The sequence below is a fragment of the Streptomyces sp. NPDC107575 genome (assembly GCF_055657265.1).
In genome coordinates, this window is record NZ_JBVKBG010000002.1 from 1 (window position 1) to 57,154 (window position 57,154).

47 protein-coding genes, 1 tRNA gene and 1 rRNA gene (1 of these 49 cut by a window edge) are annotated in these 57,154 nt (G+C 71.0%); 29 read left to right on the top strand and 20 right to left on the bottom strand.

The genetic code is table 11. From position 1 onward, the window contains the following. Nucleotides 1-163 precede the first annotated feature (163 nt). The 3 genes from rrf (at nt 164) to ACZ7L4_RS06860 (ending at nt 1,221) form a co-directional block, all read left to right on the top strand. Nucleotides 164-280, top strand: a 5S ribosomal RNA gene (gene rrf / locus ACZ7L4_RS06850). A gap of 118 nt (nt 281-398) precedes the next feature. Further along, the gene (locus tag ACZ7L4_RS06855; RefSeq protein ID WP_472101929.1) at nt 399-1,064 is read left to right on the top strand and encodes a DegT/DnrJ/EryC1/StrS family aminotransferase; all 666 of its coding nucleotides are present in this window, start codon (nt 399-401) and stop codon (nt 1,062-1,064) included. 84 nt (nt 1,065-1,148) lie between these two features. Next, nucleotides 1,149-1,221, top strand: a tRNA-Thr gene (locus ACZ7L4_RS06860). Between the two features lie 71 nt (nt 1,222-1,292). On the opposite strand, the gene ACZ7L4_RS06865 is transcribed toward ACZ7L4_RS06860, so the two are convergent. Further along, nucleotides 1,293-3,914 (bottom strand): SpoIIE family protein phosphatase, encoded by a 2,622-nt coding sequence (locus ACZ7L4_RS06865; RefSeq protein WP_450817408.1) that lies wholly within the window; start codon nt 3,912-3,914, stop codon nt 1,293-1,295. Between the two features lie 380 nt (nt 3,915-4,294). On the opposite strand from ACZ7L4_RS06865, the gene ACZ7L4_RS06870 reads away from it, so the two are divergent. The 9 genes from ACZ7L4_RS06870 to ACZ7L4_RS06910 all read left to right on the top strand — a co-directional run bounded on the left by ACZ7L4_RS06870 (nt 4,295) and on the right by ACZ7L4_RS06910 (nt 18,725). Then, nucleotides 4,295-9,853: a HAMP domain-containing protein gene (locus ACZ7L4_RS06870; protein WP_472100423.1), complete on the top strand. Its 5,559-nt coding sequence runs from the start codon at nt 4,295-4,297 to the stop codon at nt 9,851-9,853. A 274-nt stretch (nt 9,854-10,127) separates the two neighbouring features. After that, complete coding sequence (locus tag ACZ7L4_RS06875) at nt 10,128-10,808, top strand: response regulator (RefSeq protein WP_385769324.1); 681 nt, start codon at nt 10,128-10,130, stop codon at nt 10,806-10,808. 136 nt (nt 10,809-10,944) lie between these two features. Beyond that, nucleotides 10,945-13,719 carry a DNA translocase FtsK gene (locus ACZ7L4_RS06880; protein WP_472100425.1) on the top strand — a complete coding sequence of 925 codons (2,775 nt, stop codon included), beginning with the start codon at nt 10,945-10,947 and terminating at the stop codon, nt 13,717-13,719. Nucleotides 13,720-13,940: 221 nt separating this feature from the next. Continuing rightward, nucleotides 13,941-14,795, top strand: a complete 855-nt coding sequence (locus tag ACZ7L4_RS06885) for a helix-turn-helix domain-containing protein (RefSeq protein ID WP_472100427.1) — start codon at nt 13,941-13,943, stop codon at nt 14,793-14,795. A gap of 76 nt (nt 14,796-14,871) precedes the next feature. Next, on the top strand, nt 14,872-16,344 hold the full coding sequence (gene rimO, locus ACZ7L4_RS06890; RefSeq protein ID WP_472100429.1) for a 30S ribosomal protein S12 methylthiotransferase RimO: 1,473 nt from the start codon (nt 14,872-14,874) through the stop codon (nt 16,342-16,344). Then, complete coding sequence (gene pgsA / locus ACZ7L4_RS06895) at nt 16,341-17,021, top strand: CDP-diacylglycerol--glycerol-3-phosphate 3-phosphatidyltransferase (RefSeq protein WP_472100431.1); 681 nt, start codon at nt 16,341-16,343, stop codon at nt 17,019-17,021. Before rimO ends, pgsA begins: the two co-directional genes overlap by 4 nt. Further along, nucleotides 17,018-17,587, top strand: a complete 570-nt coding sequence (locus ACZ7L4_RS06900; protein ID WP_450817414.1) for a CinA family protein — start codon at nt 17,018-17,020, stop codon at nt 17,585-17,587. Before pgsA ends, ACZ7L4_RS06900 begins: the two co-directional genes overlap by 4 nt. A gap of 109 nt (nt 17,588-17,696) precedes the next feature. After that, nucleotides 17,697-18,077, top strand: a complete 381-nt coding sequence (locus tag ACZ7L4_RS06905; RefSeq protein ID WP_188336490.1) for a helix-turn-helix domain-containing protein — start codon at nt 17,697-17,699, stop codon at nt 18,075-18,077. Between the two features lie 174 nt (nt 18,078-18,251). Then, the gene (locus tag ACZ7L4_RS06910; RefSeq protein WP_385769312.1) at nt 18,252-18,725 is read left to right on the top strand and encodes a Dps family protein; all 474 of its coding nucleotides are present in this window, start codon (nt 18,252-18,254) and stop codon (nt 18,723-18,725) included. Between the two features lie 510 nt (nt 18,726-19,235). On the opposite strand, the gene ACZ7L4_RS06915 is transcribed toward ACZ7L4_RS06910, so the two are convergent. From ACZ7L4_RS06915 to ACZ7L4_RS06925, 3 genes are all read right to left on the bottom strand, one after another. Further along, nucleotides 19,236-20,012: an SDR family NAD(P)-dependent oxidoreductase gene (locus ACZ7L4_RS06915; protein WP_472100433.1), complete on the bottom strand. Its 777-nt coding sequence runs from the start codon at nt 20,010-20,012 to the stop codon at nt 19,236-19,238. Nucleotides 20,013-20,117: 105 nt separating this feature from the next. Further along, complete coding sequence (locus tag ACZ7L4_RS06920) at nt 20,118-20,924, bottom strand: Fpg/Nei family DNA glycosylase (RefSeq protein WP_472100435.1); 807 nt, start codon at nt 20,922-20,924, stop codon at nt 20,118-20,120. A gap of 376 nt (nt 20,925-21,300) precedes the next feature. Beyond that, nucleotides 21,301-26,133: an ATP-dependent helicase gene (locus ACZ7L4_RS06925; RefSeq protein WP_472100436.1), complete on the bottom strand. Its 4,833-nt coding sequence runs from the start codon at nt 26,131-26,133 to the stop codon at nt 21,301-21,303. Nucleotides 26,134-26,221: 88 nt separating this feature from the next. Here ACZ7L4_RS06925 and ACZ7L4_RS06930 point away from each other — a divergent pair, with 88 nt between their 5' ends. The 3 genes from ACZ7L4_RS06930 to ACZ7L4_RS06940 are packed head-to-tail and all read left to right on the top strand — an operon-like array spanning nt 26,222 to nt 28,181. Further along, the gene (locus ACZ7L4_RS06930; protein ID WP_472100437.1) at nt 26,222-27,175 is read left to right on the top strand and encodes an AraC family ligand binding domain-containing protein; all 954 of its coding nucleotides are present in this window, start codon (nt 26,222-26,224) and stop codon (nt 27,173-27,175) included. Beyond that, nucleotides 27,133-27,876 (top strand): AzlC family ABC transporter permease, encoded by a 744-nt coding sequence (locus ACZ7L4_RS06935; protein WP_472101931.1) that lies wholly within the window; start codon nt 27,133-27,135, stop codon nt 27,874-27,876. The genes ACZ7L4_RS06930 and ACZ7L4_RS06935 overlap by 43 nt, the downstream gene beginning before the upstream one ends. Beyond that, nucleotides 27,873-28,181 carry an AzlD domain-containing protein gene (locus ACZ7L4_RS06940; RefSeq protein ID WP_472100439.1) on the top strand — a complete coding sequence of 103 codons (309 nt, stop codon included), beginning with the start codon at nt 27,873-27,875 and terminating at the stop codon, nt 28,179-28,181. The genes ACZ7L4_RS06935 and ACZ7L4_RS06940 overlap by 4 nt, the downstream gene beginning before the upstream one ends. Here ACZ7L4_RS06940 and ACZ7L4_RS06945 read toward each other — a convergent pair. Together ACZ7L4_RS06945 and ACZ7L4_RS06950 are read right to left on the bottom strand one after the other, a co-directional pair. Further along, the gene (locus ACZ7L4_RS06945; RefSeq protein ID WP_472100441.1) at nt 28,171-29,460 is read right to left on the bottom strand and encodes an MFS transporter; all 1,290 of its coding nucleotides are present in this window, start codon (nt 29,458-29,460) and stop codon (nt 28,171-28,173) included. The two genes, ACZ7L4_RS06940 and ACZ7L4_RS06945, sit on opposite strands and share 11 nt — an antisense overlap. Beyond that, a complete protein-coding gene (locus tag ACZ7L4_RS06950) occupies nt 29,460-30,863 on the bottom strand; it encodes an alkyl sulfatase dimerization domain-containing protein (protein WP_472100443.1) in 1,404 nt (467 codons plus the stop codon). The genes ACZ7L4_RS06945 and ACZ7L4_RS06950 overlap by 1 nt, the downstream gene beginning before the upstream one ends. 169 nt (nt 30,864-31,032) lie before the next feature. Here ACZ7L4_RS06950 and ACZ7L4_RS06955 point away from each other — a divergent pair, with 169 nt between their 5' ends. Further along, complete coding sequence (locus ACZ7L4_RS06955) at nt 31,033-32,211, top strand: PucR family transcriptional regulator (RefSeq protein ID WP_472100445.1); 1,179 nt, start codon at nt 31,033-31,035, stop codon at nt 32,209-32,211. A gap of 55 nt (nt 32,212-32,266) precedes the next feature. Here the strand turns inward: ACZ7L4_RS06955 and ACZ7L4_RS06960 are convergent, their stop codons facing one another. Beyond that, nucleotides 32,267-33,217 (bottom strand): hypothetical protein, encoded by a 951-nt coding sequence (locus tag ACZ7L4_RS06960; RefSeq protein ID WP_472100447.1) that lies wholly within the window; start codon nt 33,215-33,217, stop codon nt 32,267-32,269. A gap of 79 nt (nt 33,218-33,296) precedes the next feature. On the opposite strand from ACZ7L4_RS06960, the gene ACZ7L4_RS06965 reads away from it, so the two are divergent. Next, nucleotides 33,297-33,491, top strand: a complete 195-nt coding sequence (locus ACZ7L4_RS06965) for a DUF3046 domain-containing protein (protein WP_450817425.1) — start codon at nt 33,297-33,299, stop codon at nt 33,489-33,491. A gap of 57 nt (nt 33,492-33,548) precedes the next feature. After that, entirely contained in the window at nt 33,549-34,775 is a 1,227-nt protein-coding gene (locus ACZ7L4_RS06970; RefSeq protein WP_472100449.1) for an AI-2E family transporter, read from the top strand. A 6-nt stretch (nt 34,776-34,781) separates the two neighbouring features. Here the strand turns inward: ACZ7L4_RS06970 and ACZ7L4_RS06975 are convergent, their stop codons facing one another. Beyond that, the gene (locus ACZ7L4_RS06975; RefSeq protein ID WP_472100451.1) at nt 34,782-35,546 is read right to left on the bottom strand and encodes a hypothetical protein; all 765 of its coding nucleotides are present in this window, start codon (nt 35,544-35,546) and stop codon (nt 34,782-34,784) included. A gap of 82 nt (nt 35,547-35,628) precedes the next feature. Further along, nucleotides 35,629-36,549 carry an aminoglycoside phosphotransferase family protein gene (locus tag ACZ7L4_RS06980; RefSeq protein WP_472100452.1) on the bottom strand — a complete coding sequence of 307 codons (921 nt, stop codon included), beginning with the start codon at nt 36,547-36,549 and terminating at the stop codon, nt 35,629-35,631. Nucleotides 36,550-36,792: 243 nt separating this feature from the next. Here ACZ7L4_RS06980 and recA point away from each other — a divergent pair, with 243 nt between their 5' ends. Both recA and recX read left to right on the top strand, forming a co-directional pair. After that, on the top strand, nt 36,793-37,914 hold the full coding sequence (gene recA / locus ACZ7L4_RS06985) for a recombinase RecA (protein ID WP_472100453.1): 1,122 nt from the start codon (nt 36,793-36,795) through the stop codon (nt 37,912-37,914). A gap of 6 nt (nt 37,915-37,920) precedes the next feature. After that, a complete protein-coding gene (recX, locus tag ACZ7L4_RS06990; protein WP_472100454.1) occupies nt 37,921-38,700 on the top strand; it encodes a recombination regulator RecX in 780 nt (259 codons plus the stop codon). A 109-nt stretch (nt 38,701-38,809) separates the two neighbouring features. On the opposite strand, the gene ACZ7L4_RS06995 is transcribed toward recX, so the two are convergent. The 8 genes from ACZ7L4_RS06995 to ACZ7L4_RS07030 form a co-directional block, all read right to left on the bottom strand. Beyond that, entirely contained in the window at nt 38,810-39,214 is a 405-nt protein-coding gene (locus tag ACZ7L4_RS06995) for a rhodanese-like domain-containing protein (RefSeq protein ID WP_472100455.1), read from the bottom strand. Next, complete coding sequence (locus ACZ7L4_RS07000) at nt 39,211-39,786, bottom strand: cupin domain-containing protein (protein ID WP_472100456.1); 576 nt, start codon at nt 39,784-39,786, stop codon at nt 39,211-39,213. The genes ACZ7L4_RS06995 and ACZ7L4_RS07000 overlap by 4 nt, the downstream gene beginning before the upstream one ends. 80 nt (nt 39,787-39,866) lie before the next feature. Beyond that, nucleotides 39,867-39,956 carry a putative leader peptide gene (locus tag ACZ7L4_RS07005; RefSeq protein WP_323187227.1) on the bottom strand — a complete coding sequence of 30 codons (90 nt, stop codon included), beginning with the start codon at nt 39,954-39,956 and terminating at the stop codon, nt 39,867-39,869. 60 nt (nt 39,957-40,016) lie between these two features. Next, nucleotides 40,017-41,702: an FAD-dependent monooxygenase gene (locus tag ACZ7L4_RS07010; protein WP_472100457.1), complete on the bottom strand. Its 1,686-nt coding sequence runs from the start codon at nt 41,700-41,702 to the stop codon at nt 40,017-40,019. A gap of 212 nt (nt 41,703-41,914) precedes the next feature. After that, nucleotides 41,915-42,913: an amino acid ABC transporter permease gene (locus tag ACZ7L4_RS07015; protein WP_472100458.1), complete on the bottom strand. Its 999-nt coding sequence runs from the start codon at nt 42,911-42,913 to the stop codon at nt 41,915-41,917. Next, entirely contained in the window at nt 42,910-43,557 is a 648-nt protein-coding gene (locus ACZ7L4_RS07020) for an amino acid ABC transporter permease (protein ID WP_422473141.1), read from the bottom strand. The genes ACZ7L4_RS07015 and ACZ7L4_RS07020 overlap by 4 nt, the downstream gene beginning before the upstream one ends. A 143-nt stretch (nt 43,558-43,700) precedes the next feature. Continuing rightward, nucleotides 43,701-44,621, bottom strand: a complete 921-nt coding sequence (locus ACZ7L4_RS07025) for a glutamate ABC transporter substrate-binding protein (protein ID WP_472100460.1) — start codon at nt 44,619-44,621, stop codon at nt 43,701-43,703. 93 nt (nt 44,622-44,714) lie between these two features. Then, a complete protein-coding gene (locus tag ACZ7L4_RS07030) occupies nt 44,715-45,494 on the bottom strand; it encodes an amino acid ABC transporter ATP-binding protein (RefSeq protein ID WP_356378093.1) in 780 nt (259 codons plus the stop codon). A gap of 247 nt (nt 45,495-45,741) precedes the next feature. Here ACZ7L4_RS07030 and ACZ7L4_RS07035 point away from each other — a divergent pair, with 247 nt between their 5' ends. Then, nucleotides 45,742-46,428 carry a response regulator transcription factor gene (locus tag ACZ7L4_RS07035; RefSeq protein WP_472100462.1) on the top strand — a complete coding sequence of 229 codons (687 nt, stop codon included), beginning with the start codon at nt 45,742-45,744 and terminating at the stop codon, nt 46,426-46,428. A gap of 21 nt (nt 46,429-46,449) precedes the next feature. Then, complete coding sequence (locus ACZ7L4_RS07040) at nt 46,450-47,964, top strand: sensor histidine kinase (protein ID WP_472100464.1); 1,515 nt, start codon at nt 46,450-46,452, stop codon at nt 47,962-47,964. Here ACZ7L4_RS07040 and ACZ7L4_RS07045 read toward each other — a convergent pair. After that, nucleotides 47,943-48,938, bottom strand: coding sequence for a TAXI family TRAP transporter solute-binding subunit (locus tag ACZ7L4_RS07045; protein WP_472100466.1), 996 nt, complete (start codon nt 48,936-48,938; stop codon nt 47,943-47,945). The two genes, ACZ7L4_RS07040 and ACZ7L4_RS07045, sit on opposite strands and share 22 nt — an antisense overlap. A 145-nt stretch (nt 48,939-49,083) precedes the next feature. Between ACZ7L4_RS07045 and miaB the strand changes: the two genes are divergently transcribed. Genes miaB through ACZ7L4_RS07060 form a run of 3 tightly spaced genes read left to right on the top strand, consistent with a single transcriptional unit; the run spans nt 49,084 to nt 51,719 of the window. Beyond that, on the top strand, nt 49,084-50,607 hold the full coding sequence (gene miaB, locus ACZ7L4_RS07050) for a tRNA (N6-isopentenyl adenosine(37)-C2)-methylthiotransferase MiaB (protein WP_472100468.1): 1,524 nt from the start codon (nt 49,084-49,086) through the stop codon (nt 50,605-50,607). Nucleotides 50,608-50,629: 22 nt separating this feature from the next. Beyond that, nucleotides 50,630-51,025 carry a hypothetical protein gene (locus ACZ7L4_RS07055; RefSeq protein WP_472100469.1) on the top strand — a complete coding sequence of 132 codons (396 nt, stop codon included), beginning with the start codon at nt 50,630-50,632 and terminating at the stop codon, nt 51,023-51,025. Nucleotides 51,026-51,035: 10 nt separating this feature from the next. Continuing rightward, complete coding sequence (locus ACZ7L4_RS07060) at nt 51,036-51,719, top strand: class III extradiol dioxygenase subunit B-like domain-containing protein (RefSeq protein ID WP_472100470.1); 684 nt, start codon at nt 51,036-51,038, stop codon at nt 51,717-51,719. Between the two features lie 82 nt (nt 51,720-51,801). Here the strand turns inward: ACZ7L4_RS07060 and ACZ7L4_RS07065 are convergent, their stop codons facing one another. Both ACZ7L4_RS07065 and ACZ7L4_RS07070 read right to left on the bottom strand, forming a co-directional pair. After that, complete coding sequence (locus ACZ7L4_RS07065; RefSeq protein ID WP_472100471.1) at nt 51,802-52,068, bottom strand: antitoxin; 267 nt, start codon at nt 52,066-52,068, stop codon at nt 51,802-51,804. 34 nt (nt 52,069-52,102) lie between these two features. Next, a complete protein-coding gene (locus ACZ7L4_RS07070; protein ID WP_472100473.1) occupies nt 52,103-52,381 on the bottom strand; it encodes a hypothetical protein in 279 nt (92 codons plus the stop codon). A 183-nt stretch (nt 52,382-52,564) separates the two neighbouring features. Here ACZ7L4_RS07070 and miaA point away from each other — a divergent pair, with 183 nt between their 5' ends. The 4 genes from miaA to ACZ7L4_RS07090 form a co-directional block, all read left to right on the top strand. Next, nucleotides 52,565-53,503 (top strand): tRNA (adenosine(37)-N6)-dimethylallyltransferase MiaA, encoded by a 939-nt coding sequence (miaA, locus tag ACZ7L4_RS07075; RefSeq protein ID WP_472100474.1) that lies wholly within the window; start codon nt 52,565-52,567, stop codon nt 53,501-53,503. A gap of 107 nt (nt 53,504-53,610) precedes the next feature. Beyond that, a complete protein-coding gene (locus ACZ7L4_RS07080; RefSeq protein WP_422482604.1) occupies nt 53,611-54,078 on the top strand; it encodes a hypothetical protein in 468 nt (155 codons plus the stop codon). 46 nt (nt 54,079-54,124) lie between these two features. After that, the gene (gene dapF / locus ACZ7L4_RS07085) at nt 54,125-54,994 is read left to right on the top strand and encodes a diaminopimelate epimerase (RefSeq protein ID WP_472100476.1); all 870 of its coding nucleotides are present in this window, start codon (nt 54,125-54,127) and stop codon (nt 54,992-54,994) included. Between the two features lie 139 nt (nt 54,995-55,133). Beyond that, nucleotides 55,134-57,154 carry the 5' portion of a RelA/SpoT family protein gene (locus tag ACZ7L4_RS07090; protein ID WP_472100478.1) on the top strand. Its footprint extends 106 nt past the window's final position, so only the first 2,021 of its 2,127 coding nucleotides appear in the window; its start codon is at nt 55,134-55,136; its stop codon lies beyond the right edge, outside the window.

Sequence of the window (57,154 nt, forward strand, 5' to 3'; positions counted from 1 at the left end):
TTGATAGGCCAGATCTGGAAGCACCGCAAGGTGTGGAGGTGACTGGTACTAATAGGCCGAGGGCTTGTCCTCAGTTGCTCGCGTCCACTGTGTTGGTTCTGAAACCACGAACAACCCCGTATGTCGGGCCACGACTACGGTGCGGTTGACAGTTTCATAGTGTTTCGGTGGTCATAGCGTGAGGGAAACGCCCGGTTACATTCCGAACCCGGAAGCTAAGCCTCACAGCGCCGATGGTACTGCAGGGGGGACCCTGTGGGAGAGTAGGACGCCGCCGAACTAATTTTGATAAAGAGCTGATCCCCGAACCTTTTGGTTCGGGGATCAGCTCTTTTTTGTTGCTCGTCACCTGTCGTTCACGTCGCGTGGGCACGATCCCTGACATGGGCACAGTTGAAATGCTGCGAGCCGCAGGTGTCGGTACCGGGGACGAGGTCATCGTGCCGGCGTTCGGGAACGCCGAGGTGGCCGAGGACGTCGTGCGGGCGGGGGCCGTGCCGGTCTTCGCCGACATCGACCCGGAGACGTACTGCATCGATCCCTCCCACGTGGCTGCCGGTGTGAGCGCAAGGACGGCCGCTGTCGTTGCCGTGCACCGCTTTGGGAATCGGGCCGATCTCGCCCGGCTGCGGGAGCTGGGCCGGCGGCACGGCCTGCTGGTGCTCGAGGAGCCCGGCGAGTCCGAGAAGTCGTACGACGAGGTGGCTCAACGCCGTGTGCGCGCCGCCTATTTGAGCGCGCGACTCACCGGCGTACGGACGCCTGTCGGGCAGGAGGGGCACACGTATCAGCAGTACGTGGTGCGGGTGCCCGGTAATGGGCGGCCGGATCGGGACGCGTTCGCGAGGGTGTTGCGGGGGAAGGGCGTCGAGTGCCGGGTGCCGGTGAAGACGCCGGTGCACCGGCTGCCGGGTTTCCGGTACGACATCGCGCTTCCGGAAACCGAGCTGGCCGCCGACGAGACGCTTGCGCTGCCGGTCGAAGCGGCAATGTCTCGGCGGCAGTTGCAGCGGATCGTGCACGCCTGCAACGCATTGGGCGGATTGCTGCAGCCGGCCTTCTAGAGCCGCCCTGGTGGTGGTTCTGAGGGGCCTCAACATCAGGTATGCTTTATGTCGTTGCCGAGCGGAAAACCGCGAAAGCGACAGGCCCCTATAGCTCAGTCGGTAGAGCGTCTCCATGGTAAGGAGAAGGTCAGCGGTTCGATTCCGCTTGGGGGCTCGTGAATTGAAGGCCTCCGCCCATCGGGCGGGGGCCTTTTTCATTTCCCCCGCCCCCTGCCCCCGGGCCTGTCAGTCGTGGTGCAGGCCCGGGACGCGCATCGCGAGGATCGCCATGTCGTCCGACGGGGCGTCCGCGGCGAAGCGCTCCACCGCGCGCATGATGCGGGCGGCGACAGCACCGGCCGTGAGGCCCGTACAGGTGGACAGGACGTCCGCCAGGCCGTCGTCGCCGAGCATGCGGCTGCCCTCGCGGCGCTCGGTGATGCCGTCCGTGACGCAGAGCAGGACGTCGCCCGGGTCGAGCGTCAGCGTCTGCTCGTACAGCTCCAGGTCGTCCATGACGCCGAGCAGCGGCTGCGGCTCCGCGTACGGCTCGACCGTGCCGTCCTGGCGGAGGCGGAGCGGGAGCGGGTGGCCGGCGCAGACCATCTTCACGATCGCCGAACCGTCCTCCTGCGGCCACAACTCCCCGTAGAGCAGAGTGAGGAAGCGGCTGCGGGCGCCCTCGTCGAGGATCGCCGCGTTCAGGCGCTCCAGGACCGCAGGGCCGCCGAAGCCCTCGCGGGCGAGCAGGCGCAGGGCGTGGCGGGCCAGGCCGGTGACGGCCGCCGCCTCCGGGCCCGTGCCGCAGACGTCGCCGATGGCGAAGCCGTACGCGCCGTCCCGGATGGGGAACAAGTCGTAGAAGTCGCCGCCCACCTCGTTGCCCTCGCCGGCCGCGCGGTAGATGACCTCCACCTCGACGCCGGGGACGTCCGGGAGCTCCGGGGGCAGGAGGCTGCGCTGGAGGGACTGGCTGATCGCCATGCGCTCCGAGTAGAGGCGCGCGTTGTCGAGGGCCAGGGCCGCCCTGCGGCTCAAGTCCTCGGCCAGCTCCAGGATTTCCTGGCGGAAGTGCTCGTCCGTGGGCTTGCCGAGGGTCAGCATGCCGATGACGCGGTTGCGGGCGACCAGGGGGAGGACGACGGTCTCGCCGCCGACCGCGGAGGCCGTCTGGAGCGTCGTGCCGATGCCGGAGCTGACGCTCGCCGGCTCGCCGAGGCCCAGGCTTCTCATGGACGTACGCAGCGCCGCCTGGTGGGCGGCTTCCGCAGGGGCGGCCCAGACGCGGGCGCCCGGGGTCGGGACCGGGTCCGGGGGCGCGATCTTCGAAAGGAGCGCCTTCAGACCGTCGATGCGCTCCTCGTCCTCGTGCAGCACATAGGAGAGGTACGGCTCCGATGCCTGGTCGGCGATCGTGTAGACCGCGCACCAGGTGGCGAGGGTCGGGACCGTCATCTGGGCCATCAGCGCCAGGGTTTGGTCGCGGTCGAGCGTGCCCGCCAGAAGGTCGGAGGCCTCGACAAGGAAGCTGAGCGAACCGCGGCGGAGCTTTTCGAGTTCGCCGAGGCGGGCCGATTCGACGGCCAGTGCGATGCGGTCGGCGGCGAACTGGAGGCGGAGCGCCTCTTCGTTCGAGTAGCGGTCGGGGGCTTCCGCGGCGACGCCGAGGGAGCCGGTGAGGCGGCCCTCGACCTTGAGGGGGACGGTGACGACCGAACGCATGCCCGTGCCGTTCAGGAGCGGTACGGCGCCCGGGACTTGGGTCAGGTCCTCGTGCACGGCGGGCATGCGGGCCGAGCCGTAGCGGTTGGGGCCGACTTCGACGGGCACGCGCGCGAAGCGCTGCCGCGCGGAGGGCAGGCCGGTCGAGGCGCGGACCTCCAGCTCCGTCTCGTCGTCCGTGGCGAGCAGCAGGAACGCGGAGTCGCCGTCGAGCATGTCGCGGGCGCGCTCGACCGTGCGCTGGAGCAGTCCGTCGAGGTCGTCGGGCGCAGGCGAGCCGATGAAGACCTCGAACGGGTCGGAGCCCTGGCTCTCGGAGTGCGATCCCGGGTCGGGAGAGGGGAGGCGCAGCGGGGTCTGGAGGACCGCCCGCTCGTGGTCGCGGACCAGGAGGCAGACGGTCGACGGGTCGCCGTCGGTGTCGCGCACGCGCAGGTGCGAGGCGTACACGGGCGTCACGCGGCCGCTGGCGCCGCGGATGCCGTAACTGCCCTCCCAGCGCGAGAGTTGGAGTGCGTCGACGATGCCCGTGCTGGTGCCGGGGGTGTGCGGCCACGCCGCGAAGTCCGTGAGGGGCTTGCCGGTGACCTGCTCGGCGGCGTACCCGAAGAGCTCCTCCGCGTCCTCGTTCCACCCGGTGATCGCGCCGACCCGGTCGATCTGGACGACGGCCACGCGCACCCGCTCGTCCGCGAGCGGGAGGAGGTCGGTGGGGAGGTTGGGGCCCGCGGCGCGGGTGCCCACCGAGCGCTCGGGGAGGTCGAGTTGGAACCAGACCCGCTTGTGCGTGGCCGAATAGTCGACCCCCCAGCGGCCGGCGAGCGCGGCGCAGAGCTGGAGGCCGCGGCCTCCCTCGCGGTCCGGGCTGCCCATGTTCATGGCGGAGGACTGCAGCGGGATCTCACGTTCCGGATAGCGGTCCGAGACCTCGATGCGGACGTGGTCCTCACTTCGCAGGCACAGAACCTCCGCGGATGTGCCCGCGTGAACCACGGCATTTGTCACGAGTTCGCTGGTCAGGACGACGGCGTCGTCGATGATGTCCGCATGGCCCCACCCTTGGAGGGTGTCGCGTACGAAGGAGCGGGCGGTCGCGACGGAGCGTCCGACCGGCTCGAAAGTGGCAGCCGCGCGCGCGGTGATCACAGAACTCCCTGTACGAGTTGTACTCGATGTCCGAGTGTCGAGGCCCAGGTCTCCCGTACCCATGTCTCGGCCGCCCCTCCGATGCCCGCTCGTTTTCCGCCACCGCCCAGGCCGGGCAGACCGGGGTGGGTGGACAGCCGCATGCAAGGTTACTTACCTTCGCCGTCCATGCGGATGCCGGTCGTCTGTGTTTCCGCCCGGAGGGTGTGCGGACGGTGTGCGAAGCTGCCGAACTGTTATGGCCTGGTTCAGCCATGGTGAAACACTGGGCAAGCTTCCATAGAAGAACGCATTGAAGTGCCGATGCGGCGGTAGAAGCGAATCCGAGAAACACCCGAGCAACCCGAGCAGTACAGGTCGATCCCTGCGGGAGGGACACAGTGGAGTCTGGCGCAGCGACGCGAAGCAAGAAGGCGCGCGCAGAAGGCGGACAGTCCCTGACAAAACAGCGCAAAACGCGCGGTGGCAGTGGGACGACGACCGTGGATACCGCGGCGCTGAACCGCTTGCTCGCAGGTCTTGTCGCGATGAGAGACGGAAATTTCCGCAAGCGCCTGACCGTCAGCGGCGACGGGGTGATGTCGGAGATCGCGGCCGTCTTCAACGAGGTGGCCGACCGAAATCTGCACCTTACGGGCGAGATGTCCCGGGTGCGGCGCATGGTCGGCCGCGAGGGCAAGCTCACCGAGCGGCTCGAGACGGGCGCCTGTGAGGGCTCCTGGGCCACCGCGATCAATGCGTCCAACGCGCTCGTGGACGACCTCGTACGGCCCGTCTCAGAGGTCGGAAGGGTGCTCTCGGCGGTCGCGGACGGCGATCTGTCGCCCCGGATGGAGCTGCGGGCCCAGGTGCCGGAAGGGAAGCCCGAGGGGCACGGGCATCCGCTGCGCGGCGAATTCCTGAAGGTCGGCCGGACCGTCAACAACCTGGTCGATCAGCTCTCCACGTTCACCGACGAGGTCACGCGCGTGGCCAGCGAGGTGGGTACCGAGGGCAAGCTCGGTGGGCAGGCGCGCGTACGTGGAATGTCCGGTTCGTGGAAGGACCTCACGGATTCGGTCAACACAATGGCGTACCGGCTGACCGCACAGGTACGTGACATTGCTCTCGTCACCACCGCGGTGGCCAAGGGTGACTTGTCCCGGAAGGTCACGGTTCACGTCGCGGGCGAGATGCTCGAGCTGAAGAACACCGTGAACACGATGGTGGACCAGCTGTCGTCGTTCTCCTCCGAGGTCACGCGTGTGGCCCGGGAAGTGGGCACGGAGGGTGAGCTCGGCGGTCAGGCCCAGGTGCCCGGTGTGGCCGGCGTGTGGAAGGACCTCACCGATTCGGTGAACCTCATGGCCGGCAACCTGACCGCGCAGGTGCGTGGAATCGCGCAGGTCACCACGGCCGTGGCCAACGGTGATCTGTCGCAGAAGGTCACGGTGTCGGCGCGCGGCGAGGTCGCCCAGCTGGCCGAGACCATCAACCAGATGACGGAGACCCTGCGAACTTTCGCGGACGAGGTCACGCGTGTGGCGAACGAGGTCGGTGCCGAGGGTCAGCTCGGCGGCCAGGCCAATGTGCCGGGAGCCGCCGGCACGTGGAAGGACCTCACCGATTCGGTGAACACGGTTTTCCGGAACCTCACAACTCAGGTGCGGGACATCGCGACCGTCACGACGGCGGTGGCGAACGGTGATCTGTCGCAGAAGGTCACCGTCGACGTCGCGGGCGAGATGCTCGAGCTCAAGAACACCGTGAACACGATGGTGGACCAGCTGTCCGCCTTCGGTTCCGAAGTCACGCGTGTGGCCCGGGAGATCGGTGTCGAGGGTGAGCTGGGCGGTCAGGCGCTCGTGCCCGGCGCCGCCGGTACGTGGAAGGACCTGACCGACTCCGTCAACACCGCGTTCCGCAACCTCACCGGACAGGTGCGCAACATCGCCCAGGTGACGACGGCGGTGGCGAACGGTGATCTGTCGCAGAAGGTCACCGTCGACGTCTCCGGCGAGATGCTCCAGCTGAAGAACACCGTGAACACGATGGTGGACCAGCTGTCGAGCTTCGCCGACCAGGTGACGCGAATGGCGCGTGACGTGGGCACGGAGGGCCGCCTCGGCGGTCAGGCCCGCGTGGACGGCGTGAGCGGCACGTGGAAGGAACTGACCGACTCCGTCAACTTCATGGCCGGAAACCTGACGTCTCAGGTGCGGCAGATCGCTCAGGTCACGACCGCGGTGGCGCGGGGTGACCTGTCGCAGAAGATCGACGTGGACGCGCGCGGCGAGATCCTGGAGCTGAAGAACACCATCAACACGATGGTCGACCAGCTCTCCGCCTTCGCGGACCAGGTGACCCGGGTGGCCCGCGAGGTGGGCACCGAGGGCCGGCTCGGCGGCCAGGCGCAGGTGCCCGGCGTCGCCGGCGTGTGGCGGGATCTGACGGATTCCGTGAACGGCATGGCCGGAAACCTCACGGCCCAGGTGCGCAACATCGCCCAGGTGGCCACGGCGGTGGCGCGGGGTGACCTGTCGCAGAAGATCGATGTGGACGCGCGCGGCGAGATCCTGGAGCTGAAGAACACCCTCAACACGATGGTGGACCAGCTGTCGGCCTTCGCCGAGCAGGTGACCCGGGTGTCCCGCGAGGTGGGTACGGACGGCATCCTCGGCGGCCAGGCCGAGGTGCAGGGCGTGTCGGGTACGTGGAAGGACCTGACGCAGTCCGTGAACGGCATGGCCAACAACCTGACGCTTCAGGTGCGGAACATCGCCGAAGTCACGACGGCGGTGGCGCGCGGTGACCTCTCCAAGAAGATCACGGTCGACGCCAAGGGCGAGATCCTCGAGCTCGTCACCACGGTGAACACGATGGTGGACCAGCTGTCCTCGTTCGCCGAGCAGGTGACCCGGGTGGCCCGTGAGGTGGGCACCGAGGGCCAACTGGGCGGTCAGGCAAGGGTTCCGGGCGTCACCGGCATCTGGAAGGACCTGAGCGACAACGTCAACCTGATGGCCAACAACCTGACCATGCAGGTGCGGAACATCTCCCAGGTCGCCAACGCGGTGGCCAACGGTGACCTGACCCGTCAGGTCACGATCGAGGCGCGCGGCGAGGTCGCGCAGCTCGCCGACACGTTCAACACGATGGTGCGGACCCTGAGTTCGTTCGCCGACCAGGTCACCAAGGTGGCCCGCGAGGTGGGCACGGACGGCATCCTCGGCGGCCAGGCCCGCGTACCCGGAGTGTCCGGTACGTGGAAGGACCTGACCGAGTCCGTGAACGGCATGGCCTCGAACCTGACCGGACAGGTGCGCAACATCGCGATGGTCACGACCGCCATCGCCAAGGGCGACCTGACCAAGAAGATCGACATCGACGCGCGCGGCGAGATCCTCGAGCTGAAGACCACGATCAACACGATGGTCGACCAGCTGTCGTCGTTCGCGGAGCAGGTGACCCGGGTGGCCCGTGAGGTGGGCACCGAGGGGCAGCTGGGCGGCCAGGCACGGGTGCGCGACGTGGACGGCACGTGGCGCGACCTGACCGAGTCCGTGAACGAGATGGCCGGAAACCTGACCCGTCAGGTGCGCGCCATCGCGGCCGTCGCCACCGCGGTGACCCGCGGCGACCTCAACCTCAAGATCGACGTCGACGCCGCGGGCGAGATCCAGGTCCTGCAGGACAACATCAACAAGATGATCTCCAACCTGCGCGACACCACGATCGCCAACGAGGAGCAGGACTGGCTCAAGGGCAACCTGGCCCGTATCTCCGGCCTGATGCAGGGCCGTCGCGACCTCGACGACGTGGCGGGGCTCATCATGAGCGAGCTGACGCCGGTCGTGTCGGCGCAGCACGGCGCGTTCTTCCTGGCGCTGCCGCTGGACGACAGCGCCGACGCGACGGTCGCCGACGAGGACGCGTACGAGCTGCGCATGTGCGGGAGCTACGGCTACTCCATGGGCTCCATGCCCACCGCGTTCCGGCCCGGCGAGACGCTCATCGGGACGGCCGCCCAGGAGCGGCGCACGATCCTCGTGGACAACGCGCCGAGCGGCTATCTGAAGATCGCCTCCGGGCTCGGTGAGGCGCCTCCGGCGCAGGTCATCGTGATCCCCGTGCTGTTCGAGGACACCGTGCTCGGTGTGATCGAGCTGGCGTCGTTCACTCCGTTCACGCAGATCCAGAAGGACTTCCTGAACCAGATCGCGGAGATGATCGCGACGAGCGTCAACACGATCTCCGTGAATACGAAGACGGAGGTCCTGCTGCGGCAGTCGCAGGAGTTGACCGAGCAGCTCCGTGAGCGTTCCGCCGAGCTGGAGAACCGGCAGAAGGCCCTCCAGGCGTCCAACGCCGAGCTGGAGGAGAAGGCCGAACTGCTCGCCCAGCAGAACCGTGACATCGAGGTGAAGAACACCGAGATCGAGGACGCGCGGCAGGTCCTGGAGGAGCGCGCCGAGCAGCTCGCCGTCTCGATGCGCTACAAGAGCGAGTTCCTCGCCAACATGTCGCACGAGCTGCGTACGCCGCTCAACTCGCTGCTCATCCTTGCCAAGTTGCTGGCCGACAACGCCGACGCGAACCTCACCCCGAAGCAGGTCGAGTTCGCCGAGACGATCCACGGAGCGGGCTCCGACCTGCTCCAGCTGATCAACGACATCCTGGACCTGTCGAAGGTCGAGGCGGGCAAGATGGACGTCTCGCCGACGCGCATCGCCCTGGTGCAGCTTGTCGACTACGTAGAGGCCACGTTCCGGCCGCTGACCGCGGAGAAGCAACTCGACTTCTCCGTAAGGGTGTCGCCGGAACTGCCCACCACGTTGCACACCGACGAACAGCGGCTCCTTCAGGTGCTGCGCAACCTGCTGTCCAACGCGGTGAAGTTCACCGACTCCGGTGCCGTCGAGCTCGTCATCAGGCCGGCGGGTGCCGACGTACCGAACGCGATCCGTGAACAGCTGCTGGAAGCCGGCTCGTTGACCGAGGTGGACGGCGATGTGATCGCCTTCTCGGTGACCGACACCGGCATCGGCATCGCGGCCAGCAAGATGCGCGTCATCTTCGAGGCGTTCAAGCAGGCCGACGGCACGACGAGCCGCAAGTACGGCGGTACGGGCCTCGGCCTGTCCATCAGCCGCGAGATCGCCCGCCTCCTGGGCGGCGAGATCCACGCGCAGAGCGAGCCCGGCCGCGGCTCGACGTTCACGCTGTACCTGCCGATGCACCCGAGCGAACTGCCGCCCCAGGGGTACGCGCAGCTCGCGCCGACCATCGAACCGGGGGAGCGGCTCGCCCTCGACGCGGCGCCCGAGCCCGAGCCCGCGGAGGTGGAGACACCGGCCGAGGTGCGGTCCTACCAGGACACGCAGAACGGGCCCGCGGCGCTGTTCAGGCGGCGTCGCAGGTCGACTCCGACGCAGCCCGAGCGCCCGGCGCCGCAGGCCCCGCTGCAGGGCCAGCCGCTGCCCGCCCAGGAGCGTGCGGAGGAGCACTGGGACGGCGGCGGCATGTCGGGCGCGACGGGTTCGGCCGAGAAGAGCACGCCCGCGCCCCGGCACGGGCTGCTGTTCGGTGGCGAGAAGGTGCTCATCGTCGACGACGACATCCGCAACGTGTTCGCGCTCACCAGCGTCCTGGAGCAGCAGGGCCTGTCGGTGCTGTACGCGGAGAACGGGCGCGAGGGCATCGAGGTGCTCGAACAGCACGACGATGTGACAGTCGTGCTGATGGACATCATGATGCCGGAGATGGACGGCTACGCGACGACGACGGCGATCCGCAGGATGCCGCAGTTCGCCGGGCTGCCGATCATCGCGCTCACCGCGAAGGCGATGAAGGGCGACCGGGAGAAGGCCATCGAGTCGGGCGCTTCCGACTACGTTACGAAGCCGGTCGATCCGGATCATCTGCTCTCTGTGATGGAGCGGTGGATGCATGGTGAGTGACCGGAAACCGGAATGTTCAGGATGAGTTGCTGACTGAGTGTGGTCGAAGCCGTGTAGAGGCGCGGGATTCGGGGAACCTTCTGGTCTCCCACCGCGTTTCTGCTACGTGCACGGTGACATCGCGGTGACAGGGTGTGGCGACAGGCGGGGTGCGGCTACCATGACCGGCACAAGGACGGACGACGCAAGGGAGTCGTCCCCTGGGGTGGCGAAAGGAGCCTCCCCGAGTCCTGCGGACAGGGGCGGCCCCATGCCGGGGCGAGGAGGGCGGGCCATGGTGCAGAAGGCCAAGATCCTCCTGGTCGATGACCGGCCGGAGAATCTGCTGGCGCTGGAGGCCATCCTCTCCGCGCTCGATCAGACACTGGTACGGGCATCGTCCGGGGAGGAAGCGCTGAAGGCGCTGCTCACGGACGATTTCGCGGTCATTCTGCTGGACGTTCAGATGCCGGGAATGGACGGTTTCGAAACCGCGGCGCACATCAAGCGTCGCGAGCGGACACGGGACATCCCGATCATCTTCCTCACGGCGATCAACCACGGACCGCACCACACGTTCCGTGGCTACGCGGCGGGGGCGGTCGACTACATCTCCAAGCCGTTCGACCCCTGGGTGCTGCGCGCCAAGGTCTCGGTGTTCGTCGAGCTGTACATGAAGAACTGCCAGCTCCGGGAGCAGGCGGCGCTGCTGCGGCTCCAGCTGGAGGGCGGCGGCAAGGCCGTCGGGGACGCCAAGGAGCCCGCGGGGCTGCTCGCCGAGCTGTCGGCGCGGCTCGCCGCGGTCGAGGAGCAGGCCGAGGCGCTGTCGAAGCAGCTGGACGACGAGTCCGCGGACGCGGCGGCGGTGGCCACGGCCGCCCACCTGGAGCGCAAACTCACCGGGCTGCGCAGGGCACTTGACGCCCTGGAGCCCGGAACGGGGAGCGGAGCTCCCTCGCTGCCCTCGCAGAACTGAGGCGGTCGCCCCGGAATCGGGGGCGGCCGCTCGGCTTTGAGAGCACGTCAGTTTTCGCCCCGTCAGTTCGCGACACGATCGGGTGAAGCAGTGGGCACACGTGTCCAAGGTCGGCTCCCCCGGTAACCTCACACCCATGGCCTCACGTCCCGCAGCCAAGAAGACGCCCGCGAAGAAGACGGCGGCGCCGACCAAGGCTCCGGCGAAGAAGGCCGCTGCCAAAAAAGCCCCCGCGAAGAAGGCCGCGGCCAAGAAACCCGCCCCCAAGCGGGCACCCGCCAAGAAGTCCGCGGCCAAGAAGCCGGCCCCCAAGGCGGCACCCAATCCGACCGGGGGCCTCTACAAGCTCGTGCGCGCCCTGTGGCTCGGCGTCGCGCACAGCGTGGGGGCGATGTTCCGCGGCATAGGGCGTGGCGCGAAGGGGCTCGACCCGGCGCACCGCAAGGACGGGCTGGCGCTGCTGCTGCTCGGGATCGGGCTGGTCTGCGCGGCCGGTACCTGGTCCAACCTGCAGGGCCCGGTCGGCGACCTCGTCGACATGCTGGTGACCGGCGCGTTCGGCCGCCTCGACCTGCTGGTGCCGATCCTGCTGGGGATCATCGCCGTACGCCTCATCAGGCACCCCGAGAAGCCCGAGGCCAACGGGCGGATCGTGATCGGCCTCTCCGCGCTCGTCGTCGGCGTGCTCGGACAGGTCCACATCGCGTGCGGCTCACCCGCGCGCGGGGACGGCATGCGCGCCATAAGGGACGCGGGCGGGCTCATCGGCTGGGCCGCCGCGACGCCGCTGAGCTTCACGATGACCCAGGTGCTCGCCGTCCCGCTGCTGGTTCTGTTGACCGTGTTCGGGCTGCTCGTGGTGACCGCGACGCCCGTCAACGCCATCCCGCAGCGCCTGCACCAGCTCGGCGTGAAGCTCGGCGTGGTGCACGAGGAGGCGGCCTTCGCCGACGCGGACCCGGACGAGTACGACGACGAGTGGCGCGAGGCCACGCCCGTGCGCTCGCGCAAGCGCTCCGCGGCCCCGGAGTCGTACGACCCGGACCGGGCCGAGGAGGAGGCGTTCGCCAAGCGGCGCAAGTCGCGGCGGTCCGTGCAGCCCGCGATGGAGCGGCCGATGGACGCGGTCGACGTGGCCGCGGCGGCGGCCGCCGCTCTCGACGGGGCCGTGCTGCACGGCATGCCGCCGTCGCCGCTGGTCGCGGACCTCACGCAGGGCGTCTCGGGTGAGGGCGCCGGCGAGAACAGCGGTGAGACGTCCACAGGGGACCGCTCGGCACCCGTCCCGGGGGCCAGGGCCAAGAAGGCCCCGGCGGGCGCTCAGAAGGAGCCTGAGCCGACGCCCACCTCCCTCGGCGTGCCGGACCTGACCAAGGCCGCGCCCGACGCGCGCGGCGACCTGCCGCCGCGCGCCGAGCAGCTCCAGCTCGCCGGCGACATCACCTACGCGCTGCCCTCCCTCGACCTGCTCACCCGCGGTGGCCCCGGCAAGTCCCGCAGCGCCGCCAACGACGCGGTCGTCGAATCCCTGCAGACCGTCTTCACCGAGTTCAAGGTCGACGCGGGGGTCACGGGCTTCACGCGCGGCCCCACGGTCACGCGGTACGAGATCGAGCTCGGCCCCGCCGTGAAGGTCGAGAAGATCACGGCCCTGGCGAAGAACATCGCCTACGCCGTCGCGTCCCCGGACGTCCGGATCATCTCGCCGATCCCCGGCAAGTCCGCGGTCGGCATCGAGATCCCGAACACGGACCGCGAGATGGTCAACGTCGGCGACGTGCTGCGCCTGGCGGACGCGGCCGAGGACGAGCACCCGATGCTGGTCGCGCTCGGCAAGGACGTCGAGGGCGGCTACGTGATGGCCAACATGGCCAAGATGCCGCACATCCTGGTCGCCGGTGCCACCGGTTCCGGCAAGTCCTCGTGCATCAACTGTCTGATCACGTCGATCATGATGCGGGCGACCCCCGAGGACGTCCGGATGGTCCTCGTCGACCCCAAGCGCGTGGAGCTGACGGCGTACGAGGGGATCCCGCACCTCATCACGCCGATCATCACCAACCCCAAGAAGGCCGCCGAGGCACTGCAGTGGGTCGTGCGGGAGATGGATCTGCGCTACGACGACCTCGCGGCCTTCGGCTACCGGCACATCGACGACTTCAACCAGGCGGTCAAGGACGGCAAGCTCACCACGCCCGAGGGCAGCGAGCGGGAGCTGAAGGCGTACCCGTATCTGCTGGTGATCGTCGACGAGCTCGCCGACCTGATGATGGTCGCGCCGAGGGACGTCGAGGACTCCATCGTCCGGATCACGCAGCTCGCGCGCGCGGCCGGCATTCACCTGGTGCTCGCCACGCAGCGTCCGTCGGTCGACGTCGTCACCGGCCTGATCAAGGCGAACGTGCCCTCACGGCTCGCGTTCGCCACCTCCTCGCTCGCCGACAGCCGCGTCATCCTCGACCAGCCGGGCGCCGAGAAGCTCATCGGCAAGGGCGACGGACTGTTCCTCCCCATGGGGGCGAACAAGCCGACCCGTATGCAGGGCGCCTTCGTCATAGAGGACGAGATCCACGCGATCGTCCAGCACTGCAAGGACCAGATGGCGCCCGTCTTCCGGGACGACGTCACGGTGGGCACCAAGCAGAAGAAGGAGATCGACGAGGACATCGGCGACGACCTGGACCTGCTGTGCGCGGCCGCCGAGCTGGTGGTCTCCACGCAGTTCGGCTCGACCTCCATGCTGCAGCGCAAGCTGCGCGTGGGCTTCGCCAAGGCCGGTCGCCTCATGGACTTGATGGAGTCGAGGAACATCGTCGGACCCAGTGAAGGTTCGAAGGCTCGTGACGTTCTTGTGAAAGCCGATGAGCTGGAGGGAGTGCTCGCGGTGATCCGCGGGGAGGCTCAGTCTTAAGGTGATCCCCTCACTCGAACGACGTCACCCGTACGGGCATCGGAGCAACCGTTTCCTCATCGGCTGCGTCAAGTTGAGGGGGAGACAGCCTGGTACGTCGCCGGCGGGATGGCAGGCCATTCCGATGGCGTACAAAGTCCGACCGCCCGGTTGCCTCACCCATTCACACCCCCCCTACACTGAACCTCCAGCAGGTGGCTACACGCTCGAAAGGCGCCCCCGTGTCCATCGGCAACTCCCCTGAAGACGACCGCCCTTCGGAAGACCGCATCCCGCACGCGGACGACGACCGGCCGTCGATCGGTCGTGCCCTCCAGCAGGCACGCGTCGACGCGGGTCTGACCGTCGACGAGGTCAGCCAGTCGACCCGGGTGCGCATCCCGATCGTGCAAGCCATCGAGCAGGACGACTTCTCGCGCTGCGGCGGTGACGTGTACGCGCGAGGCCACATCCGTACGCTCGCGCGTGCCGTGGGCCTCGACGCCGAGCCGCTCCTCGAGCAGTACGGCGACGAGCACGGCGGACGCCCCGCGCCGACGCCGGCCACGCCGCTGTTCGAGACCGAGCGGATCCGCTCCGAACCGCGCAGGCCCAACTGGACGGCCGCCATGGTCGCCGCGATCGTCGCGGTCGTCGCCTTCGTCGGATACACCGCCTTCAGTGGCGGCGACGGCGACGGCGGACAGCAGCAGGCCGCCGAGGGCTCCACCCCGGCGACCAGCAAGCCCACGACCGCGAAGCCGAGCCCCAGCGCCAAGAAGCCCACCGACCCGAAGCCGGAACCGAGCGACAGCGCCATCGCCGCGGCCCCCGCGGACAAGGTCACCGTGAAGGTGAACGCGTCGGACGGGCGCAGCTGGATCTCCGCCAAGGACCACAACGGGCGGATCATGTTCGACGGGCTGCTGCAGGACGGCCAGACGAAGACCTTCCAGGACAACAAGAAGATCGACCTCGTCCTCGGTGACGCGGGCGCGATCAAGCTGTATGTGAACGGCAAGCAGATCGAGGACGAGTTCCAGTCCGGCCAGGTCGAGCGGCTGTCGTACACGAAGGGTGACCCCGAGGTCGGCTGAGGCCCACTGAGGCGGGCGATCTTGCGGTAACCCCTCGCGGCTTGGGCTGTCGGTGGGACGAAGTAGTCTTGATGCCATGCCCGAACGCCGTACCGTCGCACTTGTCACCCTTGGCTGCGCCCGTAACGAGGTGGACTCGGAGGAGCTCGCAGGCCGCTTGGAGGCGGACGGCTGGGAGCTCGTCGAGGACGCCGACGCAGCCGATGTCGCCGTCGTGAACACCTGTGGCTTCGTGGAGGCCGCGAAGAAGGACTCCGTCGACGCCCTCCTCGAAGCCAATGACCTCAAGGGTCATGGCAGAACGCAGGCGGTGGTAGCGGTCGGCTGCATGGCCGAGCGCTACGGCAAGGAGCTCGCCGAGGCGCTGCCCGAGGCCGACGGCGTGCTCGGTTTCGACGACTACGAGGACATCTCCGGCCGCCTCCAGACGATCCTGTCCGGGGGCAGCGTGGAGGCGCACGCCCCGCGCGACCGCCGCAAGCTGCTGCCGATCAGCCCGGCCGAGCGCCAGGAGGCCGGCTCCGGGATCGCGCTGCCGGGGCACGCTCCGGTGGAGCCCCCTGTCGATCTGCCGGAGGGCCTCGCGCCCGCGTCCGGGCCGCGTGCCCCGCTGCGGCGCCGGCTCGGCGGCACCCCTGTGGCGTCCGTGAAGCTGGCGTCCGGGTGCGACCGGCGGTGCTCGTTCTGCGCCATCCCGTCGTTCCGCGGTTCGTTCATCTCGCGCCGCCCCAGCGACGTACTGAACGAGACGCGCTGGCTCGCCGAGCAGGGCGTCAAGGAGATCATGCTGGTCTCCGAGAACAACACGTCGTACGGCAAGGACCTGGGCGACATCCGGCTCCTGGAGTCGCTGCTGCCCGAGCTTGCGGACGTCGACGGGATCGAGCGGGTGCGGGTCAGCTACCTGCAGCCCGCCGAGATGCGACCCGGCCTGATCGACGTGCTGACGGGGACCGACAAGATCGCCCCGTACTTCGACCTCTCCTTCCAGCACTCGGCCCCCGGCGTGCTGCGCGCGATGCGGCGCTTCGGTGACACCGACCGGTTCCTGGAGCTGCTCGACACCATTCGGTCCAAGGCGCCGCAGGCGGGTGTCCGGTCGAACTTCATCGTGGGCTTCCCCGGCGAGACCGAGGCCGACTACGCGGAGCTGGAGCGCTTCTTGAACGGCGCGCGTCTGGACGCCATCGGCGTCTTCGGCTACTCCGACGAGGAGGGCACGGAGGCGGCGACGTACGCGGACAAGCTCGACGAGGACGTCGTCGCGCAGCGTCTCGCGCGGCTGTCCCGGCTCGCCGAGCAGCTGGTGTCGCAGCGCGCCGAGGAGCGCGTGGGCGAGACCGTGCAGGTCCTCGTCGAGTCCGTCGACGAGGAGGACGGTGTCCTCGGCCGCGGTGCCCACCAGGCGCCCGAGACCGACGGGCAGGTGCGTCTCACGAGCGGCGCGGGTCTGACCATCGGCCGTATGGTCGAGGCAAAGGTGGTCGGCACCGAAGGCGTCGACCTCGTGGCCGAGCCGCTGGAGATCGCTGAGGAGGCGGACAGATGACCGGAGTCCCGGCGTCCGCTACGGGTGGGACCGGCAGGCCGTCGCCCGGAAGCACGCTGGGTACCGCGGCCGTCAACCAGGCGAGCCTGTGGAACATCGCGAACATCCTGACCATGATCCGGCTCCTTCTGGTGCCGGGTTTCGTGGCGCTCATGCTGGCCGACGGCGGGTACGACCCGGCGTGGCGGGCCTGGGCCTGGGCGGCTTTCGCCGTTGCCATGATCACGGATGTCTTTGACGGGCATTTGGCGCGTTCTTACAACTTGGTCACCGATTTCGGAAAGATCGCCGACCCGATCGCCGACAAAGCGATCATGGGCGCCGCGCTGATCTGTCTCTCCTCGCTCGGTGATCTTCCCTGGTGGGTGACCGGCGTCATTCTCGGGCGCGAGCTCGGGATCACGCTGCTGCGGTTCATCGTCATTCGGTACGGGGTCATTCCGGCCAGCCGCGGCGGCAAGATAAAGACCCTGACGCAGGGCACGGCCGTCGGCATGTACATCCTGGCGCTGACCGGGCCGCTCGCGACGCTGCGCTGGTGGGTGATGGCGGCCGCCGTCGCGCTCACGGTGGTGACCGGGCTCGACTACGTGCGGCAGGCCGTCGTGCTGCGCCGCGCCGGGCTCGCCGAGTCCAAGGCTGCCGCGCAGGCGTCCGCGGAGGCTGCCGAGAAGTGACGTACGAGGCGGTCGAGGCGCTGCGCCTGTTGACGGAGCGGGGGGAGACCCTCGCCGTCGCGGAGTCGCTCACGGGGGGCCTGGTGGCCGCGGAGCTCGTGGCGGTGCCGGGGGCCTCGAAGGCCTTCCGCGGCTCGGTCACGGCGTACGCGACGGAGCTCAAGCACCGGTTGCTCGGCGTCGACGCGGATCTGCTCGCCGCGCACGGGCCGGTGCACCCCGAGGTCGCGCTGGCCATGGCGGCCGGCGTGCGGGACGCGCTGGGCGCGCAGTGGGGTGTCGCCACGACCGGCGTAGCGGGACCCGAGCCGCAGGACGGGCAGCCGGTCGGCACCGTCTATGTGGCGGTGGCGGGGCCCGGAGCTGATCATTCCCAGGGTGCGGCCGATTTCGCTGGTAGCCACAAAGTGGCCGCTCTGCGATTGAACGGCGATCGGACGGAAATCCGTATGGAGAGTGTACGGAGCGTGCTCGGACTGCTCGTCGAAGAGCTGGTCGGAGTACATTCCGGCGAACGTACTGGGAAAGCGCGGGCACAGGATACGGAACAGAACGGGGGGTTTTGATGTTTGCAGCCCTGAGTGAACACGACATCGCTCCCCGCACGGCCGCGGCACGAGGCGGTACGGTGGGGCGTGAAGGATGCGGCTACGCGGTCCGAGGAGGGAGCCACCGATGATTCTGCTCCGTCGCCTGCTGGGTGACGTGCTGCGTCGGCAGCGCCAGCGCCAGGGCCGTACTCTGCGCGAAGTCTCCTCGTCCGCCCGAGTTTCGCTCGGCTATCTCTCCGAGGTGGAGCGGGGGCAGAAGGAGGCTTCCTCCGAGCTGCTCTCCGCGATCTGCGACGCGCTTGACGTACGGATGTCCGAGCTGATGCGCGAGGTGAGCGATGAGCTCGCCCTCGCCGAGCTGGCCGAGTCGGCAGCAGCGGTCCCGTCGGAGCCGGTGCCCGCACCGGTTCGTCCGATGCTCAATTCCGTCTCCGTGGCCGGCGTACCGCCGGAACGCGTGACGATCAAGGCTCCTGCGGAGGCCGTGGACGTCGTAGCGGCGTAGCGCCTGCGCTCAGTGCCCTGAGCCCAGCTTGACCATGGGGAAAGCCCCGGCCGATAGATCGGCCGGGGCTTTCTGCTGTGCGCTTCCGGGGGTGGCGGCGAGGACCTCGCTCGATGTGTCCGTAATAGACCATGTGTGCCATGGTTGATGGTGATTTCGATACGGAGGTGACGTATGTACGTCGTGAAGAGTCCGCTGCCCGATGCCGATCTGAAAACCGTGGGCGAGGCGCTGCAGGGTGCCCTCGTCGACCTGGTGGACCTGTCCCTCGTGGCGAAGCAGGTGCACTGGAACGTCGTCGGTCCGCGGTTCCGGTCGGTGCACCTTCAGCTCGACGAGGTCGTGGACACCGCCCGGCAGCACTCCGACACGGTGGCCGAGCGGGCGTCGACGCTGGGCGTCCCGCCGGACGGGCGTGCGAAGACGGTGGCGGACACCAGCGGCGTCGGCGTGGCCCCTGACGGCTGGGTGAAGGACACGGACGCGGTGGGGACGCTCGTGGACGCGCTCGGCGCGGTGATCGCGCGGATGCGCGCACGGGTGGACGCGACCGGTGAGGCGGATCCCGTCAGCCAGGACATCTTCATCGGGATCACGGCCGACCTGGAGAAGCATCACTGGATGTTCCAGGCGGAGAACCGGGGCTGAGGCCTGGGTGGAGAGCTCGGGTTGAGAACCGGGGCCGAGGATCTGGGCGGAGAGCCTGGGCTGAGAGCCGAGGTTGAGAACCGGGGCTGAGGCCTGGCCGGAGAACCGGGGCTGAGGGCCTGGGTGGAGAGCCGGGGCTGAGGTCGCTTGAGAGTCCGTCCCGGCGCTCCGGGGCAGATTGACTGTGGTCGTGGTCCCGGAGGTCGTCGGGCGGAGGTGAGCGGTCGGTGGCATGGGCTGGGTGGCGGGCCCTCCGGTGGGTGCCGGCCGTCGTGTGCGGGGCGCTGTGGTGGTGGGGCGCCCTGCGGCTCGCCTTCGCGCCGGGCGCCGGTGTGTTCGAAGGGGCGCTCGTCGCCGGGGGCTGGGGTCTGAGCCTGCTGCCCGTGCACGCGCTGCCGAAGTCCCGGGCGGCCGGCGTGGCGGGGGCGCCCGGGCGGCACGGCGCGCGACGCGTGCGTACGCGGGCCGTGCGCGCCGGGCGTGAGCTCGCGGGCGGGGTGCGGCGAGAGGTCACCAGGGCATGGCGACGCCTCCGTTCGGGCGGAGGATCTGGCCCGTCGTGAACGACGCGGCGTCCGAGGCGAGGTGCAGCACCGCGTGCGCGATGTCCTCCGCCTCGCCGACCCGGCCGAGCGGCGACATGCGCACCATCAGGGCTTCGGTGTGGGCCTGCGCGCTCTCGTCGTGGCGGGTCGTCATCGGCGTACGGATCCAGCCCGGGGCCACCGCGTTGACGCGGATGCCGTGCGATCCGACCTCCGTGGCGAGTGTCTTCGTGAGCTGGACGACGGCGGCCTTCGCCGCGCCGTAGCAGAGCAGCCCGGGGCCGCCGGTGTCGACCGCGCCGGAGGCCATGGTGACGATGCTGCCGCGGGTGCCGGCCGCGATCATGGTGCGGGCCGCCTCCTGGCACGCGTACAGAACGCCCTTGAAGTTGATGGCGAGGACGCGGTCCAGGTCCTCTTCGCGGGTCTCCAGGACCGTGCTGTTGTGCATGACGCCGGCGATGGCGGCCATGATGTCGAGGCCGCCCGAGGTGGTCGTCGCCGTCGCGACGGCCTCCGCGACCTGGGTGTGGTCGGACACGTCGACGGTGTGGGTGTGGGCCGTGCCGCCGCTCTCCTTGATGAGCGCCGCCGTCTCGTGCAGGCCCTGCGCGTCGCGGTCCGCGCAGTGGACGGTGGCTCCCGCCTGCGCGAGGAGCGTCGCCGACGCGCGGCCGATGCCGCTCGCCGCGCCGGTGACGAATGCGGTGCGTCCGGTGAGGTCGTACGCAGTGAGGGGCATGCTGGGACCGTACGAGGTTTTCTGACGGAGCGTCAATTGTCGTGCGGGGGTTGTGTTCGGTGGCTTTGGCGGGTGGCGGGTGGCGGGTGGCGGGCGTGGGTTCGGTTACGTCGTGGGGGCCGGGCCCTGTTGGCAGTGCGGGCACCAGTACGTGGGGCGTTCGCGGGAGCCGTCGCCCTGGTCGGCCGTGCGAATCGGGGTGCGGCAGCGCAGGCAGGGGCGGGGGGAGCGGCCGTAGACGTACAGGCGCTCGTCGGGGCGCGGGCGGCCGGTGGTGACACGGGCCGGGCGGTCGCGGTTGGCCTCGAGCAGCTTCTTCGCGAGGACCGGGAGGCGGTCGGCGGTCTCTGCGGGCAACTCGCCGACCGGGAGCCACGGGGTGACGCGCAGCAGGAAGCAGAGCTCGGACTTGTAGATGTTTCCGATGCCCGCGAGGTTGCGCTGGTCGAGGAGGGCCTCGCCGAGCGGGCGGGCGGGGTCCCCGAGGAGGTTGCGCAGCGCGTCGTTGGGGTCCCAGTCCGGGCCGAGGAGGTCCGGGCCCAGGTGGCCGACGGCCTTCGACTCCTCGCTGGTCCGCAGGAGTTCCAGGACGGGGAGGCGGTAGCCGACCGCCGTGCGGGTCTCGTTCCCCAGGATCGCGCGGATCTGGTGGGTCGGGCCGCCGCGCCAGCGCTCGCCGGGGGCGTAGACCTTCCAGGAGCCGTCCATGCGCAGATGCGAGTGGAGGGTGAGGCCGCCCTCGATGCGGGTCAGCAGGTGCTTGCCGCGCGGGGTGACGTCCAGGACCGTGCGGCCGGTGAGGTCGGCGGTGGCGTACCGGGGGACACGGAGGTCGGAGCGGGTGAGGACCTGGTCCGCGAGGGCGTTGTGCAGCCGCTTTGCCGCCTGCGCGACGGTGTCTCCTTCGGGCATGGGGTCAGGGTAGGTGGGGGTGGGGTGGTTCGGGTCGGTGTCGGGTGGGGCGGTGTGGGGTGTGGCGTGGGTGGGTTCGGGGCGGTGTGGGGTAGGGCGTGGGTGGGTTCGGGGCGCCGTGCGGTGGACGTCGCGGGGCTCTGCCCCGGGCCCCGCTGCTCAATCGCCGCAGGGGCTTGAAATGTGGGCTCGTGCTGGGGAGGCGTCGTATGGGCTTGGATGTGGGCGCGCGGAGTGGAGGTGCCGTATGGGCTTGGATGCGGGCTCGTGCTGTGCTGACGCCGTAAGCCTTGAATGGTGCCTGAGCTGTGCTGGCGCTGTGCCGGCGCCGTGGCCGCTCGAATGGTCGGCGTGGGGCAGGGCGTGGAGGTTGGTGTCACGCGCGTAGGCGCAGGCCGCGTGGCGTCGCGTGGAAGCCGGCTCCTTCCAGGAGGGGGGCGTACGGGGAGCTGAGCGCGGGCTCCGCGTTGACGCGCTCGACCGTGATGGTGCCGAGGGCGCCGGAGCGGGCCGCCTCGGCGAGCGCCTGTGCGGCGGCGGGCACTCGGGGGTCCTCCGCGAGCTGGGCGGGGGTGAGGGCGGGGCTCGGGCGCGCCTCGGTCGTGGTGCCGGTCGCTTCCGAGGGTGCGGCGGAGTGCGCCGGGTCCGAGGTGGGCCAGGCCAGGAGGGTCTTGCCGCCGCGCTCCATGTAGAGCGTCAGCGCGCCGTCGACCAGGACCACCAGGGAGCCCGCCTTGCGGCCCGGCTTGTGTCCCGGCTTCTGGCCGGCGCCGGTGGGGGGATCGGGCCAGGGGAGCGCGGCCCCGTACGCATTGGCCGGGTCGGCAGCCGCCAGGACGAGGGCGCGGGGCGCGGTGGTCCTGCTCTTGCCGGTGGGGGCGTCGACCGGGGCGTACGGGTCCGGGGGTGCGGCGCCGCGCTCCTGCGCGCTCGCCGCCGCGCGCAGGCGGTCCACCGCGCCGTCCATCGCGAACTGGGCCGCGCCGAGACCCTCCACCACGTAGCCACGCCGTGCCTGGCCGCTCTCCTCGAAGACCGACAGGACCCGGTACGTCGCCGAGAACCCGCCCTCGACGCCTTCGGCGGCCACCGCTCCCCGGGTGACCACTCCGTGCCGGTCGAGGAGCGTGCGGGCCAGGGTGTGGGCGCGCAGCGTCGGGTCGGGCTCCAGGCCGGGGAGCAGCGACCAGCGCCCCGCGACGGTGGGCGGACCGGTGCGGGACGTGGGACGGGCGCCCGCGGTGAGGCCTCCGTAGCGGCCGCGCGGCACCGCTCTGCGGGCCCGGTGCGCGGTGGAGCCCGCGGTGCGGCCGGAGCCGAGGACGGCGCGCATCGGAGCCAGTGTGTCGTTCGTGAGGCGGCCCGACCAGGCCAGCTCCCAGAGGGCGTCGGCCAGTTGGGGATCGGTGACCTCGAAGGGGGCGCCTCTCTGGCCCCCCTCAAGGCCCTGAGCGAGGGGTGTGGCACGGACCCGGTCGGCGATCTGGCGGAAGAACAGGCCGTAGCCACCGGAGAGCGCGTCGAGGACCGCCTGGTGGAGCGGGGTGAGTTCCAAGGGGTGCGGGGGCGGGAGGAGCAGCGGGGCGGTGTCGGCGAGGTAGAGGCTGACCCAGCCGTCCTTGCCGGGGAGTGAGCCCGCACCGGCCCACAGGACCTCGCCGGACGCGGTGAGTTCGTCGAGGAGTGCGGGCGCGTAGCCGGAGACGCGCGAGGGCAGGACGAGCTTCTCCAGGGCGGAGGCGGGCACCGAGGCACCCTGGAGCTGTTCGACCGCTCGGACCAGGCCGTCGACCCCGCGCAGGCCGTGCCCGCCCACGTGCTGCCACTGGGGCAGGAACTGGGCGAGCGCCGCGGGCGGCACCGGCTCCAGCTCATGGCGCAGCGCGGCCAGCGAGCGGCGGCGCAGTCTGCGCAGGACCGTGGCATCGCACCACTCCTGGCCGATGCCCGCCGGATGGAACTCGCCCTGGACGACGCGCCCCTGGGCGGCCAGGCGCTGGAGCGCGCCGTCCGTGACCGCGGCGCCGAGGCCGAAGCGGGCCGCCGCCTGGGAGGAGGTGAACGGGCCGTGTGTACGGGCGTAGCGCGCCAGGAGGTCGCCGAGCGGGTCCTTGACCGGTTCGGTGAAGGCTTCGGGGACGCCGACGGGCAGGGCTGTCCCGAGGGCGTCGCGCAGGCGGCCCGCGTCCTCGATCGCCGCCCAGTGCTCGGTGCCCGCGATCCGCACGCGGATGGCACGCCGGGCGCCCGCCAGGCTCTCGGCCCAGCCGGGCTCGGCGCCCCGCTCGGCCAACTCCTCGCCGGTGAGAGGTCCGAGGAGGCGCAGCAGGTCCGCGACGCCTTCCTCGTCCTTGACGCGACGGTCCTCCGTGCGCCACTGCAGCTCTTGTTCCAGGTCGGTGAGGACCTCCGCGTCGAGCAGTTCGCGCAGCTCGGCCTGGCCGAGGAGCTCGGCCAGCAGGCGGGAGTCCAGGGACAGCGCGGCCGCGCGGCGCTCGGCCAGCGGGGAGTCGCCCTCGTACAGGAACTGCGCCACATAACCGAACAGCAGCGAGCGGGCGAAGGGGGAGGCCTCCGGCGTGGTGACTTCGACGAGGCGGACCTTGCGGGACTCGATGTCGCCCATCAGCTCGGCGAGGCCCGGTACGTCGAAGACGTCCTGGAGGCACTCGCGGATCGCCTCCAGGACGATGGGGAACGAGCCGAACTCGCTCGCCACCTGGAGCAGTTGGGAGGCGCGCTGGCGCTGCTGCCACAGCGGTGTGCGCTTGCCGGGGTTGCGGCGGGGGAGCAGCAGCGCGCGGGCGGCGCACTCGCGAAAACGCGAGGCGAACAGGGCGGAGCCGCCCACCTGGTCGGTGACGATCTGGTCCACGTCACCCTTGTCGAAGGCGACGTCGGCCGCTCCGATGGGGGCCTGCTCGTCGTCGTACTCCATGCCCGGCTTGGTGGGCTCCTGGTCGAGGAGGTCCAGGCCCATGAGGTCGGCGTCGGGGAGGCGCAGCACGATGCCGTCGTCGGCGTGCATCACCTGGGCGTCCATGCCGTACTTCTCGCTGAGCCGGGCGCCGAGGGCCAGCGCCCACGGAGCGTGCACCTGGGCGCCGAACGGGGAGTGGACCACGACCCGCCAGTCGCCCAGCTCGTCCCGGAACCGCTCGACCACGATCGTGCGGTCGTCGGGGATGTGGCCGCAGGCCTCGCGCTGCTCCGCGAGGTACGACAGGACGTTGTTCGCGGCCCACTCGTCGAGCCCCGCCGCCGTGAGACGCACGCGCGCGTCGTCGGGCTTCTGGGAGCCGACCTCGCGCAGGAACGCACCCAGCGCCCGGCCCAGTTCGAGCGGGCGGCCCAGCTGGTCGCCCTTCCAGAAGGGGAGGCGGCCGGGGACCCCGGGGGCGGGCGAGACGAGGACGCGGTCGCGCGTGATGTCCTCGATGCGCCAGGAGCTGGTGCCGAGCGTGAAGACGTCCCCGACCCGGGACTCGTAGACCATCTCCTCGTCGAGCTCGCCGACGCGGCCGCCGCCCTTCTTGGGGTCGGCTCCCGCGAGGAAGACGCCGAAGAGGCCGCGGTCGGGGATCGTGCCTCCGGAGGTGACGGCGAGGCGCTGCGCTCCGGGGCGGCCCGTCACGGTGCCGGCCACGCGGTCCCAGACGACGCGCGGGCGCAGCTCGGCGAAGGCGTCCGAGGGGTAGCGGCCCGCCAGCATGTCGAGCACGCCCGTGAACGCGGACTCGGGCAGTGAGGCGAACGGGGCGGCGCGGCGGACCAGCGCCAGCAGGTCGTCGACCTGCCAGGTGTCCAGGGCCGTCATCGCGACCAGCTGCTGGGCGAGCACGTCCAGCGGGTTCGCCGGCAGACGCAGGGACTCGATGGCGCCGGACCGCATGCGCTCGGTCACCACCGCCGACTGCACCAGGTCACCGCGGTACTTCGGGAACACGACCCCCGTGGAGACCGCGCCCACCTGGTGGCCCGCTCGGCCCACGCGCTGCAGCCCGGACGCGACGGACGGGGGCGACTCCACCTGGACGACGAGGTCGACCGCGCCCATGTCGATGCCCAGCTCAAGGCTCGACGTGGCGACCACGGCGGGCAGCCGGCCCGCCTTCAGGTCCTCCTCGACGAGCGCGCGCTGCTCCTTGGAGACGGAGCCGTGGTGGGCGCGGGCGATGACCGGGGGAGCGCCCTTCGCGGCGCCCGACTCCGCCATCAGCTCGGCCGGGGAATGGTCCTCGGGAAGAGGTTCGCCGGTGGCGCGCTCGTAGGAGATCTCGTTCAGACGGTTGCACAGGCGCTCGGCCAGGCGGCGAGAGTTGGCGAACACGATCGTCGAGCGGTGGGCCTCGATCAGGTCCGTGATCCGCTCCTCCACGGAGGGCCAGATCGAGGGGCGCTCGGCTCCCTGGTCGGAATCGGCCACCGGGGAGCCGCCGAGCTCGCCGAGGTCCTCCACGGGGACGACCACCGACAGGTCGAACTCCTTGCCGGACGGCGGCTGGACGACCTCCACCCGGCGCTGCGGCGAGAGATAGCGCGCCACCTCGTCCACCGGCCGCACCGTCGCGGACAGGCCGATGCGGCGGGCCGGGCGGGGCAGCAGCTCGTCGAGCCGCTCCAGGGAGAGGGCCAGGTGGGCGCCGCGCTTGGTGCCCGCCACCGCGTGCACCTCGTCCAGGATCACCGTGTCGATGCCCGCCAGCGCGTCGCGCGTGGCCGACGTGAGCATCAGGAACAGCGACTCGGGCGTGGTGATGAGAATGTCCGGCGGGCGCGTGGCGAGCGCGCGGCGCTCCGCGGGCGGGGTGTCGCCGGAGCGGATGCCGACCTTCACCTCGGGCTCGGGCAGGCCGAGGCGGACGGCCTCCTGGCGGATGCCGGTGAGTGGGCTGCGCAGATTGCGCTCCACGTCCACCGCGAGGGCCTTCAGCGGCGACACGTACAGGACCCGGCAGCGCTTCTTCGGGTCGGCAGGAGGGGGCGTCGACGCGAGCTGGTCCAGCGCGGCGAGGAACGCGGCGAGCGTCTTGCCCGAGCCGGTCGGCGCGACGACCAGCACGTCCGAGCCCTCGCCGATCGCCTTCCACGCGCCGGCCTGCGCGGCCGTGGGCGCGGAAAAGGCCCCCGTGAACCAACCGCGGGTCGCGGGGGAGAAGCCACTGAGGGCCTGCGAGGCGCTGTGGGCCCCTTGCCTGGACCTGACCATGCCCCCATCCTGCACCCCACCACTGACAATGGCGGTGACCTGCGGAAACGGGGTGGTTCGTCGCGGAGGCCTGACGCAGAATGGGGCCATGGCACGAACGGAGGGGAAGCCCGCGGGGAAGGGCGAGTGGGCGCGGCACTGGCGCTATGAGCGGCTGCCGGGGCTCGACCTGCTGCGGGCCCGCTACGTCCGGCACACCTTCCCCCGCCACAGCCACGACGGCTTCGTGATCGGGGCGGTCACACGTGGGGTCGAGGCCATCGGCCTGCCCGACGGCACCCTGCACGCGGGCCCGGGGACCGTCGTCATGCTCAATCCGGAAGTGGCGCACACGGCGCGGGCGGGCGGCCCCGAGGGCTGGGCGTACGCCACGCTCTACCCCTCCGCCGACGTCATCGCCGAGATCGCCGCGGAGACAGGCACCGGGCACGGCACCACGGTCTTCGGCGAGCAGATCGTCAAGGACCCCCAGGCCTCGCACATGATCAACGAGGTGCACAGGGCGGCGGAGCAGGGCAACGCGCTGGCGGCCGACAGCCTCCTCAGGGTCGTGCTCGCCCGCCTGCTGCGCGCCCACGGAACCTCGCTCGCGGCGCGCCCCCGGCGCTCCGCGGGGGCCACCGCCGCTTCTCGCGCGCGTGATCTCCTCGAAGAGCGGCTGGCGGACCCGCCGTCCCTGGAGGCCCTCGCGGACGAGGTCGGCACCAGCCCCTTCGCGCTGCTGCGCGCCTTCCGCGACGCGTACGGGATGCCGCCGCACACCTGGCTCACCAACGCGCGGGTGCGCGTGGCGCGGCGGCTCCTGGAGGCCGGGACGGCGCCCGCCGATGCCGCCGTGGCCCTCGGCTTCACCGACCAGCCCCACCTGAACCGGCACTTCACCCGGATCGTCGGGGTGCCGCCCGGTGCGTACCAGCGCGAGCGCAAGAACGTACAAGAACAGGACGCGGCCCTCCTCGTACCGTGCGGGGCGTGGCAGACAACACGACATCCACAGACATACGCAGAGCGGCCGACCCTCCCGAGCCGCAGCAGACGGTAGGAAAGCCCGACTCCGCCGTCGTCCGTGACGCGCTCGGTGTGGGCGTCGCGGTGGGCCTTTCCGGGTTCGCCTTCGGAGTGACCTCGGCAGGGAGCGGGCTCAGCGTGCTGCAGACCTGCGCGCTCAGCCTCCTGGTCTTCACGGGGGCGTCGCAGTTCGCACTCGTCGGAGCGCTCGCGGCCGGCGGCAATCCGCTGACCGCCGCCGCGGGAGCGTTCTTCCTGGGCGTGCGCAACGCCTTCTACGGGCTGCGCCTCTCCCAGTTGCTCGCTCTCCCGCGCGCGGTGCGGCCGCTCGCCGCGCACTGGGTCATCGACGAGACGTCGGCCGTCGCGTTCGCCCAGCCGACGCGGCGCAGCGTGCGGCTCGGCTTCACCGTCACCGGGCTCACCCTGTACGTGCTGTGGAACCTCACCACGCTGCTCGGCGCACTGGGCGCCTCGGCCATCGGCGACACCGACGCCTGGGGACTCGACGCGGCCGGGCCCGCGGTGTTCCTGGCGCTGCTCGCGCCGATGCTGAAGTCGACCACGGAGCGGGTCGTCGCGGGCCTCGCCGTGCTTCTGGGCCTCGGGCTGCTTCCCGTGCTGCCGGCCGGGGTGCCGGTGCTCGTGGCCGCCCTGGCGGCCCCGGCCGTGCTCTACGTAGAGGGGCGCCGCCGCGGCGCGGCGTCCAACGCACCACAAGGAGAAGACCGTTGAACGTCTGGATCGCCATCGCGGTCACCGCGGTCGGCTGCTACGCAGTGAAACTGATCGGTCTGCTCGTCCCGGCGGGCGCCCTGGAACGCCCCATGGTGAAGCGGCTCGCGGCGCTGCTCCCGGTCGCCCTGCTCGCCGCGCTCACGGCCCAGCAGACGTTTGCGGACGGGCGTGTGCTGGTGCTCGACGCGAGGGCGGCCGGGGTCGCCGCGGCCGCCCTCGCGCTCGTGCTGCGGGCGCCGTTCCTGGTGGTGATCGCGGCGGCCGTGGTGGTCACGGCGGGGGTACGGGCGCTTACGGGGTGACCTGGTGCGCGGGGAGGGCGGCCGGGGTCTCCGGGACGCCGAGCTGCTCCGCAGTGCGCTCGGGGCGGCAGAAGAAGGCCGCGAGGACGCCGCCCGTCACCAGGAGGGCCGCGGTCAGCAGCCAGCCGTGCTCGTAACCCGCCGACACCGTGGCGGCGCCGTCCACCAAGCGCCCCAGGACGAGCGGCGAGACGATGCCGCCGAGGGCGTACACGCAGGTCAATACGCCCAGCACGGTGCCTCGTTGGATCGGGGGTGCGATACGGGAGCAGGCCGTCGCGGCGACCGTGAGCATCACCATGGCGAGTGCCATCGGGCCCAGCATCATCGGTACCTTCACGGCCTGCGAGCCGGAGAGGCCGAACAGCGCGGTCGCGCAGCCCGAGACCGCGACAAGGAGGCCCGCACCGGCGCCCACCGGGAGGCGGGGCGGCGTCCCCTTCAGGGCAGAGCGCCGCGCCAGCAGGCCGTGCGTCAGGAGGATGACTCCGTGAGCGACGGCGCCCGCGCCGACCATGGTGCTCGCCTGGTGCAGATCCCAGCCCATGACCGTCTCCATGTAGTCCGGCGCCCAGGTCAGCGTCGCGCTCATCGACCAGTAGGCGGCGAACGACCCGAAGGCCGCGGTCAGGAACGTGGGCGACAACAGGATGCGGCGCAGCGGCACCGTGAGGCTGCCCTGTGGCGCCTCTCCCGCCTCTTTGCCGACGCTGGGGGCCAGGGGCCCCTCCTTGCCCCACAGGAGCCACACGGCCGCCCAGACGAGGCCGACAAGGCCCACGGCGCCGAACGACCAGCGCCATCCCCAGTGGGTGATCACCCAGCTCAGCGCGGGCGCCGCCACCGCGACCCCCGCGGCGGCGCCGACGAGCAGCAGCGCGGTCGGCAGCGCCCGCTCACGCTGCGGGTACCAGCCGTGCACGTGATGCATCGCGACCGGGGCAGCCGGCCCCTCGGCGGCGCCCAGCAGCACGCGCGTGGCCACCAGCATGCCGAAGCCCGCCGCGCCCCACAGCATCGGCAACTGCGCCGCCGACCACAACAGGGCGAGCCCCAGGAGCAACGGCGTCGTGCGCACCCGCTTCGTGAGCGTGGATACGCCGAGGGCCGCGACCGAGAACAGCGCGAAGAACGCCGACTGCGCGGTGCCGAACTCCTGGCGGCTGATCCCGAAGTCCGCCCGGATGTCGGGACCCGCGAGCCCCAGGACCGCCTTGTCCGCGAAATTCACCACCATGAAGGCGAGCAGCAGCCATGTGGTGCGCCATGCCCCGCGCATCAGCAGCAGCCGTCCTCGTCGTCGACCACGCCGACGCTGATCGAGCCTCCGGCCCGCTTGCGCCCCTCGGGGGACCGCGTCAACTCCGTGGCCACATCCGTCCCTTCGGCCACCGCGGCGGACTCGGCGGCCGCCCAGGAGAAGACCCCGCGCGCCATGGTCGAGGTCTCCTTGCCCGCCCGCTGCCCGTAGACCTCGGCACGCGTGCGTGCCACTTCGGGATCCGTGGGGGCCGCCAGGGCCGCCGTCTCCGCCAGATGCGAAGCGAGCCGTGTGTCGCCCTCGGCGAGCAACTCCCGTGCCCGCTCGGCCAGCGCCGCGGCGCCACCCGCCGCGCGCGCGTACTCCGCCGCGACGGCAGCCTCCGGGGCGGGCTTGAGGTGGGCCGGGTTCTGGTCGTACCAGCCGCCCCACAGGCGCCACAGGTTCCGCACGACGAACTCCGGCTCGTCATAGGCGGGGTGGAGGTACGGGCGGGACAGGAGCTCTTCGGGGACCTTCACCTCGTGGATGACCGTGTCGAGCCGGTGCCCCGCGTTCATCAGCTCCCGCGTCTGCTCGCAGAGCGACTCCAGGAAGCGCGCGGTGTCGTCCAGGGCGCGGTTCACACGTTCGACGCCCATGATGGGCACACCGTGCCCCGGCAGCAGCAGCTCCGCGCCCAGCTCCTGCATGGAGCGCAGGGCGCGCGCCCAGTCCTCGGGGTAGCGCTGCACCTTCTGCGGGTTGCCGGCGTTCGGCGTGTTCCAGATGAACAGGTCGCCCGTGCACAGGGCCTTGAGCTCCGGCACCCATACGTAGGTGTGGTCGTCGGTCTCCCCGCGCGCGTGGACGAGTTCGAAGGTCAGCTCGCCGCGGCGGAACGTCAGCCGGTCCCGGTAGACGGTGTCCGGATAGCGGTACGTGGTGGGCCACTCCAGGGAGGGCACGCCGAACTGCCGCCGGTTGATCCACGAGTTGTAGCCGGCCGTCTGTATGTAGCGGTCGAAGCGGGCGGTCACGGCCTCGTGCGCCACCACCTCGGGGCGTGCGGTGCCGGTCTTCTCCGCCTCCTTGTCGAAGGGAAACACCCCGAAGACGTGATCCACGTGCCCGTGCGTGTAGACCACGGAGCGCACGGGTCCCGCCCCGAACCCCTTGACCGCGGCATGCAGGTTCGCCGCCGTACGGAAGTCCCCCGAGTCGACGAGGACCGCACCGTCACCGGTGTCGAAGGCGGTCACGTTGGCGAAGGCGGGGAAGAAGCCCACCCGCGGGCTGAGCCGGACCAGTTCGTCCCCGGTGTAGGCGCCCGAAAGGTGCGGGAGCAGCGTCTCCGTCCCCTCCCAGACCCGGTCCGCGTAGGCGGCGTAGTCCGCCGGCTTCCGCGAGGCCGTCTCCTGTGCGGTGTTGTGCTCGGTCATGGGTGCGGCTCCTCCGGGTGGGTTCGTTCTCGGACCGGCTCCGAGTCAAGGCGCACCTGGAGGCCCGCAACAGCGCTTGGCGTCACATCCGGGCCGCCCCGGTACTGTGACGCGTCACAATGGGGCGCTCAGCAATGGGGCGCCCGGTGCCGATGTCGGTGGAGGGCCTGTGCCGTTGTCCCCGGAAGCGCGTTCACTCGCCGCGCGCTGCGAGCCGCGCGTCAACGAACTGGCGCGGCGCATGGCCAGGGAGGCCTTCGAGGAACTCCCCGGCTACGCGGAGCTGCCGGACGACGTGAAGGACCTGGAGGTCGCGGCGACCGCGCGGTACGGCGTGCGGCTGTTTCTGCGCCACGTCGACGACCCGGACGCGCACCGGCCCGGCAGCCACCGGCTGTTCCGGGAGAGGGCCGCTCAGCGCGCTGAGGAGGGCATGCCGCTGCACCTCCTGCTGCGCACCCACGCGCTCGGCTCGTACGTCCTGTGGCGGGCACTGCGCGAAGCGGCGGGGCCCGGGGACGAGGCGGCGCTCGTCGAGCTTGTCGACCTCCTGCTGCGGGCGCAGCCGGACGTCGTCGGATCGGTCGCCGAGACGTACCTGGACGAGCGGTCCGCCTTGGAGGCCGAACGGCACGCGCAGCAGCGGTCGTTGGTGCGTGGCCTGCTCGACGGGATGGTGCCGCCCGGGCACGTGCTCCTCGACCAGCTCCGGCTGACGGGACCCGCTCACGTGCTCGCCCTCGGCACGGACACCGCCCCCACGGAGGGGCCCGTCGCGGTGCGCCGCCGGCTGCGACGGCTGCAGAGCGTCCTGGACCGCACCTTCGGCGCGGCCGTGCTCACCCTCCTGGACGGCGACGGGGGCCGGGTCGTCGTCCCGAAGGACTGCCCTCCGCCCGACGATCTGCCGCACCACCTGAGCCGGGCGAGCGGCCTGCCCGTACGGGTGGCCGCGGTGCGGGCGGACGGCCCCGAGCGCATCCCCGAAGCGGCCCGCACCGCGACCGAGGTCCTGCGCATCACGCGCGCGTGCGGCCTGCCACCGGGGCTGCACCGCCTCGACGACGTGCTCCTCGAGTACCACCTCTCCCGGCGCAACGAGAGCAGCCACCTCATCGCCGCCCTCCTCGACCCTGTCGCCGAGCGGCCGGAGCTCCTGGAGACGCTCCGCACGCATCTGGCCCACCAACAGGACCGCAGGGCCACCGCCGAGGCGCTCGGGCTTCACCCGAACACGGTCGACAACCGGCTGGCGAAGATCGCCGAGTGGACCGGCATCGAACTGTCGTCACCGCGCGGCACGGCTCTGGCCATCGCGGCGCTGCTCCTGCGCGACGCGGACCACTGAGCGGGAACGCGGCACCACGGGAGGCGGCGGCGCGACAACAGCGGTACCAGCGGCTCTACAGAAGACGTCCGTACGCGCGCAGGGTGCGCAGCGCGTCGATGGTCACCATGGGGCGCGCTTCCATGGAGATCGTCGGTGCCCACTGTTGCCAGTTGATCGGCCAGCCACCGTCCTCCTGCTGCTCGCTCACCAGATGGTCGAGCGAGCGGGCCATCTCCTCGTCGGTGAACCAGGAGCGGGCCAGCGACTCGGGCGCCTTGGCGAAGTCGTACGGGAAGTGGTGCTCGTCCGGCGCGTAGCCGGGCGCCACCGGGTAGTCCTCCCTGCGCTCCGGGTCGAGCACCGCGAGCCGCTGCTCGCGCACGAGGCGGCCGAGCCGGTCGGCGGCGACTCGCGCGCGCGGGCGGTCGGGTGCGCTGTCCAGGAAGGCGACCGCGGCCTGCACCTCGTACGGGTGGGACGTCTTCAGGGACTCGACGGCCGACCAGCAGAAGTCGGTGGCCCGGAACAGCCAGGCGTGCCACACCTCGTTGCGGTGCAGCAGGCCGACGACAGGGCCGGTGGCCAGCAGCTCGCTCGGCGGGTCGTCGACCACAGGGACGAACGGGGCGCAGGGATAGCCGCGTTGGCTGGGATGCACCGCCGGAAGCGCGCCTTCCGGGGTGGAGACGGCGGTCAGATAGCGGCACACGCGCTCCACGCGCTGACCCGAGCACCGGCCGATCGAGTCGAGGACGCGCAGCGCGTGTCCCGTGTGCAGGGGCTGGCTCACCGGGCCGCGCAGGTCCGGTTCGAGGGCATGCCCGTAGCCCTCGTCCTCGTTGCGGTACGCGGCCAGTGCCGTCTCGACGGCATCGGCCTGCGCGGGGGAGCCGCCCAGGAAGTGATAGGCGAAGCGGCGCTGTTCAAGGACGCGTGCGGTCAGCCAGATGAATGTCTCGGCACGGGAGAGCGGGGAGCGTGCCGGGGGCGACGGGGGGAGTGGGGAAGCTCCGGTTTCGGCCATGCACCGACCGTAGGACGGAAAGCGTTCTCGACAAGCCTCCCGGGCACGGCTGCACTCTCAGGGGCGGGATACTGGACGCATGCGGTTGACGGTCTTCTGGCAGCGAATGACGGATCACTTCGGGTCCGGTTACGCCGACACGTTCGCGCGTGATCATGTGATGGCGGGGCTCGGTGGGCGAACGGTCCACCAGGCGCTCGACGCGGGCTGGGAGGCCAAGGACGTCTGGCGTGTCGTGTGCACCTCGATGGACGTACCGGACGAGAAGCGCTGACGAGTGACGGAACGGGGGCGGCCGACGATTGTCGGCGGCGTGGGCGAGACTGGCAGCGTGGCACCGACAGACGAGACCTTCCAGGTGGCGGACGACGCCGCGCCGCCCGGCACGACGCCGCCCGAGCGGCCGCCGGGCTCGGCGCCGACTCCGCGCGCGGGGATGCCGCGCTGGCTGCCGCGCGCCATGGTGCTCGCTCTGGCCCTCATCGCCTGCTTTCAGCTGGGCTACTGGGCCTTCCACCAGCTCATCGGGCTGTTGATCAACGTACTGATCGCGTTCTTCCTGGCGCTCGCCGTGGAGCCCGCGGTCAGCAGGATGGCGGCGCGCGGGCTGCGCAGGGGGTTCGCCACCTTCCTGGTGTTCCTCGCGGTGATGGCCGTGAGCGTGGGCTTCGTCGTGCTCCTCGGGTCGATGCTCGCGGGCCAGATCGTGGACATGTTCGACGACTTCCCGAAGTACCTCGACCAGCTGATCAGCTGGGTCAACGACACGTTCCACACGGACCTCAACAGGGTCGAGGTGCAGGACAGCCTGCTGCACTCGGACTGGCTCCAGAAGTACGTCCAGAACAGCGCCACCGGCGTCCTGGACGTCTCCACACAGGTGCTCGGCGGACTGTTCCAGCTCCTGACGGTCCTGCTGTTCTCCTTCTACTTCGCCGCCGACGGCCCGCGCCTGCGACGTGCGCTGTGCTCCGTCCTGCCGCCCGCGAAGCAGGCCGAGGTGCTGCGCGCCTGGGAGATCGCCGTCGACAAGACCGGCGGGTATCTCTACTCGCGCGGCCTCATGGCGCTCATCTCGGGGATCGCGCACTACATCCTGCTCGCGGCGCTCGAAGTCCCGTACGCGCCCGTGCTCGCCGTGTGGGTGGGGCTCGTCTCGCAGTTCATCCCGACCATCGGCACGTACCTGGCGGGCGCCCTGCCGATGCTGATCGCCTTCACCGTGGACCCCTGGTACGCGCTGTGGGTGTTCGTCTTCGTGGTCGTGTACCAGCAGTTCGAGAACTATGTGCTGCAACCGAAGCTGACCGCGAAGACCGTGGACATCCACCCGGCGGTCGCCTTCGGTTCGGTCATCGCGGGCACCGCGCTCCTGGGGGCCGTCGGCGCCCTGATCTCGATTCCCGCCGTCGCGACCCTGCAGGCGTTCCTGGGGGCGTACGTGAAGCGCTACGACGTCACCGACGACCCGCGCGTGCACGGGCACCGCAGACGCGGGGCGTCCGTCTGGGCGCGGATGCGACGCGTCGTGAAGGAGCCGGATTCCGGCGAGCGGTAGCCCGCTTCAGTACGTGAGGGCAGCCCACAGCGCGGACGCGAGGACAGCGGCCGCGTAGCAGCCGACCGCCGCGTACATGATGCGCAGCTTGAGGCGCTCGCTCCAGGCAGTGCGGGACATCAGCCAGGCCAGGGCCGGGAGTACCAGCACGGCGTGCAGGCTGACACCGTGCAGCGGCTTGAGGGCGGCCGTCGAGTCGTAGGCCGCCTGTTGGTGGCCGGTCCGCGTCAGGAAGACACCACGCGCGATCATCGCGGCGCCGGACGCGAGGGCCACCAGGAGGACGGCGAACCCGGTGCGCACGGCAAGAGGCATCCCCGTGGGGCCGCCCGGGCGGTTCCTGAAGGACGCGACGGCGAAGGTCGTCAGGAGCGCCACCAGGATGCCGCCGCCCACCGCGAGGGACATGGAGACGACGCTGTCGAATGCGGTCTCCATGTCGAGGTGCGACGGCACTTTGCGCCACGCCTGAAGCGTGATGCCGGCGACCTCCAGGACGCAGTCCGCGGCGAACACCACGAGCAGGGCGGCGCGCAGCCGGGCGCCGACCTTGAGGTACGAGGTCACCCACGTGATGGCCATGAGCGTCAGGCCGAAGGAGAGCCCGAAGGTGATGGGCTTGCGCCAGGAGACCGGCCCGTTCCAGGGACCGCCGTCGACTCCGAAGACGACGAGGTGCACGAGCCCGGACGCGACAAGAGCGGCGCCGGTCGCGTAGCAAAGGCGCTCGCCGGGGTGGCGGTTCGGGACTCGGATCGCGTGGGTGGCCATGGGACAAGGCTCGTCACATCGGCCCCTGTGGTCGTCGTCCGGCCGAAGACACCCGCCGTACGACGCGGGGAGTACGCCTGCGTCAGCGCGCGGCCGACGCGACGAGGCGGCGCAGCGAGGCGTGTCCGGGCGGCCCCCAGGAGGGCTTGCCGCCGGGGCGGCCGTGGTCTCCGGCGTGCCCGATGAGGATGCAGACCAGGGCCTTCACCACGGCCCAGCCGCGGGCGCGGCGCAGGGTGGCGGCGTCGGCGGCCGGCCGGTAGGCGCGGTGGAAGCGCTCGGTGGCGCCGTCCGGCAGCAGTAGCCAAGCGGCGGCGAGGTCGCACGCCGGATCGCCCGCACAGAGGTCACCGAAGTCGATCACACCGCAGAGCGTGCCGTCCGCGGTGAGGACGTTGGCCGGATGCAGGTCGGCGTGGAGCCACAGCGGCGGACCCGACCACTCCGGCGCAGCGGCGGCGTCCTCCCAGATCGCGCGGACGGCGTCCGGATCGGGGATCAGGCCGTGCTCGGTGGCCTCGGCGAGTTGCTGGGCGAACCCCTCGGTGTGCTCGGCCAGCGGGCCCGCACGGCCACGGTCGCGGCCGCTCGGCGCCCCCTCGGGGGCCGTCCGGTGGAGAGCGGTCAGGAAGGCGGCCAGGGCGTCGGCCGATTCGGCGGAGGTGGTGGGGGCCCGGTCGGCAGGCGTGCCCGGCACCCAGGTGGTGACGATCCAGGGGCGGGGAAACCGCTCGGACGGCGCGCCGAGGCGCTGCGGAACGGGGACGGGCAGGGGGAGATCCGAGGCGAGAGAGGGCAGCCAGGCGTGCTCCTTGCGCAGCAGGGCGTCCGCCGACTCGGTGGCCCAGGGCAGTCGGACGGCGAGGTCGTCGCCGAGCCGCCACAGCTGGTTGTCCCAGCCGCGGGCGCCGAGTCTCACGGGACGGTCGGCCAGGTCGGGGTGCTGTTCGTGGAGCAGCTCCTGGACCAGTTCTGCGGTGATCTCGGTCGCGGTGTGGGTCATGCGGAGTCACGGTAGCCGAGGCGCGCCGACCCGCGTGGCGCGCTTGACACCAAAATCGAACATCCATTCTTATGGAATGTCCAGAGCCACTTTTCCCAGTGTTTCCAAGGGATTCGGGGAGGGTGGCCGGGCGAAGGGCCTCGAGTTATCCACAGGCGAGACAGGCGTCGAGGCCGATTGTCAGTGGCAGGCGTTAGCGTCTTTGGCGTGAAGCGATCGACTCAAGCAAACCGGGTGGAACCCATGGCAGGAACCGACCGCGAGAAGGCGCTCGACGCCGCGCTCGCGCAGATTGAACGGCAATTCGGCAAGGGCGCAGTGATGCGCATGGGCGAGCGGCCGAATGAGCCCATCGAGGTCATCCCCACCGGGTCGACCGCGCTCGACGTCGCGCTCGGCGTCGGCGGCATTCCGCGTGGCCGTGTGGTGGAGGTGTACGGGCCGGAGTCCTCCGGTAAGACGACCCTGACCCTGCACGCCGTGGCCAACGCGCAGAAGGCCGGCGGACAGGTGGCCTTCGTGGACGCCGAGCACGCGCTCGACCCCGAGTACGCGAAGAAGCTCGGCGTCGACATCGACAACCTGATCCTGTCCCAGCCGGACAACGGCGAGCAGGCTCTCGAGATCGTCGACATGCTGGTCCGTTCCGGCGCCCTCGACCTGATCGTCATCGACTCCGTCGCCGCGCTCGTGCCGCGCGCGGAGATCGAGGGCGAGATGGGTGACTCGCACGTGGGTCTGCAGGCCCGCCTGATGAGCCAGGCGCTCCGGAAGATCACCAGTGCGCTCAACCAGTCCAAGACCACCGCGATCTTCATCAACCAGCTGCGCGAGAAGATCGGCGTCATGTTCGGCTCGCCCGAGACCACGACCGGTGGCCGCGCGCTGAAGTTCTACGCCTCGGTGCGTATCGACATCCGCCGTATCGAGACCCTGAAGGACGGCACGGACGCGGTCGGCAACCGCACCCGCTGCAAGGTCGTCAAGAACAAGGTCGCGCCGCCCTTCAAGCAGGCCGAGTTCGACATCCTCTACGGGCAGGGCATCTCCCGCGAGGGCGGCCTGATCGACATGGGCGTGGAGCACGGCTTCGTCCGCAAGGCCGGCGCCTGGTACACGTACGAGGGCGACCAGCTCGGTCAGGGCAAGGAGAACGCGCGCAACTTCCTGAAGGACAACCCCGACCTGGCCAACGAGATCGAGAAGAAGATCAAGGAGAAGCTGGGCGTCGGCGTCCGTCCGGAGGAGCCGGGCAGCGAGCCCAGCGCGGACGCGGCGGCCGAGGCCGCTCCTGCCGAGGACGCGGCCAAGACGGTGCCCGCGCCCAAGGCGGCCAAGTCCAAGGCCGCGGCGGCCAAGAGCTAGTCCGCCGTGACACGACGAACCGACTGGGCCGATGACGACGTGCGCTTCGCCGTTCCCGAGGGCCGGGGGAGCGGGGGCGGCGGGGCGTACGACGACGCGGCGTACGGCGAGGCCGGGGACGACGTCGAAGCGGGAAGCGGCGCGGCGGACGGGCCGCGCCGTGGTGGGCGCAAGCGGAGCGGGGCCGGACCGCGCGGGCGCCGGCGCCGGGGCGGATTCGGGGACCCACCCGGCGCCGAAGAGGACGACGGCCCCCCTGATTCGTCGAGGGCCGAGCGGGGGGCGCCGTCAGGAGACCCGGCTGAGCGGGCGCGGAACATCTGTCTGCGTCTGCTCACCGGGACTCCGCGCACGCGCAAGCAGTTGGCCGACGCGCTGCGCAAGCGCGAGATCCCCGATGACGTGGCGGACGAGGTACTCACCCGGTTCGAAGAGGTGGGGCTGATCAACGACAGCGCCTTCGCGGACGCGTGGGTGGAGTCGCGGCACCACGGCCGGGGGCTTGCCCGCCGGGCGCTCGCCCGTGAGCTGCGGACCAAGGGCGTGGACTCGACGGTGATCGACGAGGCGGTCGGCCAGCTCGACTCCGAGCGGGAGGAGGAGACCGCGCGCGAACTCGTTGCGCGCAAGCTCCGTTCCACGCGGGGCCTTGAGCGGGACAAGAGGCTGCGCCGCCTCGCGGGGATGCTCGCCCGCAAGGGCTATCCGGAGGGCATGGCGCTGCGAGTGGTGCGGCAGGCGCTGGAGGAAGAGGGGGAGGAAACCGAGGACTTGGGGTTCGAGTAGCGCCCCCGCGGGTGCCGGGTGCCGGGTGCCGGGTGCCGGGTGCTGCGTGGGTGCCGAGGGCGCCGCGCTCTCGCGCCCCCGGACCACTACGCAGCCGCAGCCCGACCCGCTACGCCTCCGTGACCGGCAGCCCTGCCGCGCGCCACGCCTGGAAGCCGCCGACCAGGTCCGTCGCGCGGTGCAGGCCCAGTTGGTGCAGGGAGGCGGCGGCGAGGCTCGACGCGTAGCCCTCGTTGCAGACGACCACGACGCGCAGGTCGTGACCGGTGGCCTCCGGAGCTCGGTGGCTGCCATGGGGGTCGAGGCGCCACTCCAGCTCGTTGCGCTCGACCACGAGTGCGCCGGGGATCAGGCCGTCGCGCTCCCGCAGCGCCGCGTACCGGATGTCGACCAGGAGCGCCTCGCCGCGGGACGCCGCGTCGAACGCGTCCCGCGCCTCGATCCGGTCGAGACCGGACCGCACCCGCTCCAGGTGGTCGTCGATGCCCACAGGACGTGGGCCGGGCGCGCTCACTGCCAGTCCTGCGGGCGCTCCACCGACTCCAGCCGCAGCACCGGGCCGGTGCGGCTGTAGCGCCGGATCCGGGGCAGCGGCGGGTAGTAGGCGTGGACCGAGACGGCGTGCTCGGTGAGGGACTCGTTCAGGACCTCGTGCACATGGTGCCGGCCGAAGGCGCGGCCCTCGCCCGCCGTCAACTTCCGTTCCCTGTCGACGTCTTCGGAGAGCTCCAGGGTCTTCCAGCCGTCGGTGGGGAGGCGGGCGGCGAGCGAGTTCTCCGTGAGGGCGCCGCCTGCGGTCAGGAAGGCGCCGACGGACTCGGCGTGGTCGTGCCAGCCCGTGCCGGTGCCCGGCGGCCAGCCGATGAGCCAGGCCTCACTGCCGTCGGGGCCTTCGAGCCGCACCCATGTGCGGCCCTCCGGATCGAGCGGCAGCGAGGCGATCAGGTCGCGGTCCTCGGCGACGCGGCGGACGAATGCGAGGAGGTCGGCCTGCGTGGGCGCGGCCGACGACGTACGGGAAGCACCCGTACGGGAGCGCGCAGCGGATTGCGCGGGAGCGGATGCGGATTGCGTGAAACTGGACACCAGTACCGTCCTGGGAGTTCGCGAAGAGCACGCGCCGCCGAAACGCCGGACGGCGGGCGCGTGGAAGGAAGGATGCGAATTCAGCAGGAGGGGTGACACACGCAGCCCGCGTAGCGGATGAGGTCCATATGGACCCTCCGCCACAGGCGTACATCGGTGTCGACCGTCACGCTCCGGAGTACACCATGGGGGCAGGGGACGGTCAACTCACCGACGGATCACCGAACGGTTCAGCGGCCGGCGCCGCTCTTCACCGGCCCCTTCTCCTCCGCGGGCCTGCCGACGGCCGTGCGCGCGGCCTCGTAGAGCTCCGCCGGGCGCACCCCGGTCAGTGCGGTGACCAGATGCCCGTCGGGCCGGATCAGCAGCACCGTGTGCGCGGGAGCCTGCGGGTAACGCTCCGCGACGAGCAGCTCGGCCTCGTGCGGGAGCGCCGCGACGGCAGCCGCGAGCCGTGGCATCAGCCCCGCCGACATCCAGTGCTTGCGCTCCCACACCCCGGTCCCGGGGGCGACGAGGACGACGAGCAGCGGCCCGCGGCCGAGCCGGTCCCGCAGGCGTACGAACGAGCCGTCGGGCGCGGTCACTTCGACGTCGGTGATCGGTGAGCCGGGCGCCGTCCCCACTTCCACCTGCGACTCGGAGCGCGCGGGCGCGAGCGGCGAGTCGGCGTACGCCCCGGGCGCGCCGAGCGGACCGTGCCCCAAGTGACCGTCCGTGAGCAGCGCGTCGTGCCCGCGCGCGGCACCGGGCACGTACGCCCGCAGCCCGCCGCCACCGCGCAGTATCGGCAGCGCCTGGTCCGCGGCGCGCAGCCGCCCGGCCACCACGGCCCGGCGCTCGGCCTGATAGCTGTCGAGCAGCGCGTCGGTGGCGGAGTGCGCCCCGTCGTGCCAGGCCAGAGCGAGCTTCCACGCGAGGTTGTCGGCGTCGCGCAGCCCCTCGTCCAGGCCCTGTGTGCCGAGGGCGCCCAGCAGATGCGCGGCGTCCCCGGCGAGGAAGACGCGGCCCACGCGCCAGCGCCGGGCGAGCCGGTGGTGGACCGTATGGACTCCGGTGTCGAGCAGTTCGTACGGCGGGGTGGAGCCTCCGCACCAGCCCGCGAGGGTCTCCCGGATGCGAGTGACCAGGGCATCCGGGGTGACCAGGTCGCTGCGGGGCGGCAGCAGCCAGTCCAGGCGCCAGACGCCGTCGGCCAGGGGGCGGCCGACGACCTCCGAGCCCGAGCGGCCCGAGGCCCGCCACGGAGGGCTCCGATGGAGCAACGCTTCACCGGGCCACGGAAGTTCCGCGCGCAGTGCGGCGACCGCGTGTCGTTCGACGGCGGTGCGGCCGGGGAAGCGGATGTCGAGGAGCTTGCGGACCGTGGAGCGCGGTCCGTCGCAACCCACGAGGTAACTGCCGCGCCACCATGTGCCCTTGGGGCCGCGGGTGTGTGCGGTCAGCCCCGTCTTCTCCTCCTCGATCGAGTCGAGGCGGCTGTCGACGGAGATCTTGATGAGCCGCTCGGCGGCGACGGCCCTGCGCAGGGCGTCGGTCAGATCGTGCTGGGCGATGTGCAGCGGGGCGGGCAGCGATTCGCCTGGCGGCACCGGCCCACCGGGTGACCCCGGTCCACCGGATGCGCCCCGCTCACTCTCCGCGTTCTGCTCACCGAAGGTGAGCACACCCATCACCTGCTTGCGGCGCATGGAGCGCCAGCCCGCCCAGCGGGCACCGATCCCCTCGAACGACGTACCCGCGAGCCGCTCGACCAGCGCCGCGGTGTCCTCGCGCAGCACCACCGTGCGCGCGGGCCGCTGTTCGTCCTTGCCGGGGCCCTCGTCCAGGAGCACGGAGGGCACGTTGTGCCGGGCGAGGGCGAGGGACAGCGCGAGCCCGACCGGACCCGCGCCGACGACGATCACCGGGTCCACGGCGTGGCCCCTCCCGCCCCGAGAGGCCCGCCGGGAAGTGTCCCGTGCCAGGGCACGGGCGGCGTACTGGACGTACAAGGACGGGCAGTTGGAGCGGGGTGCGCGTTCACAGAGCGTATGCAACCCATTGCCGGTGCTTGCGTCAAGTGACGGCGGCAGTGGCGATCATGCCACTGCCGCCGTACGGCTCGGGCCCCGCGCCCGGGGTCGGGTCAACTCCTGGGCGAACCGGGTCCTTCGGATCGGTCATCGGCCTGGGTCGGCTCGGCGGCCGCCTCCGCGGCCGCGGACCCGTGGCCGGCCCCGCCAGGCAGGTCGGCGGCGTCCATCAGACCGCCCTCGCCGACGGGTTCGGCGGCCGCGGCCACCTTGATGCCGGTCTTGGCGCGGCGGCCCCTGCGCTCGATCCAGTTGGCGAGCCCGGACAGGGCCAGACACATCAGGACGTAGATCGTGCCGGTCACGATGAGTACCGGAACGTACGGGTACTCGCCGTCGACCAGCGTGTTGTTGGCCAGCTTGCGGGCCGCGTACAGGAGCTCCGCGTACGTGATGATGTAGCCGAGCGAGGTGTCCTTGAGGGTGACCACGAGCTGGCTGATGATCGTCGGCAGCATCGAGCGGATGGCCTGCGGCAGCAGCAGCATGGTCATCACTTGATACTTGCGCAGGCCCAGCGCGTACGCCGCCTCGACCTGGCCGCGCGGCACGGCCTGGAAGCCGGCCCGCAGCACCTCCGCCTGGACCGAGCTGTTGTAGACCGTCAGGCCGATCACCAGCGCCCAGAAGGCGTTGTTCTCGCCGATGACGCCCAGGTCGCTCTTGTAGGTGAGGAAGAGAACCCACAGGGCGTAAATGGTGATCAGCAGCGGGATGGCGCGGAACAGCTCGATGAAGCCGGTGGCGAACCAGCGGATCGGCCGGTGGTCCGAGTACCTGGCCACCGCCAGGACGACGCCGAACACCAGCGAGAGCGCGCCCGCGGCGGCGAAGACCTTCAGGGTCGTCAGAATGCCGTCACGGATCGCCGCGCGGACATTGGCGTAGTTGAAGATGTCCCACTTGGCGGTGGCGAACTGGTCCTTGGACGCGAGCTGCGCGACCACGAAGACGATGAGGCCGACGACCGCGAGCGTACCGACGACGGTGTAGATCCGGTTGCGCGTGCGGGCCTTGGGGCCCGGGGCGTCGTAGAGAACGCTGGCACTCATCGGGCGACCTCCAGGGTCCTCTCGAGCACCCGGAACAAGATGCTGATGGCGAAGGTGATGACCAGGTAGCCGAGCGCCACCCACAGGAAGACCCAGGCGATCGGGTAGCCCTGGTCGCTCAACAGCTTCTGCCAGCCGAACAGTTCGGTGACGCTGAAGGCGCCCGCGATGGCCGAGTTCTTGGTCAGCGCGATGAAGATGGAGCTCAGCGGCGGCAGCACGGTGCGCACCGCCTGCGGCAGGATGACCAGGCCGAGCGTCTGGAAGAACGACATGCCGATCGAGCGCGCCGCCTCGGCCTGCCCGAGCGGCACGGTGCTGATGCCGGAGCGCACCGCCTCGCACACGAACGACGAGGTGTAGCAGCTCAGCACGATCAGGGCCTTGACCCAGGGGCTGAAGCCGAAGTCGAGGACCTGGGGCACCGCGAACCAGATGACGAGGAACAGCAGCGTCAGCGGGGTGTTGCGGAACAGCGTGACCCAGGCGGTGCCGAAGTACCGCAGGGGCGGTACGGGCGAGACCCGGAAGCCGGCGAGGATCGTGCCCAGCAGCATCGCGAGGAGGCCACTGGCCAGGGTCAGGCCTATGGTGCCGAGGAATCCCTCGCGGAATTCCGAAAGGTGGTCGAGCAGTACATTCACGGGGAGTTCCTCGTGGGGCGGCAGCGGTCGGGCAGGGGGAGCCGCGCCCTGTACGCCGAAGCGGCGTACAGGGGCACGGTCAACTCACTGCCTGCGAGAGACAGGCGGCTGGACGCTCAGGAGTGCCGAACGCTCAGCAGCGCTCAGTAGCGCTCCAGGGCCGGCGGCTCGGTGAACTCGGCACCGGAGAGGCCGAGCGTCGCGTCGTAGGCCTTCTTGTAGTCGCCGTTCTTCTCGTGCGCCTCGAGGGCGTCGGAGACCGCGTCACGCAGGGCCTTGTCGTCCTTGCCCATGCCGACGCCGTACGGCTCCTCGGTGAAGGGCTTGCCGACGACCTTGAGCTTCTTCGGGTTCTGCGCGGCGTAGCCCTTCAGGATCGCGTCGTCGGTGGTGACGGCGTCGACCTCGTTGTTGAGCAGCTGCTGCACGCACTCGGAGTACTTCGCCAGCTCGACGGTCTCGGCGCCGTACTTGGGCTTCTTGATCTCCTGAAGCGGGGTCGAGCCCTTGATGGAGCAGACCTTCTTGCCCTTCAGGGAGGTCGGGCCCGTGATGCCCTTCTCGTCGCTGCGGATGAGGAGGTCGGCGCCGGCCTGCATGTACGGGCCCGCGAAGCCGACCTGCTTCTTGCGCTCGTCGTTGATCGTGTACGTGCCCACGTAGAGGTCGACATCGCCCTTGGAGATCGTGGTCTCGCGGACGCCGGAGTCGATCGTCTTGAAGGTGATCTGGCTGGGCTTGAATCCGAGGTCGGCCGCGACCATCTTGGCGATCTCGATGTCGAAGCCGGAGCGCTTGCCGCTGGAGTCCTGGAAGCCCAGGTACGGCTGGTCGTCCTTGGAGCCGATGACGATCTTGCCGGCCTTCTGGGCCTTCTTCAGGGTGGCGGAGTCGATCTTCACATCGCTCTTCACCGCGTACGTGGGCAGCTTCGGCTGGTTCTTGCCACCCGAGGCCCCGGCGGGCTTGTCACCGGCGTTGCCGGACTCGCCGCCACAGGCGGTGGCGGTCAGCGCGAGCGCGGCGACGGCGGCGGCCGCGGCGGCGGACTTACGGAGCTTCATGGTGAACATCCTTCGTGTCGGCAGATTCGGCAGTAGGAATAAGGCAACACGCGCGCGTGGGCGGCCCGTTGACCGCCCGCGCGGGGCGCGCGTCTAGTGGTGCAGGATCTTCGACAGGAAGTCCTTGGCCCGATCGCTGCGCGGATTGCTGAAGAACTGGTCGGGGACGGCCTCCTCGACGATCCGGCCGTCCGCCATGAAGACGACGCGGTTGGCCGCGGAGCGGGCGAAGCCCATCTCGTGCGTGACCACCACCATCGTCATGCCGTCCCGGGCGAGCTGCTGCATCACTTCCAGGACCTCGTTGATCATCTCCGGGTCGAGCGCCGACGTCGGCTCGTCGAAGAGCATCACCTTCGGGTCCATCGCCAACGCGCGTGCGATGGCGACGCGTTGCTGCTGGCCGCCGGAGAGCTGCGCGGGGTACTTGTCGGCCTGCGCGGCGACACCGACGCGGTCGAGGAGCGCACGCGCCTTTTCCTCGGCCGCCTTCTTGTCCGCCTTGCGGACCTTGACCTGCCCCAGCGTCACGTTCTCCAGCACCGTCTTGTGCGCGAAGAGGTTGAACGACTGGAAGACCATTCCCACGTCGGCGCGCAGGCGGGCCAGTTCCTTGCCCTCCTGGGGCAGCGGCTTGCCGTCGATCGTGATGTCGCCGGAATCGACGGTCTCCAGGCGGTTGATCGTGCGGCACAGCGTCGACTTGCCGGAGCCCGACGGGCCGATGACGACGACGACCTCGCCTCGCGCGATGGTCAGGTCGATGTCCTGGAGCACGTGCAGCGCGCCGAAGTGCTTGTTGACTCGGCTCAGTGCGACCAGTGCGTCGCCCGCAGGGGGAGTGGCGTCCTTGGTCACCGAAACTTCGGTCATCGGGGTCTTGCTCCGTCCTCCTCGGTTGGGAGGACAGTAGTAACCCCGTACGACCAGCGTCATTACATCTGAGGGGAAATTGAGCATAACGATCCGGCCGCAACCGGACACTATGCGTGAAGGGGGCGCGGGCCGCTCATACCGGCTGCATAACGGAACACGGCCGTAACCGGAAGGCTCTTGACGTCGTCCTTGCTTTTCGGAGTGGATGCCTTGGTGAACCGCGCGGGAGAGGTGAGGGGGCGCAATGAGACTGCTTCTCGTCGAGGACGACGACCACGTGGCCGGTGCCCTTTCGGCGGTCCTGTCCCGGCACGGCTTCGAGGTGCGGCATGCCCGCAGCGGTGAGGAGGCCCTGCAGGCGCTGGTGCCGGAGGCGGACGCCTTCGGTGTCGTCCTGCTCGACCTGGGCCTGCCCGACCTGGACGGCTACGAGGTGTGCGGCAGGATCCGCAAGCGCACCACGACGCCGGTGATCATGGTGACCGCGCGTGCGGACGTGCGTTCGCGCATCCATGGGCTCAATCTCGGTGCGGACGACTACGTGGTGAAGCCGTACGACATAGGGGAGCTGCTCGCCCGCATCCACGCGGTGAGCCGTCGCACGGTGCAGGAGGAGCCCGCCGTCGCCGTCGACCACGAGGTGCAGTTCGGGGACGTCAGCATCGATCTGCCCACCCGTAAGGTCGCGGTCGCGGGAGAGGCGGTGCAGCTCACCCGCAAGGAGTTCGACCTGCTGGCCCTGCTCGCGCAGCGCCCGGGTGTCGTCTTCCGCAGGGAGCAGATCATCAGTGAGGTGTGGCGGACCAGTTGGGAGGGCACGGGGCGCACCCTGGAGGTGCATGTCGCCTCGCTGCGCTCCAAGTTGCGCATGCCGACCCTCATCGAGACCGTGCGGGGAGTCGGTTACCGGCTCGTCGCCCCGGCCGCGTAACAGAAGCCGTAGAGTCCTGGCGTGCGCGCCCGCCTGCTTCCGCTGCTCATCGTCCTCATGGCGGGAGTGCTGCTCGCGCTCGGCTTCCCGCTGGCCGTGAGCGTGGCCTCCGCACAGCAGCAGAAGGTGGTCGTCGACCGCATCGACGACACCGCGCGGTTCGCCTCCCTCGCGCAGTTCGTGACCACGCGCCCGGACAAGGCCGGCAAGGGCGAGAAGCTGGTCAGCGACGAGCGGCAGCAGACGCTGCGCACCGAACTCGCCCGCTATCACGACGTGTACGGCATAAAGGCGGGCGTCTTCTACCGGGACCGCGAGCCCATGGGGCGCGCGCCCGCCGACTTCCAGGTGCCGCCCGCCGTGAGCGGTGGCGCCGTGCGGGCCGCGTTCGACGAGGCGCTGTACTCGCGCGGCAGCCACGATCCGCCGCAGGTGTGGCCATGGCAGCGGGGCCGGCTCGTGGTCGCGTCGCCCGTCATCCGGGACGGGGACGTCGTCGCGGTCGTCGTCACCGAGTCGCCGACCGGCGCGATGCGCAGCAAGACACTGCGCGGCTGGCTGGTCATCGGCGCCGGTGAGGTGGCCGCGATGCTGCTCGCCGTGGGCGCCGCGCTGCGGCTGACGGGCTGGGTGCTGCGGCCGGTACGGGTCCTGGACGCGACGACCCACGACATCGCCACGGGGCGCCTGAAGTCACGCGTCGCGGCCGCCGGTGGCCCGCCGGAACTCCGGCGGCTGTCCCAGGCGTTCAATGAGATGGCGGACAACGTCGAGGACGTGCTCGAGCAGCAGCGCGCCTTCGTCGCCGACGCCTCGCACCAGCTGCGCAACCCGCTCGCCGCGCTGATGCTGCGCATCGACGTACTGGCACTCGAACTCCCGGAGGGGAACGAGGAGATCGGGTCGGTGAAGGCCGAGGGCAAGCGCCTCGGCCGGGTGCTCGACGACCTGCTCGACCTGGCCCTGGCCGAGCACGCCGCCGCCGACCTCCAGCTCACCGACATCGGGGAGCTGGCCGCCGAGCGGGTGGAGGCATGGCGCCCGCTGGCGGACGAGAAGGGCGTACGGATGGTGGCGGACTGCCCCGCCGTGACGGGCTGGGCGGATCCGGTCGCACTGTCCAGCGCCCTGGACGCGGTGGTCGACAACGCCCTGAAGTTCACGCCCGAGGGCGAGCGGGTGACCGTCACGGCCAGGGCCACCGGAGACGCGACGGTGATCGAGGTCGCCGACGGGGGTCCTGGCCTGGGCGAGGAGGAACTCGCCCGGATCGGCGACCGGTTCTGGCGCAGCGGGCAGCACCAGAACATCAAGGGCTCCGGCCTCGGCCTGTCCATCTCGCGGGCCCTGCTGGCGGCGGGCGGCGGCTCCCTCGGGTACGCGCGGCGGGAACCGCACGGCCTGGAGGTGACGCTACGGGTGCCCAGGACGGCGCCTGTGCCCGCCCAGGGGGCCGCGGAGCAGGTTCGCGAGGCGAGGGGCGCGGAGAACGGTTCGGGCCGGGAGACGGCCGCTCAGGGCTTGACCGAGCGGTAGTAGCGGCGTGCGCCCTCGTGGAGGGTGAGCGGGTCCGTGTAGACGGCCGTTCTGAGGTCGACGAGCTGGGCCGCGTGCACCTCCGCCCCGATGTGGTCGCGGCTGTCGATGACGGTACGGGTGACCGCCTCGGTCAGCTCCGCGTCCACCCGGTCGGTCGTCACCAGCAGGTTCGCCACGGCCAACGTGCTGACGGGCTCGCCCCGTTGGGCCGCCGGATAGGCGTCCGCGGGCATCACGGCGGCCCGGTAGTAGCGCGAGTAGCCGCCCATGGCGTGCAACTTGTCGACCAGCGAGCCGAGTTCGACGAGCCGGATCGGGGCGTCCTCGGACAGCTTCCGTACGTGGTTGGTGGGCAGGCCGCCCGACCAGAAGAACGCGTCGATCTCGCCGGACTCCAGGGCGCGCGGCATGGCGTCTATGCCGATGCCCACCTCGGTGACGTCCTCGCGGACGTCGAGCCCCGCCGCCTTCAGGATCCGCTCGGCGATCAGCCGCACCCCGGAACTGCGACCGCCGACCGCGACCTTCATGTCGCGCAGGTCGGAGACCTTGCGCACGGGGGAGGACTGCTTCACGACGAGCTGCATGTAGTCGTCGTAGAGGCGGGCGCAGCCGCGCAGGCGCTCCGCGCCGGGCCGGCGCTCGGACTGGTACTTGGCGACCGCGTCCGCCGCGGCGATGGTGAAGTCGGCCTCGCCGGTGGCCACGCGCTCCACGTTCTCCCAGGAGCCCTGGCTGCCCTTGAGCGTGACCCCCAGGTCGGGCAGGTCGCGGTCCACGGCGCGCTCGAGGAGCTTTCCGTACCGCTCGTAGACGCCCGTGCGCGCGCCGGTGCTGAAGGTCACCTGGCCCCGGGGCGACTGCTCGCCGATCGGAAGCAGCCACCACAACAGCAGGCCGAACACCACGAGTCCGGCCGTGGCGCCCAGGAGGGCGCTGCGGCGGGTGACGCGGAGGGTCGGCTGCGGCATGGCGTGATCCTGCCAGTAGGGGGCGCGCGGTGACCAGGTTCGGAACGTCCCCTTGTGGTCACGTTCGGTGACGTGCGCGCCACGGCGTCCGCAGGACGAGGAAGGCGCCACAGAAGCACTCCGGGAACCCCATACCCTTGTTGTTATGAGCAGCAGCGACCCGCGTCCGGCCGTGGACGACCGTTCACCGAAGACATACGAAGTACGCACCTACGGGTGTCAGATGAACGTCCACGACTCCGAGCGCTTGTCGGGTCTCCTGGAGGGCGCCGGTTATGTGCGCGCCCCCGAGGGCTCCGACGGCGACGCCGACGTCGTGGTCTTCAACACGTGCGCGGTGCGGGAGAACGCTGACAACAAGCTCTACGGCAACCTCGGCCACCTCGCCCCCAAGAAGGCGGAGCGTCCGGGGATGCAGATCGCGGTGGGCGGCTGCCTCGCCCAGAAGGACCGCGACACCATCGTGAAGAAGGCGCCCTGGGTGGACGTCGTCTTCGGTACGCACAACATCGGCAAGCTGCCCGTCCTCCTGGAGCGCGCCCGCGTCCAGGAGGAGGCCCAGGTCGAGATCGCCGAGTCCCTGGAGGCCTTCCCCTCCACGCTGCCCACCCGCCGCGAGAGCGCGTACGCGGCCTGGGTGTCGATCTCGGTCGGCTGCAACAACACCTGCACCTTCTGCATCGTCCCGGCGCTGCGCGGCAAGGAGAAGGACCGCAGGACGGGCGACATCCTCGCGGAGATCGAGGCCCTGGTCGGCGAGGGCGTCTCCGAGATCACCCTCCTCGGCCAGAACGTGAACGCCTACGGGAGCGACATCGGCGACCGTGAGGCCTTCAGCAAGCTGCTGCGCGCCTGCGGCGGCATCGAGGGTCTGGAGCGCGTGCGCTTCACGTCCCCGCACCCGCGCGACTTCACGGACGATGTGATCGCCGCCATGGCCGAGACGCCGAACGTGATGCCGCAGCTGCACATGCCGCTGCAGTCCGGTTCGGACACGGTCCTGAAGGCGATGCGCCGCTCGTACCGCCAGGAGCGGTTCCTCAACATCATCAAGAAGGTCCGTGAGGCCATGCCGCACGCGGCCATCACGACCGACATCATCGTGGGCTTCCCCGGCGAGACCGAGGAGGACTTCGAGCAGACGATGCACGTCGTCCGCGAGGCCCGCTTCGCGCAGGCCTTCACCTTCCAGTACTCCAAGCGCCCCGGAACGCCGGCCGCCACCATGGAGGGCCAGATCCCCAAGGAGGTCGTGCAGGCGCGCTACGAGCGCCTCGTCGCCCTCCAGGAGGAGATCTCCTGGGAGGAGAACAAGAAGCAGATCGGCCGCACCGTGGACCTCATGGTCGCCGAGGGCGAGGGCCGCAAGAACGGCGCCACCCACCGCCTCTCCGGCCGCGCCCCCGACAACCGCCTCGTGCACTTCACCAAGCCCGAGGCCGAGGTGCGCCCCGGTGACGTCGTGACCGTCGAGATCACCTACGCGGCCCCGCACCACCTGCTCGCCGAGGGCGAGGTCCTGAACGTGCGCCGCACGCGCGCGGGCGACGCGTGGGAGAAGCGCAACCAGGAGGAGCAGGACAAGAAGCAGGGCGTGCTGCTCGGCCTCCCGCAGATCGGCGTCCCCGAGCCGCTGCCCGCGGTGACCGGGGGCTGCGCGGTCGACTGACGCGCCACGACGGGGGGATCGGATGACGCGCTGGGTGATCACGCTGGAGTACGGCGCGGGTGAGGGGCACGGCTTCAGCCCGCTCACCCGCTTCGAGTCGAGCCGCGACGAGGCCAGGGCCACCCTGTACCGATACGCGTGCGAGCACCGGCACAGGCCGGGCCTGCGCCAGCGCGGCCGCGAGGTGTTCCGCGAGCACGACGACGCGTACTACGTCCGGGTCACCGGCGCGATGTCCACGCACGACGTGCGGTACCGCCTCGCCGAGCTGGTCTGGAGCACGGACGACGGCCAGGCTCCGGGCCCGCCCCGGCCCCCGTCCCAGCTGCGGCGGGACGTCTGGGCTCCGCCGCCGGGCGACACCGCGGCGGAGCCGTCCGACGCCACCCCCGACTACTGGCGGCCGCCCGACGAGTAGGCTGCCGATCATGCTTGTCGCCGCTGCCGTCTGCCCGTGTCCGCCCCTGCTCGTGCCCGAGGTCGCCGCCGGTGCGGCCCCGGAACTGGACGCCGCGCGCGCGGCCTGCGACGAGGCGATCGCGGCGCTGCTCGCAGCGGAGCCGGACCTGGTGTGGATCATCGGTGAGGGCCCGGCCACGGGCGTCCACGAGCCGGGCGCCCGCGGCTCCTTCCGCCCCTTCGGCGTCGACCTCGACGTGCACCTGGGGGCGCCGTCCGACGGCGTCGGGGCGACGCTTCCGCCGTCCCTCTCCGTAGGTGCGTGGTTGCTCACGCGCGCGGGGTGGACCGGTGAGGTGCGCGGCTACGAGGTGGCGGGCGACGGCTCGGCGTTCTCCGGCGCCGCCGACGCCGAGCGGGTGGGTTTCCTCGTCATGGGCGACGGCACCGCCTGCCGCACGCTGAAGGCCCCCGGCTACCTGGACGAGCGTGCCGGGGGCGTGGACGCGTCGGTCGCCGCGGCGCTGCGCGACCTCGACGCCGACGGCACGCTCGCGAACCTCGACGCCGACCTCGCGCGCGAACTGAAGATCTCCGGCAGGGCCCCGTGGCAGCTCCTCAGCGCCGCCTGGGACAAGCGGGACGGCACGGGCCGTCTTCTGTACGAGGACGCGCCCTACGGAGTGGGCTACTTCGTGGCGTCCTGGACGTAGTCACGTCACAACCGACACACACGGCGACGGCCGCGGAGCCCTGGGCTCCGCGGCCGTCCGCCATGGTGTGGTGCGCCGGGCCTCACGACGCCGGTGGAGGCGACGACGGCGGATCGCCCCCGTCCCTGGCGTCCTTCGGGTCCGGCGCGGACATCCGGCCGACGGCGTCCTTCGCCTTGTCCGTACCCGTCCGGATCTTGTCGCTGTACTTGCCCTTGGTCTTCTCGTCGACCAGCTTGCCGGCCTTGTCCAGGCCCTGGTCGATCTTGTCCCCGTGCTGCTGCGCGAGGTCCGAGACCTTGTCCTTGGCGGGGCCGAACTTGGCTTTCAACGAGTCCAGGAAGCCCATGGCTGCACCTTCCGTCGCACCGAACTCTCAGGAGCTACTTCCGGGCGCCCTCGCCGGCCTCGTTGTCCGCGGCCTGCTCCGCGGACTGCTGCTTCGGGATCTCCACACCCTCCACAACGGCGGCCTCGGCGCTCTCGCCTTCGGCTGCGGCCTCCGTGGCCTCCTGCTCCGCGCTGGGAGCCGCGGCGGCCCCTGTGGGCTCCTCGGCGACCTCCTCCTCCGGAGCGGCCGTCAGAGTGGCGGCCTGGGCCTCGGCGGTTGACGCCTCGTCCGCAGCGCTGGCCTTCCGGCGAAACCTGGCAAAAACGCCCATTTCAACTCCATACGTTACTCGTGTGGGCGAAATCCCGCCCTGACCCGGTGCGTCCCATTGCGGCGACCGGGGGTCCGGCTCTCGAAACCGGCGGCTGGAACCTCGCAACAGGCAACGAACCCGGACCTGTGGCGTCACGTAGCTCATTCGTGAACAGGTGCCCGGGTTTGCGAGACTGGGGCGGTGAGTAGCGCAGCTCCCGCCCCGCGGGTCATCGCCGTCGTCGGGCCGACCGCGGCAGGAAAGTCAGATCTAGGCGTCTTCCTCGCCAAGGAACTCGGCGGCGAGGTGGTCAACGCCGACTCCATGCAGTTGTACCGGGGGATGGACATCGGTACCGCCAAGCTGACGGCCGAGGAGCGCGACGGGGTGCCGCACCACCTCCTGGACATCTGGGACGTCACCGAGGCCGCCAGCGTCGCGGAGTACCAGCGCCTCGCCCGCGCGGAGATCGACCGGCTGCTCGCGGCGGGCCGCTGGCCCGTCCTCGTCGGCGGATCGGGGCTCTACGTAAGGGGCGCCGTCGACAAGATGGAGTTCCCCGGCACCGACCCCGAGGTCCGCGCCCGCCTGGAGGACGAGCTCCGGCTGCGCGGCTCCGGCGCCCTGCACGCGCGCCTCGCCGCCGCCGACCCGGAAGCCGCCACGGCGATCCTGCCGAGCAACGGCCGGCGCATCGTCCGCGCCCTCGAGGTCATCGAGATCACCGGCAAGCCCTTCACGGCCAACCTGCCCGGACACGACTCCGTCTACGACACCGTCCAGATCGGTGTGGACGTGGCGCGGCCCGAACTCGACGAACGCATCGCCACGCGCGTGGACCGCATGTGGGAGGCGGGTCTCGTCGACGAGGTGCGCGCACTGGAGGCGCAGGGGCTGCGCGAGGGGCGCACGGCGTCGCGCGCGCTCGGCTACCAGCAGGTGCTCGCGGCGCTCGCGGGCGAGTGCACGCTGGACGAGGCGCGCGCGGAGACCGTCCGCGCGACCAAGCGCTTCGCGCGCCGTCAGGACTCGTGGTTCAGGCGCGACCCGCGGGTGCACTGGCTCAGTGGGGCCGTGACGGACCGCGGGGAACTCCCGGCTCGCGCAATGTCGTTGGTCGAACGACCGGTTACAGCCTGATCACGTGATGGCATCGGGACGCTCCGGCCGTCATCCCGGCCTCTGTGGGCGTGCCATCATCGACCATCGATCGACCAGTGGAGTCCGGAGTGGGAGGGCGCGTGGCGATGGAGGCCGGCCCTCGTGACACCGCACCAGGCGGAGAGCAGCTCAGTACCGACGGCCCTGAGGCGAGCGCCGACGGCGTGATCGCCGACGGCCCGACCCCGGAGGAACTCGCCGCGCAGGACGAGGGCCAAGAGGTCGAGGTCGAGCTCCGCCCGCAGCGCAGGCTCCGCATCTGGCAGCTGGCCCCCATCGTGATGCTGGCCGCGATCGGCTCCCTGATGTTCGCGTTCCCGCTGTTCTTCGAGTTCGGCGACGGCGGCGCGGTCGTCGCGATGCTCGGCCTCCTGATCAGCTCCTGTGCCGCGGGCTGGGGCATGATGGCCGCCCGCCGGGTGGGCTACACGCTGCCGGGACTGCCGCCGCGTGGCTCGGGCAACTGGCCGGACTGGCGGGTCGTGGGCGCGTACGTGGTCGTGGTCGCCGCGGTGGCCGTGCTCGCCGTGTGGCGCGTCGCACGGTTGCGCTGACCACACCGCCGACCGCGTTGTCGGACTCATCTCGTACGATCGAGAAATGAGCACCTTCCTCAAGGGTCACGGGACCGAGAACGACTTCGTGATCATCCCGGACCCGGAGAACGCCATCGCGCTCTCGCCGACCGCCGTCGCCGCCCTGTGCGACCGTCGGGCCGGCATCGGGGGCGACGGCGTGCTCCACGTCGTGCGCACGGCCGCGCACCCCGAGGCGCGGCACATGGCCGACGAGGCAGAGTGGTTCATGGACTACCGCAACGGCGACGGCTCGGTGGCCGAGATGTGCGGCAATGGCGTGCGTGTCTTCGCCCGCTACCTGCAGCACGCGGGGCACGTCGGCGAGGGCGACCTCGCCGTGGCCACCCGGGGCGGCGTCAAGGTGGTCCACATCGACAAGGAAGGCCTGATCACTGTCGGCATGGGCAAGGCGGCGCTCCCCGAGGGCGACGTCACGGTCAGCGTCGACGAGCGGACCTGGCCCGCGACGAACGTGAACATGGGGAACCCGCACGCGGTCGCCTTCGTGGCCGACCTCGCGCACGCGGGGTCGCTGTACGAGGCACCCCCCTTCGCTCCGGCGAACGCATACCCGGAGGGTGTGAACGTCGAGTTCGTCGTCGACCGCGGCCCGCGGCACGTCGCCATGCGCGTGCACGAGCGGGGCTCCGGCGAGACCCGCTCCTGCGGCACCGGCGCCTGCGCCGTGGCCGTCGCGGCCGCCCGCAGGGACGGCCTGGACCCGGCGGTGACCGGGGCTCCTGTCACGTACGAGATCGATCTGCCCGGAGGCAGGCTGACGATCACCGAGCGTCCGGACGGCGAGATCGAGATGACCGGTCCCGCCGTGATCGTCGCGGAGGGTCGGTTCGACACCGACTGGTTCGCGGCCATCGAAACCGTAAACCAGTGAACCTTCGCTCGAATGGGTGATCCGTTTCACGCTCGGCGAGAGCAGGACTGCGCCACGTGATGGGCTCGGTAGCATCAAGCACCGGTCCGGACGGGTGCCGCCGCCAGCCCGCCGCCGGTCGACAAAGCCGGAGGTGCTCATGAGTGCGGAGGCGACCAACCCCGCGAACCCGGGACCGATCACGCCCGGAGCGCACCGTCGGCGTGGCCGCCCCCGGATCGACCTGCGCCGTCTGGGCCGGGCCGCCCTCCTCGGCCCCACCGCCCGCGGCCGCCTCCCCGACGCGATCGGCCACGTGGCGGAGGCCCACCGGGCCCACTACCCCGAGGCCGTCCTGGAGCCCCTGCACCGCGCCTACGTACTGGCCGAGTCCTCGCACCGCGGCCAGATGCGCAAGAGCGGCGAGCCGTACATCACGCACCCGCTCGCGGTGACGCTGATCCTGGCCGAGCTGGGCGCGGAGACCACGACGCTGACGGCCTCCCTGCTGCACGACACGGTCGAGGACACCGAGGTCACGCTCGACCAGGTGCGCAAGGAGTTCGGCGAAGAGGTCGCCTATCTCGTCGACGGCGTGACCAAGCTGGAGAAGGTCGACTACGGCGCGGCGGCCGAACCCGAGACCTTCCGCAAAATGCTGGTCGCGACCGGGAACGACGTGCGCGTCATGTCGATCAAACTCGCCGACCGCCTGCACAACATGCGCACCCTCGGCGTCATGCGCCAGGAGAAGCAGGAACGGATCGCCAAGGTCACCCGCGACGTCCTGATCCCGCTCGCCGAGCGCCTGGGCGTACAGGCCCTGAAGACCGAACTCGAAGACCTGGTGTTCGCGATCCTGCGCCCCGAGGAGTACGGGCAGACGCGCGAGCTCATGACGGCCTACGCCCAGCGCACCGAGGACTCCCTCGCCGGCTTCGCGACCGAGCTGCGCTCGGTGCTGCGCGAGGCGGGCCTGAGCGCCGAAGTCCTCATCAGGCCGCGGCACTTCGTGTCCGTCCACCGGGTGCGGCGCAAGCGCGGCGAGATGCGCGGGGCCGACTTCGGACGCTTGCTCGTGCTCGTGAACGAGGACGCGGACTGTTACGGCGTCCTCGGCGAACTGCACACCTGTTTCACGCCGGTGGTCTCGGAGTTCAAGGACTTCATCGCGGTACCGAAGTTCAACCTGTACCAGTCGCTGCACACCGCGGTCGCCCGCACGGACGGCGAGGTCGCGGAAGTCCTCATCCGTACGCACCAGATGCACAAGGTCGCGGAGGCGGGCGTCGTGGCGCTCGGCAATCCGTACGCGCCCTCGGCCGAGGAGCACCTGGACACCGTGGGCGAGCGTTCCGACCCCACGCGCCCCGGCTGGCTGAACCGGCTGCTGGACTGGCAGCAGTCCGCCCCGGACACCGACACCTTCTGGTCCACACTGCGCGAGGACCTCGCCCAGGACCGCGAGATCACCGTCTTCCGGCCCGACGGCGGCACCATCGGCCTCCCCGCGGGCGCCAGTTGCGTCGACGCCGCGTACGCGCAGTACGGCGAGGATGCCCACGCCGTCATCGGCGCGCGGGTCAACGGCCGCCTGGCGACGCTCAGTACGGTCCTCGGCGACGGTGACACGGTCCAGCTGCTCATGGCGGGAGTGGAGGGCAGCGCCGCGTCCGAGCCGTCGGTCGCCTGGCTCGACCACGCCCGTACGCCCGCCGCCCGTATCGCCATCCGCCGCTGGCTGGCCACCCATCCGGAGGGGCCGAGCGCGCCCCAGTCGCCGCCCAGAGCCCCGTACAGCGGCCCCTCGGCGCGGCCCTCGGCGGCGAACGCCGTGGTCGACCAGCAGCCGGGTGCCACGGTGCGCCTGGCGGGCTGCTGCACGCCTGTGCCGCCCGACGAGGTGACCGGGTTCTCCGTGCGTGGCGGTGTCGTGACCGTGCACCGTGTCGCCTGCTCCGGAGTGGCGCGCATGAAGGATGCGGGGCGCGCGGAGGTCGGCGTGCGCTGGGCGGACGCGGCGGCCGCCGAGTACCGGGTGACGCTTATCGCCGAGTCGTTCAGCCGCCCGCACCTGCTGGCCGATCTGACCGAGGCCATAGCGCTGGAGGGCGTCGCCATCATCTCGGCGACCGTCGACCCGCCCGACCAGGGCCGCGTCCGGCACACGTACACGCTTCA

Bases quoted from the DNA above. Each gene is read 5' to 3' on its own strand.
- ACZ7L4_RS06905 (WP_188336490.1), top strand. From the start codon at position 17,697: ATGATTCTGCTCCGTCGCCTGCTGGGTGACGTGCTGCGTCGGCAGCGC.
- ACZ7L4_RS06925 (WP_472100436.1), bottom strand. From the start codon at position 26,133: ATGGTCAGGTCCAGGCAAGGGGCCCACAGCGCCTCGCAGGCCCTCAGT.
- ACZ7L4_RS06945 (WP_472100441.1), bottom strand. From the start codon at position 29,460: ATGCGCGGGGCATGGCGCACCACATGGCTGCTGCTCGCCTTCATGGTG.
- ACZ7L4_RS06975 (WP_472100451.1), bottom strand. From the start codon at position 35,546: ATGGCCACCCACGCGATCCGAGTCCCGAACCGCCACCCCGGCGAGCGC.
- ACZ7L4_RS06930 (WP_472100437.1), top strand. From the start codon at position 26,222: ATGGCACGAACGGAGGGGAAGCCCGCGGGGAAGGGCGAGTGGGCGCGG.
- rimO (WP_472100429.1), top strand. From the start codon at position 14,872: ATGCCCGAACGCCGTACCGTCGCACTTGTCACCCTTGGCTGCGCCCGT.
- recA (WP_472100453.1), top strand. From the start codon at position 36,793: ATGGCAGGAACCGACCGCGAGAAGGCGCTCGACGCCGCGCTCGCGCAG.
- miaB (WP_472100468.1), top strand. From the start codon at position 49,084: ATGAGCAGCAGCGACCCGCGTCCGGCCGTGGACGACCGTTCACCGAAG.
- ACZ7L4_RS06915 (WP_472100433.1), bottom strand. From the start codon at position 20,012: ATGCCCCTCACTGCGTACGACCTCACCGGACGCACCGCATTCGTCACC.
- ACZ7L4_RS06960 (WP_472100447.1), bottom strand. From the start codon at position 33,217: ATGGCCGAAACCGGAGCTTCCCCACTCCCCCCGTCGCCCCCGGCACGC.
- ACZ7L4_RS06855 (WP_472101929.1), top strand. From the start codon at position 399: ATGCTGCGAGCCGCAGGTGTCGGTACCGGGGACGAGGTCATCGTGCCG.
- ACZ7L4_RS06965 (WP_450817425.1), top strand. From the start codon at position 33,297: ATGCGGTTGACGGTCTTCTGGCAGCGAATGACGGATCACTTCGGGTCC.
- ACZ7L4_RS07045 (WP_472100466.1), bottom strand. From the start codon at position 48,938: ATGCCGCAGCCGACCCTCCGCGTCACCCGCCGCAGCGCCCTCCTGGGC.
- ACZ7L4_RS07030 (WP_356378093.1), bottom strand. From the start codon at position 45,494: ATGACCGAAGTTTCGGTGACCAAGGACGCCACTCCCCCTGCGGGCGAC.
- ACZ7L4_RS07025 (WP_472100460.1), bottom strand. From the start codon at position 44,621: ATGAAGCTCCGTAAGTCCGCCGCCGCGGCCGCCGCCGTCGCCGCGCTC.
- ACZ7L4_RS06920 (WP_472100435.1), bottom strand. From the start codon at position 20,924: ATGCCCGAAGGAGACACCGTCGCGCAGGCGGCAAAGCGGCTGCACAAC.
- dapF (WP_472100476.1), top strand. From the start codon at position 54,125: ATGAGCACCTTCCTCAAGGGTCACGGGACCGAGAACGACTTCGTGATC.
- ACZ7L4_RS07035 (WP_472100462.1), top strand. From the start codon at position 45,742: ATGAGACTGCTTCTCGTCGAGGACGACGACCACGTGGCCGGTGCCCTT.
- ACZ7L4_RS07060 (WP_472100470.1), top strand. From the start codon at position 51,036: ATGCTTGTCGCCGCTGCCGTCTGCCCGTGTCCGCCCCTGCTCGTGCCC.
- ACZ7L4_RS06950 (WP_472100443.1), bottom strand. From the start codon at position 30,863: ATGACCGAGCACAACACCGCACAGGAGACGGCCTCGCGGAAGCCGGCG.
- ACZ7L4_RS06875 (WP_385769324.1), top strand. From the start codon at position 10,128: ATGGTGCAGAAGGCCAAGATCCTCCTGGTCGATGACCGGCCGGAGAAT.
- ACZ7L4_RS07065 (WP_472100471.1), bottom strand. From the start codon at position 52,068: ATGGGCTTCCTGGACTCGTTGAAAGCCAAGTTCGGCCCCGCCAAGGAC.
- ACZ7L4_RS07055 (WP_472100469.1), top strand. From the start codon at position 50,630: ATGACGCGCTGGGTGATCACGCTGGAGTACGGCGCGGGTGAGGGGCAC.
- ACZ7L4_RS07015 (WP_472100458.1), bottom strand. From the start codon at position 42,913: ATGAGTGCCAGCGTTCTCTACGACGCCCCGGGCCCCAAGGCCCGCACG.
- ACZ7L4_RS07070 (WP_472100473.1), bottom strand. From the start codon at position 52,381: ATGGGCGTTTTTGCCAGGTTTCGCCGGAAGGCCAGCGCTGCGGACGAG.
- ACZ7L4_RS07080 (WP_422482604.1), top strand. From the start codon at position 53,611: ATGGAGGCCGGCCCTCGTGACACCGCACCAGGCGGAGAGCAGCTCAGT.
- ACZ7L4_RS06880 (WP_472100425.1), top strand. From the start codon at position 10,945: ATGGCCTCACGTCCCGCAGCCAAGAAGACGCCCGCGAAGAAGACGGCG.
- ACZ7L4_RS06980 (WP_472100452.1), bottom strand. From the start codon at position 36,549: ATGACCCACACCGCGACCGAGATCACCGCAGAACTGGTCCAGGAGCTG.
- ACZ7L4_RS06910 (WP_385769312.1), top strand. From the start codon at position 18,252: ATGTACGTCGTGAAGAGTCCGCTGCCCGATGCCGATCTGAAAACCGTG.
- pgsA (WP_472100431.1), top strand. From the start codon at position 16,341: ATGACCGGAGTCCCGGCGTCCGCTACGGGTGGGACCGGCAGGCCGTCG.